Origin of the sequence: Parafrankia sp. Ea1.12 (assembly GCF_900465275.1) — a bacterium.
Lineage (GTDB): Bacteria > Actinomycetota > Actinomycetes > Frankiales > Frankiaceae > Parafrankia > Parafrankia soli.
This window is the reverse complement of sequence record NZ_UBIZ01000356.1, coordinates 1-57,671: the sequence shown is the minus strand read 5'-3', so window position 1 is coordinate 57,671 and position 57,671 is coordinate 1. Positions and strand designations below refer to the sequence as shown.

General features: G+C 72.2%; 46 protein-coding genes (1 of these 46 running past the window's edge). 18 read left to right on the top strand and 28 right to left on the bottom strand.

Annotated elements, in window-relative coordinates; translation table 11 throughout:
• The 4 genes from FMEAI12_RS19800 to FMEAI12_RS19785 all read right to left on the bottom strand — a co-directional run.
• Positions 1–374, bottom strand: partial view of a thiolase family protein gene (locus tag FMEAI12_RS19800; protein ID WP_112107244.1) — the beginning only. The gene continues 772 nt to the left of window position 1, outside the view; the window shows 374 of its 1,146 coding nt (coding positions 1–374); the start codon lies at positions 372–374; its stop codon lies off the left edge, out of view.
• A 207-nt stretch (positions 375–581) separates the two neighbouring features.
• On the bottom strand, positions 582–1,373 hold the full coding sequence (locus FMEAI12_RS19795; RefSeq protein ID WP_112107242.1) for a dienelactone hydrolase family protein: 792 nt from the start codon (positions 1,371–1,373) through the stop codon (positions 582–584).
• A 42-nt stretch (positions 1,374–1,415) separates the two neighbouring features.
• Positions 1,416–2,666: a cytochrome P450 gene (locus tag FMEAI12_RS19790; RefSeq protein ID WP_112107258.1), complete on the bottom strand. Its 1,251-nt coding sequence runs from the start codon at positions 2,664–2,666 to the stop codon at positions 1,416–1,418.
• 189 nt (positions 2,667–2,855) lie between these two features.
• Positions 2,856–3,752, bottom strand: coding sequence for an SDR family oxidoreductase (locus FMEAI12_RS19785; protein WP_112107256.1), 897 nt, complete (start codon positions 3,750–3,752; stop codon positions 2,856–2,858).
• Positions 3,753–3,855: 103 nt separating this feature from the next.
• Here FMEAI12_RS19785 and FMEAI12_RS19780 point away from each other — a divergent pair, with 103 nt between their 5' ends.
• Positions 3,856–4,422: a TetR family transcriptional regulator gene (locus FMEAI12_RS19780; protein WP_071062980.1), complete on the top strand. Its 567-nt coding sequence runs from the start codon at positions 3,856–3,858 to the stop codon at positions 4,420–4,422.
• Between the two features lie 97 nt (positions 4,423–4,519).
• Here the strand turns inward: FMEAI12_RS19780 and FMEAI12_RS19775 are convergent, their stop codons facing one another.
• Entirely contained in the window at positions 4,520–6,073 is a 1,554-nt protein-coding gene (locus FMEAI12_RS19775) for an MFS transporter (protein ID WP_071062977.1), read from the bottom strand.
• A 407-nt stretch (positions 6,074–6,480) separates the two neighbouring features.
• On the opposite strand from FMEAI12_RS19775, the gene FMEAI12_RS19770 reads away from it, so the two are divergent.
• Positions 6,481–7,767 carry a DUF1214 domain-containing protein gene (locus FMEAI12_RS19770; protein WP_112107240.1) on the top strand — a complete coding sequence of 429 codons (1,287 nt, stop codon included), beginning with the start codon at positions 6,481–6,483 and terminating at the stop codon, positions 7,765–7,767.
• Between the two features lie 176 nt (positions 7,768–7,943).
• On the opposite strand, the gene FMEAI12_RS19765 is transcribed toward FMEAI12_RS19770, so the two are convergent.
• Both FMEAI12_RS19765 and FMEAI12_RS19760 read right to left on the bottom strand, forming a co-directional pair.
• Positions 7,944–8,603 carry an NADPH-dependent F420 reductase gene (locus tag FMEAI12_RS19765; RefSeq protein ID WP_112107238.1) on the bottom strand — a complete coding sequence of 220 codons (660 nt, stop codon included), beginning with the start codon at positions 8,601–8,603 and terminating at the stop codon, positions 7,944–7,946.
• Positions 8,604–8,765: 162 nt separating this feature from the next.
• The gene (locus tag FMEAI12_RS19760; RefSeq protein ID WP_112107236.1) at positions 8,766–9,296 is read right to left on the bottom strand and encodes a pyridoxamine 5'-phosphate oxidase family protein; all 531 of its coding nucleotides are present in this window, start codon (positions 9,294–9,296) and stop codon (positions 8,766–8,768) included.
• Between the two features lie 277 nt (positions 9,297–9,573).
• Between FMEAI12_RS19760 and FMEAI12_RS19755 the strand changes: the two genes are divergently transcribed.
• Positions 9,574–10,395 (top strand): siderophore-interacting protein, encoded by an 822-nt coding sequence (locus FMEAI12_RS19755; protein WP_071062968.1) that lies wholly within the window; start codon positions 9,574–9,576, stop codon positions 10,393–10,395.
• Positions 10,396–10,650: 255 nt separating this feature from the next.
• Here the strand turns inward: FMEAI12_RS19755 and FMEAI12_RS36675 are convergent, their stop codons facing one another.
• Complete coding sequence (locus tag FMEAI12_RS36675; RefSeq protein ID WP_160144300.1) at positions 10,651–10,815, bottom strand: hypothetical protein; 165 nt, start codon at positions 10,813–10,815, stop codon at positions 10,651–10,653.
• 359 nt (positions 10,816–11,174) lie between these two features.
• Here FMEAI12_RS36675 and FMEAI12_RS19750 point away from each other — a divergent pair, with 359 nt between their 5' ends.
• Positions 11,175–12,167, top strand: coding sequence for an alpha/beta hydrolase (locus FMEAI12_RS19750; protein WP_112107234.1), 993 nt, complete (start codon positions 11,175–11,177; stop codon positions 12,165–12,167).
• Positions 12,168–12,432: 265 nt separating this feature from the next.
• Here the strand turns inward: FMEAI12_RS19750 and FMEAI12_RS19745 are convergent, their stop codons facing one another.
• Together FMEAI12_RS19745 and FMEAI12_RS19740 are read right to left on the bottom strand one after the other, a co-directional pair.
• Positions 12,433–14,778 carry an MMPL family transporter gene (locus FMEAI12_RS19745; protein WP_112107232.1) on the bottom strand — a complete coding sequence of 782 codons (2,346 nt, stop codon included), beginning with the start codon at positions 14,776–14,778 and terminating at the stop codon, positions 12,433–12,435.
• Between the two features lie 204 nt (positions 14,779–14,982).
• Positions 14,983–15,906 (bottom strand): TIGR03620 family F420-dependent LLM class oxidoreductase, encoded by a 924-nt coding sequence (locus tag FMEAI12_RS19740; RefSeq protein WP_112107230.1) that lies wholly within the window; start codon positions 15,904–15,906, stop codon positions 14,983–14,985.
• An 82-nt stretch (positions 15,907–15,988) separates the two neighbouring features.
• Between FMEAI12_RS19740 and FMEAI12_RS19735 the strand changes: the two genes are divergently transcribed.
• The 3 genes from FMEAI12_RS19735 (at position 15,989) to FMEAI12_RS19725 (ending at position 18,474) form a co-directional block, all read left to right on the top strand.
• The gene (locus tag FMEAI12_RS19735; RefSeq protein ID WP_112107228.1) at positions 15,989–16,597 is read left to right on the top strand and encodes a TetR/AcrR family transcriptional regulator; all 609 of its coding nucleotides are present in this window, start codon (positions 15,989–15,991) and stop codon (positions 16,595–16,597) included.
• A 153-nt stretch (positions 16,598–16,750) separates the two neighbouring features.
• Positions 16,751–17,170, top strand: coding sequence for a YciI family protein (locus tag FMEAI12_RS19730; RefSeq protein ID WP_071062959.1), 420 nt, complete (start codon positions 16,751–16,753; stop codon positions 17,168–17,170).
• The gene (locus FMEAI12_RS19725) at positions 17,170–18,474 is read left to right on the top strand and encodes an RNA polymerase sigma factor (RefSeq protein ID WP_200835342.1); all 1,305 of its coding nucleotides are present in this window, start codon (positions 17,170–17,172) and stop codon (positions 18,472–18,474) included. Before FMEAI12_RS19730 ends, FMEAI12_RS19725 begins: the two co-directional genes overlap by 1 nt.
• 54 nt (positions 18,475–18,528) lie before the next feature.
• On the opposite strand, the gene FMEAI12_RS19720 is transcribed toward FMEAI12_RS19725, so the two are convergent.
• The 9 genes from FMEAI12_RS19720 to FMEAI12_RS19680 all read right to left on the bottom strand — a co-directional run bounded on the left by FMEAI12_RS19720 (position 18,529) and on the right by FMEAI12_RS19680 (position 29,653).
• The gene (locus tag FMEAI12_RS19720) at positions 18,529–19,215 is read right to left on the bottom strand and encodes a nitroreductase family protein (RefSeq protein WP_235014209.1); all 687 of its coding nucleotides are present in this window, start codon (positions 19,213–19,215) and stop codon (positions 18,529–18,531) included.
• Positions 19,216–19,263: 48 nt separating this feature from the next.
• The gene (locus FMEAI12_RS19715; protein WP_112107224.1) at positions 19,264–20,112 is read right to left on the bottom strand and encodes an SAM-dependent methyltransferase; all 849 of its coding nucleotides are present in this window, start codon (positions 20,110–20,112) and stop codon (positions 19,264–19,266) included.
• A gap of 231 nt (positions 20,113–20,343) precedes the next feature.
• On the bottom strand, positions 20,344–21,750 hold the full coding sequence (locus FMEAI12_RS19710) for a tol-pal system YbgF family protein (RefSeq protein ID WP_112107222.1): 1,407 nt from the start codon (positions 21,748–21,750) through the stop codon (positions 20,344–20,346).
• Between the two features lie 127 nt (positions 21,751–21,877).
• Positions 21,878–22,933 carry an OmpA family protein gene (locus FMEAI12_RS19705; protein WP_112107220.1) on the bottom strand — a complete coding sequence of 352 codons (1,056 nt, stop codon included), beginning with the start codon at positions 22,931–22,933 and terminating at the stop codon, positions 21,878–21,880.
• Positions 22,914–25,412 carry an Hsp70 family protein gene (locus tag FMEAI12_RS19700; protein ID WP_112107218.1) on the bottom strand — a complete coding sequence of 833 codons (2,499 nt, stop codon included), beginning with the start codon at positions 25,410–25,412 and terminating at the stop codon, positions 22,914–22,916. Before FMEAI12_RS19700 ends, FMEAI12_RS19705 begins: the two co-directional genes overlap by 20 nt.
• Before the next feature lie 83 nt (positions 25,413–25,495).
• On the bottom strand, positions 25,496–26,023 hold the full coding sequence (locus FMEAI12_RS19695; RefSeq protein WP_071062949.1) for a hypothetical protein: 528 nt from the start codon (positions 26,021–26,023) through the stop codon (positions 25,496–25,498).
• Positions 26,016–27,719, bottom strand: coding sequence for a hypothetical protein (locus FMEAI12_RS19690; protein WP_112107216.1), 1,704 nt, complete (start codon positions 27,717–27,719; stop codon positions 26,016–26,018). The genes FMEAI12_RS19695 and FMEAI12_RS19690 overlap by 8 nt, the downstream gene beginning before the upstream one ends.
• Positions 27,716–28,831 (bottom strand): serine/threonine-protein kinase, encoded by a 1,116-nt coding sequence (locus FMEAI12_RS19685; protein ID WP_112107214.1) that lies wholly within the window; start codon positions 28,829–28,831, stop codon positions 27,716–27,718. Before FMEAI12_RS19685 ends, FMEAI12_RS19690 begins: the two co-directional genes overlap by 4 nt.
• 105 nt (positions 28,832–28,936) lie before the next feature.
• Positions 28,937–29,653, bottom strand: coding sequence for a hypothetical protein (locus tag FMEAI12_RS19680; protein WP_071062943.1), 717 nt, complete (start codon positions 29,651–29,653; stop codon positions 28,937–28,939).
• 515 nt (positions 29,654–30,168) lie between these two features.
• Between FMEAI12_RS19680 and FMEAI12_RS19675 the strand changes: the two genes are divergently transcribed.
• From FMEAI12_RS19675 to FMEAI12_RS19660, 4 genes are all read left to right on the top strand, one after another.
• Positions 30,169–31,977 (top strand): serine/threonine-protein kinase, encoded by a 1,809-nt coding sequence (locus FMEAI12_RS19675; protein ID WP_112107211.1) that lies wholly within the window; start codon positions 30,169–30,171, stop codon positions 31,975–31,977.
• 347 nt (positions 31,978–32,324) lie between these two features.
• Entirely contained in the window at positions 32,325–33,476 is a 1,152-nt protein-coding gene (locus FMEAI12_RS19670; RefSeq protein WP_112107209.1) for a hypothetical protein, read from the top strand.
• Between the two features lie 108 nt (positions 33,477–33,584).
• Positions 33,585–34,376 carry an SAM-dependent methyltransferase gene (locus FMEAI12_RS19665; protein ID WP_112107207.1) on the top strand — a complete coding sequence of 264 codons (792 nt, stop codon included), beginning with the start codon at positions 33,585–33,587 and terminating at the stop codon, positions 34,374–34,376.
• Between the two features lie 55 nt (positions 34,377–34,431).
• Positions 34,432–35,304 carry a helix-turn-helix transcriptional regulator gene (locus FMEAI12_RS19660; RefSeq protein WP_112107205.1) on the top strand — a complete coding sequence of 291 codons (873 nt, stop codon included), beginning with the start codon at positions 34,432–34,434 and terminating at the stop codon, positions 35,302–35,304.
• Between the two features lie 58 nt (positions 35,305–35,362).
• On the opposite strand, the gene FMEAI12_RS19655 is transcribed toward FMEAI12_RS19660, so the two are convergent.
• Positions 35,363–36,232 carry an SDR family oxidoreductase gene (locus FMEAI12_RS19655; protein ID WP_112107204.1) on the bottom strand — a complete coding sequence of 290 codons (870 nt, stop codon included), beginning with the start codon at positions 36,230–36,232 and terminating at the stop codon, positions 35,363–35,365.
• Positions 36,233–36,342: 110 nt separating this feature from the next.
• On the opposite strand from FMEAI12_RS19655, the gene FMEAI12_RS19650 reads away from it, so the two are divergent.
• Positions 36,343–36,741: a helix-turn-helix domain-containing protein gene (locus FMEAI12_RS19650; protein WP_198541287.1), complete on the top strand. Its 399-nt coding sequence runs from the start codon at positions 36,343–36,345 to the stop codon at positions 36,739–36,741.
• Positions 36,742–36,815: 74 nt separating this feature from the next.
• Here FMEAI12_RS19650 and FMEAI12_RS19645 read toward each other — a convergent pair whose 3' ends face one another.
• Genes FMEAI12_RS19645 through FMEAI12_RS19615 form a run of 7 tightly spaced genes read right to left on the bottom strand, consistent with a single transcriptional unit; the run spans position 36,816 to position 44,958 of the window.
• Positions 36,816–38,858 (bottom strand): anthranilate synthase family protein, encoded by a 2,043-nt coding sequence (locus tag FMEAI12_RS19645; RefSeq protein ID WP_112107201.1) that lies wholly within the window; start codon positions 38,856–38,858, stop codon positions 36,816–36,818.
• A complete protein-coding gene (locus tag FMEAI12_RS19640) occupies positions 38,855–39,601 on the bottom strand; it encodes an isochorismatase family protein (RefSeq protein WP_071062928.1) in 747 nt (248 codons plus the stop codon). Before FMEAI12_RS19640 ends, FMEAI12_RS19645 begins: the two co-directional genes overlap by 4 nt.
• A 57-nt stretch (positions 39,602–39,658) precedes the next feature.
• Positions 39,659–40,522, bottom strand: coding sequence for a 2,3-dihydro-2,3-dihydroxybenzoate dehydrogenase (locus tag FMEAI12_RS19635; RefSeq protein ID WP_112107199.1), 864 nt, complete (start codon positions 40,520–40,522; stop codon positions 39,659–39,661).
• Entirely contained in the window at positions 40,519–42,000 is a 1,482-nt protein-coding gene (locus FMEAI12_RS19630; RefSeq protein WP_112107197.1) for an amidohydrolase family protein, read from the bottom strand. The genes FMEAI12_RS19635 and FMEAI12_RS19630 overlap by 4 nt, the downstream gene beginning before the upstream one ends.
• The gene (locus FMEAI12_RS19625; protein WP_112107195.1) at positions 41,997–42,269 is read right to left on the bottom strand and encodes a phosphopantetheine-binding protein; all 273 of its coding nucleotides are present in this window, start codon (positions 42,267–42,269) and stop codon (positions 41,997–41,999) included. Before FMEAI12_RS19625 ends, FMEAI12_RS19630 begins: the two co-directional genes overlap by 4 nt.
• Complete coding sequence (locus FMEAI12_RS19620) at positions 42,266–43,918, bottom strand: (2,3-dihydroxybenzoyl)adenylate synthase (RefSeq protein ID WP_112107193.1); 1,653 nt, start codon at positions 43,916–43,918, stop codon at positions 42,266–42,268. Before FMEAI12_RS19620 ends, FMEAI12_RS19625 begins: the two co-directional genes overlap by 4 nt.
• Positions 43,918–44,958, bottom strand: coding sequence for a ketoacyl-ACP synthase III family protein (locus FMEAI12_RS19615; RefSeq protein WP_112107191.1), 1,041 nt, complete (start codon positions 44,956–44,958; stop codon positions 43,918–43,920). The genes FMEAI12_RS19620 and FMEAI12_RS19615 overlap by 1 nt, the downstream gene beginning before the upstream one ends.
• Before the next feature lie 317 nt (positions 44,959–45,275).
• On the opposite strand from FMEAI12_RS19615, the gene FMEAI12_RS19610 reads away from it, so the two are divergent.
• Complete coding sequence (locus FMEAI12_RS19610) at positions 45,276–46,586, top strand: phenylacetate--CoA ligase family protein (protein WP_112107251.1); 1,311 nt, start codon at positions 45,276–45,278, stop codon at positions 46,584–46,586.
• A 118-nt stretch (positions 46,587–46,704) separates the two neighbouring features.
• Positions 46,705–52,227, top strand: coding sequence for a type I polyketide synthase (locus FMEAI12_RS19605; RefSeq protein ID WP_112107189.1), 5,523 nt, complete (start codon positions 46,705–46,707; stop codon positions 52,225–52,227).
• A gap of 102 nt (positions 52,228–52,329) precedes the next feature.
• On the opposite strand, the gene FMEAI12_RS19600 is transcribed toward FMEAI12_RS19605, so the two are convergent.
• Positions 52,330–53,145, bottom strand: a complete 816-nt coding sequence (locus FMEAI12_RS19600) for a TetR/AcrR family transcriptional regulator (protein WP_160144299.1) — start codon at positions 53,143–53,145, stop codon at positions 52,330–52,332.
• A 136-nt stretch (positions 53,146–53,281) separates the two neighbouring features.
• On the opposite strand from FMEAI12_RS19600, the gene FMEAI12_RS19595 reads away from it, so the two are divergent.
• The 4 genes from FMEAI12_RS19595 to FMEAI12_RS19580 form a co-directional block, all read left to right on the top strand.
• On the top strand, positions 53,282–54,853 hold the full coding sequence (locus tag FMEAI12_RS19595; protein ID WP_112107185.1) for an ABC transporter substrate-binding protein: 1,572 nt from the start codon (positions 53,282–53,284) through the stop codon (positions 54,851–54,853).
• Positions 54,854–54,891: 38 nt separating this feature from the next.
• Positions 54,892–55,836 (top strand): ABC transporter permease, encoded by a 945-nt coding sequence (locus tag FMEAI12_RS19590; protein ID WP_235014208.1) that lies wholly within the window; start codon positions 54,892–54,894, stop codon positions 55,834–55,836.
• The gene (locus tag FMEAI12_RS19585) at positions 55,833–56,765 is read left to right on the top strand and encodes an ABC transporter permease (protein WP_112107181.1); all 933 of its coding nucleotides are present in this window, start codon (positions 55,833–55,835) and stop codon (positions 56,763–56,765) included. The genes FMEAI12_RS19590 and FMEAI12_RS19585 overlap by 4 nt, the downstream gene beginning before the upstream one ends.
• On the top strand, positions 56,762–57,671 hold a 910-nt coding region (locus FMEAI12_RS19580; RefSeq protein ID WP_146776735.1), incomplete at its 3' end, for an ATP-binding cassette domain-containing protein. The genes FMEAI12_RS19585 and FMEAI12_RS19580, both read left to right, overlap by 4 nt.

Genomic DNA, 57,671 nt, shown 5'->3' with positions numbered 1-57,671 from the left:
CCCATCGGCACCCGGGACATCGACTCGACGCCGCCGGCGACGACCACGTCGTACTGCCCCGCGATCAGCCCGGCGGCGGCGAAGTGCACCGCCTGCTGGCCCGAGCCGCACTGGCGGTCGACGGTCACGCCGGTGACGGTCTCCGGCCAGCCGGCGCCGAGCGCGGCGTTGCGGGCGATGTCGAAGGTCTGCTCGCCCACCTGGCCGACACAGCCCCACACCACGTCGTCCACCAGAGCCGGATCGACGCCGGCCCGCTCGGCGAGGCTCGCCAGCACGTGCGCCGAAAGATCCGTCGGATGCACACCTGACAGGGAACCATTGCGCTTGCCGGTCGGCGTGCGAAGGGCCTCCACGATCACCGCGTCACGCATGACAGTCGCTCCTCACAGTCGGTACAACTACTCGCCGGGTTCTCACCGAGGATCCCGCATTGAAGATCATGGCGCCCGCGATGCCGTCGCGCCCGCCATCCGCGCGCAGGATCCCGCCACCCGTCCGGCGCGCGCGACGTGAAGCGATCGTGACGCCCGTAGCAGCCGGCATGACGGCAAACCGCTGGAAAGTAAACGTACACTCCCTTACTCTCCGCGGCCATCCTCCGCCCGGCCGCGCCGAGCCTCCTCACCGTGCTGAACGCCTGGCTGGCACGGGGTAATCCGGGTACCGAGCTCCTCCTCGAACAGGTCGACCATCGCGCGCCACGACCGCTCGGCGGCCCGCCCGTCGTACCGGATCCCGGGGCGGGTGCCGTCGAAGGCCGGGTTCGTGAACCCGTGGGCCACTCCCCCGTGCAGGATCATCCGCCAGTCGACCCCCGCGGCGCACATCTCCCGTTCGAACGCGAGACGTTGCTCGAGCGGGACGAACGGGTCGTCGGTGCCGGCGCACACCAGCACCCGACCGGTGATGTTCCCGGCGTCCTCCGGCCGAGGCGTGGCGAGATCGGCGTGAAACGCGACGACCGCCTTGAGGTCCTCCCCGTCCCGGGCGAGGTCCAGGGCGAGGGTGCCGCCCATGCAGAAGCCGACGGCCGCCACCCTGGCCGGGTCCGCCGCCTCGTGGGAACGCAGGACGTCGAGCCCGGCCCGGCCGATCGCCCGTGCCCGCGCGGGGTCGGCGCTCAGCTCGGCGAAGCGGGGGCCGAGGTCCGCGGGCGGTAACTCCCTGCCCCCGCCGTAACAGTCGAGGGCGAACGCCACGCAGCCGAGCCCGGCCACCCGCCGCGTCCAGTGCCTGACCTGGTCGCCGAGCCCCGTGCCCCCGTGGCAGAGCAGCACCGCCGGGCGGGGGCCGGACACCGTGTCGTCCAAAGCCAGCGCGCCGACCAGCCGCAGGCCCTCGTACGTGTACTCGATGTCGGCCGTGTACACGCGCCCTCCAGCTCTCGCCCGGCGCCCCGAGGTCCGACCGGGTCAGGTCCGTTCGCCGTCCGGACCAGCATCCTGGCCGGTTCCGTGCGCCGCCGGGGTGAGATCCCGGGAGCAGGTCACCGTCGCGCCGCGCAGCTCGTAGCTCATCAGCCCGTCGCACCAGGTCATGTCCGGGGTTCGCACGAGCCGGAGGTCGGGCAGGCGCATCAGCCGGTCCAGGAACACGCGGGTCTCGTTGATCGCCACCTGCGCGCCGGGGCAGCGGTGGCTGCCGTCACCGAAGCTCATGTAGGAGCCGACCGCCTTCAGCCGCCGGGCCCGGTCCGGGTCGAGTGCGTGCGGGCACTCCCCGACCGTCTCCGGGTCGACGTTCGCGGCCCGGATGCTCACGGCGAGCAGCTCGCCCTCCTTGACGGAGCCCACCCCGAGGTCGGAGTCCTGGGTCGCGCGCCGGTGCAGCATGGCGGCGACCGGCTCGAGGCGCAGGATCTCCTCGATGATCGCGGTCTGGTCGGCCTCGTCTCCCGCCGCGAACCGGGCGCGGAGCTCGTCGTCGTCGAACAGGTGCCAGGCCACCATCACGATGAACTCACGGGTGGTCACCATCCCGGCGACCGCGTAGGTCATGCACTCGATGAGGATCGCCTTGTCGGGGTAGCCCTCGTCGATCAGGTGCGAGATGACGTCGTCCCGCCGCTCCCGCCGCCGCGACCTGATCGCGGGGCGCACGTCCCGCAGGAAGAACCGCATCGCGTGGACCGCGGTCAACGCCTGGGCCCCGACGCGGATCACGGGATGCATCCCCCGCAGCCGGGTGCCGAGCAGGGTCGCCTGGATGCGCCGCGCCATCGCGACCTGGTTGCTGTCCGTCAGGCCGACGATCTCCGCCGCCACGGCGACGGCGAGCTGGTAGCTCAGCTCGTCGAGCTGCCAGCTGCCCTTCGCCCGTAACCGGGCGAGGAGCTCGTCGGACGTCCGCTCCATGACCAGGCGATGGCGGGTGCTGATGGCCTTGGGCGTGAAGAAGCGCGCGATCGCCGTCCGCCGCCGCCGGTGCTCCTCGCCGTCGAGGAAGAAGACCGGGCCGTGCTCGTCGCCGCCCACCTTCACCTGCTCGGAGCCGGCTCCGGCCTGCAGCATCGTCGCGCTGCGCAGGATGGCCCGGCCGAAGTCGAAGCTGCCGACGACGCGCGCCCCGGCATCTGCGCGCACCCGCTGCGCGGCGAGCGCCGCCGACTTGCGGTCGTCACGAGTCGGGTCCATCGGGCACTTGGGAAGTTCGGTAGTCGTCACAGCCGGCTCCAGACGGTCACGAAGAGGGGCGGAGGACACGAACGCGCGGATCACGATGGATGGCAGGGCCGGGCCCACGGCGCTCGCGTCTCGTCAGGCGCAGCGTAGCCCATTTCATGCACGGAGTCTTGCACGAATACGGGCCGCGGGAACTCCCCGTCCGACTCACCGCGGGACGGACCGGAAGGATCAGCTGGACGTCTGGAAGTAGTGGCCCTGGTCGAGGTCCTCGACGAGGCCCTGCCGGGTCGGCTTCCAGCTCAGCAGCTCGCTGGTCAGGTGGTTGGAGGCGGGGCAGTCCGCCGCGAGGAACGGGGCGAGCCAGCCGAAGTGGTCGCCGGCCCGCTCGGCGGGCACGGAGACCACCGGGACGCCGAGGCCGCGGCCGATCGCCTCCGCGACGGCGCGGATGGGCACGCCCTCCTCCGCGACCGCATGCAGCACCGAGCCGGCGGGGGCGCCGTCCACGGCGAGGCTGACGAGGTGCGCGGCGTCGAGGCGGTGGACCGCCGGCCACCGGTTCTCGCCGTCGCCGATGTAGCCGGAGACGCCGCGCTCCCGGGCGATCGCGACCAGGGTGGCGACGAAGCCGTGATCGCCGGCGCCGTGGACCGTCGGGGCGAAGCGCACGACCGAGGTCCGCACGCCCCGCTCGGTGTACGCCAGCGCCGCATGCGCACTGGCGATCCGCGGGTGGACGCCCGGGTCGGCGCTGTCCCGCTCCGTTCCGACCCGTCCGACCGTGAGCCCGAGCGTGCCCGAGGCGATGAGGAGCGGGCGGCCGCTGCCCTCGAGCGCCGCGCCGAGCGCTTCGATCGCCTGCAGGTCGGTCTGCGCCGCCTGCGCGATGCGGGAGAAGTCGTGGACGTAGGCAAGGTGGACGACTCCGTCGGACCCGGCCGCGCCGGCGCGCAGGCTGTCGGGGTCGTCGAGACCGCCGCGCAGCACCTCGGCGCCGAGCGCGCTCACGGTGGCCGCGGCGGTGTCCGAGCGGGCGAGGCCGACGACCTGGTGGCCGGCGTCGCGGAGTTCGGGGATGACAGCCGAGCCGATCCACCCGGATGCGCCGGTGACGAAGATGCGCATGAGGACCTCCAGAGGGCCGTCCGCCGCGGGGGCGGACGTGATGTCACTTGATGACATGACCCTAGCAGGCCATGTCAGCGTGTGTCATCACTAGAATCGCCGCATGGGGCGATGGGAGCCGAACGCGAGCGGCCGGCTCAGCGAGGCGGCGATGGAGCTCTACGTCGAGCGCGGCTTCGAGCAGACGACCGTCGCCGAGATCGCCCAGCGGGCGGGGCTCACCGCCCGGACGTTCTTCCGCTACTTCGCCGACAAGCGCGAGGTGCTCTTCGCCGGCTCGGCCATCCTGGAGGAGCACCTGATCGCCGCGCTCGAGAGCACCCCCGCCTCCGCGTCGCCGATGGAGGCCGTCGCGGCCGCCCTCGACGCGGCGGCGACGATGCTCGGCCAGCGGCGCGAGTTCTCCCGGCGGCGCCAGTCCGTCATCGCCGCCAACGCGGAGCTGCGTGAACGCGAACTGATCAAAATGGCGTCACTGTCCGGTGCCCTCGCCGCGGGTCTGCGCCGGCGCGGCGTCGCCGACTCGGACGCCAGCCTGGCCGCGGAGGCGGGGATCGCCGTCTTCCGGGTGGCGTTCGAGCGTTGGGTCGGCGAGCCGACCGACCGGGGCCTGGCCACGATCATGCGCGAGTCGCTGGAACAGTTGAAGGCCCTCACAGCTGCCAGCTGACGGGGCGAGGCACGGCCGGCACCTCGCCGCGCTCACCCACCGTGATCTCGCTGCCAGGATTCCCGTTATTCCGTGGGTTGGCGGTCGCCGGCCCCGGTCAGCGGGCGGAGACGGCTGCCGTCGCCGGCTCGGCCGTCCGCGGCGACGACGGGCGGGGCGCCGGGAGAACGACGTCCGACTTCAGGGCCACCTCGGGCTTCGAGGCGACGTCCGGTGTCGGGGCCAGGCGGCCGGGAATGGCGATGGCGACCAGGCAGGCGACGAGGGCGGCGCTGGCGCCGATCAGGAATCCGATGTGCATACCGGCGAGGGACGGCACCTGGGCCGAGCCGAAGGTGACGGTCATGTTCGCCAGGACGACACCGATCACCGCGCTCGCGGTGGACGTCCCGATGGAGCGCATGAGGGTGTTGAGACCGTTCGCCGAGGCGCCCTCCGAGGCCGGGACGGCCTGCATGATCAGGGTGGGCATGGCGGCGTAGGCCAGACCGACACCGATGCTGGTCACAACGCTGACGAGCAGGACTCCGAGCGGGCTGCCGGTGAGGCCGATGGCGAGGAAGTAGCCGGCGGAGATCACGGCCGAGCCGGCGAGTAGCGCCACCTTCGGGCCGCGCACCGTGATCAGCCGGCCGGCGATGGGCGAGACGGCCATCATCACCAGGCCCGCGGGGGCCATCCACAGGCCGGTGGCGAGCAGCGACTGGCCGAGCCCGTGCCCGGTGGCCTTCGGCAGCTGCAGCAGCTGCGGGCCGATCAGCGACATCGTGTACATCGCGAAGCCGAGCATGACCGAGGCGAGGTTCGTCAGCAGCACGGGGCGCCGGATCGTGGTGCGCAGGTCCACCAGGGGCGCCTCGACGCGGGTCTCCCACCAGGCCCACGCCACGAGGAAGGCCGCGGCCGTTCCGCCCAGGCCGAGGGTGGTGATGCTGGTCCAGCCCCAGGTGCTGCCCTTCGACACCGCGAGCAGCAGCGCGACGAGCCCACCGGAGAGCAGGACCGCCCCGGACAGGTCGAACCGGCCCGTGCCGCGCACCGGCGACTCGGGAACGACCCGCCAGACCAGGATCATCAGCGCGACGACGGCCACGGTCGAACCCCAGAACAGCACGTGCCAGTTCGTCTGCTGGGCGATCGCGGCGGCGAGCGGCAGGCCGAGGGCGCCACCGATCCCGAGGGAGGAGCTCATCAGCGCCATCGCCGGGATCAGCCGCTTCGCCGGCAGCAGGTCACGCATGATGCTGATGCCCAGCGGGATGATCGCCAGCCCGAGGCCCTGCATCGCCCGGCCGACGACCATCGGCACGAGGGTGTCGACCAGGGCACAGACCAGGGAGCCGAAGCCGAGCAGGAACCCGGAGACGAACAGCATGCGCCGCTTGCCGTAGAGGTCACCGAGCCGGCCGAACACCGGGTTCGCGACCGACGCGGCGAGCAGGGTCGCCGTGATCACCCAGGACGCGTCCGCCGCGTTCGTGTGCAGCAGCGACGGCAGTACCGGGATCAGCGGCACCATCAGGGTCTGCGTCATCGCGACGACGATGCCCACGGCGCCCAGGACGGCGATGATCGCGTTGACGGGCAGTGCGCCGTCCGCCCGGTGGGCGGTGGCCGAGTCGTTGTGGCCGGTGTTCTCGATGGAGGCCATGCCTCCTCCCAACATTCGTTGCACGATACAAATATATGTATCATGCATATGAAGCGAATGTCAGTGCATGACCGGGCGGCGTCGGTCACACTCCGCACAGCGACGCCCGTTCCAGCCCACGGGGCGCGACGGCCCGGAACCCGGACCGACCCCGACCCCGGGCCGGCCGACAGCGGGAGCCGATCCGACAGCGGGGCAGACGCCCCGCCGGCCACCCCGGCGCGGACTCCCCTACGCCAGAGCGGACACGCCCACACGGCCGCGGCCGGACGCCGGGAGCCCATCCCATCGGCCCGGGAGCAGCCAGGCGTTGCGGTCCACCCACATTGGTGGCATTATGCTGTCACTAAATATTCCCAATCGGGATAGGTGACATATATGGAAAGCACCCGACAGGAGTCGTCACGATGACATTCGCCGGTGACCCGGACACTCGACCGGTGCTCGCGACGCCCGCGCAGATCCTCGCCGAGGAGACCCTCCTCCAACTGCTCGACGACCCTGCCCTGAAGAACGTGCGGGCGGAGCTTTACGCCGAGCTGGCGGCGACACCCAGGGGGCAGACGAAGTCGGGCGCGGCCACCCTTGACGAGGCGATGTCGCAGTGGACGAATTCGCTCGTCATGGCCGAGATCGGGAACTTTCTGCCGACCCCCGCGCCGGTGTGGGGAACGGATGACACGCCGCGTGAATGGCTCGGCCACACGCTTCCCGGTGTCGGAACCTCGGGAGACAATCCCGACGCGCTCTACCGCACCACCTTCCTCGAGGGAGACCGGCGCTACGAGGTCGTCGGCCAGTTCGACCTGGCGCGGCGGCCCGCGCAGCTCAACATCGAGCTGCACCGGGGAAACAAGGTCAGTCCCCCGCCGATCGATCTCAACAAGTCGGACCTGACGCCGCTCGCCAGCATCACCGACCGTGATCTGCAGATCGCCGCCGACGGGTCGTTCCGCATCACCATCGGCCCGGAACCGGAGAGCCCGGTGCACCTGCTGTCGGCTCCGGGCAGGCTGACCCTCGGTTCCCGCGACATGCTCGCCGACTGGGATCAGCGCCCGTCCCGCATGGAGCTGCGCCCGCTCGACGACGTGCCGCCCGGCACCTTCGATCCCGAGGAGATCGGGAAGGCCGCCCTCCGCGATCTTCCGCCCTACGTCCGCTTCTGGGCGAAGTTCCCGGAACTCTGGTTCGGCGGCCTCAAGGGCAACAAGATCACGCCCGCTCAGGGCCGCAACGGCAGCATGGCGGGCTTCATGGCGGCGCTCAGCTGGGACCTCGCCGCGGACCAGGCCATCATCGTCACCACCGATCCGATCGGTGCCGCCTACACCGGCTTCCAGATGATGGACCCCTGGATGATCAGCGCGAACGGCAAGCAGGCCCAGGTTTCCCTCAACCGGGGCCAGACCGCGCCGAATCCGGACGGCACCTTCACCTTCGTGCTGTCACACGAGGACCCCGGCGTCGCCAACTGGCTCGACACGACCGGTCTCGCCGAAGGACTCGGGCTGATCCGGTGGCAGGCGGCGCCGGCCGGCGCAACGATCGACACGAGCACCCTCGTGCGCGAGTTCAAGGTCGTCTCGCTCTCCGAGGTGGACGCGTTGCCGGATCTCCCCCGCGTCACGCCCGAGCAGCGCGCGGCGCAGCTGGCCGCGCGGGTCGAGGGATACAACAAGCGGACCCTGTAGGGCCGGCGAATCCCGCCGGCCGGATTCGGCTTCCTACACATCCGGACCGCGGTATCCGGAATGCGGGCGCCGCCGCCGGCCGATGCCGGGGGCCCACCCAGGCCCCCGGCTCCGCCACCTCGCCCGGCGAAGATCCGCATCAAGGCGGCATCCTCGTCAGGCGTCGTCGGGCCTCGTCAGGCGCGGAACTCCTCCGGGCGAACAGGGGACGCGGCGGCCAGCGCCTCGATGGCGGCCGCGGCCCCGAGGTCCTTGCCGTACACCGGCGTGCCGGGCTGCTGACGCCATGATTCCTCCAACGGGCCACCGTCGACCGGGTCGAAGCCCAGGTGGTCGACCAGGTCGAAGACCGTCTGCTTCCCCGGCCCGCCCGCGCCCGCGACCGGCAGCGCGATGCGGCCCTCGGCGCCCTTCGGCCGGCCGGACTCCAGCAGGTGCTTCCACCAGATCCCGTTGAACACCTTTATCACCGGTGAGCCGATCTGCTCGGCGACCCACACGCTCTCCGGGGTGCCCGCCTCGATCGCGGCGATGAGTCCGTCCCGTTGCTGCGGGTAGTAGTTGTTCGTCTCGATCACCGGGGCTCCGGGCTTCGCGCCCTTGAGAATCCCCGCCGCAAGATCCGGGACGCGCTTCTGCGGGATGCTGATGATGACGAGATCCGCGCCGTCGGCGGCTTCCGACGCCCAGACAGCCGTCGCCCCGGTCTCCTGAGCGAGGTCGGCCAGGGTCTCCGGATCCCGGGAGTTGGCCACCCGCACCTGATGGCCCAGCGCGGCCAGCCGCCGCGTCAGCGTCCCACCGATCTGACCTGCCCCGATAATCCCGATCTGCATTGTTGGACCCCTCCGACAGCTCGAACACCGCGCCTCGACCGGCGGCCGCTGCAACCTCGCCCGCGGGCGGCGTGTTCCCGTTCACGCGCCAACGAGTTACCGGCGGCGGCGTTCTCCCGACCGGCGCTGATCCTGCTGCCACGGGGCACCGGTGCGGCGGGGTCAGAACCGCCAGCGGGTGGCGCCACCCGGCTCGACGGTCCGCAGCGCGGTGGCGGTCGTCGGTCCGACCTGGTACACGAACCAGGGTGGCGGGCCGGCCGAGGGAGCGCTGAACTCGGCCGTGAGGGCCTGTCCCGACTCGTCCACCCGGGCCGGCCAGCCCTCGGCGGCCCAGCGTTCGGCCATCGCCGCCACGGTCACCGGATCGGTGACCCGGCTCGCCCGCCCCTCGAGCACGACATCGAACTCGGCGGTGGCCACGCTCAGCGCGCAGCGCGGATCGCGCGCGAGGTTCCTGGCCTTACGGGTGCGCTCCCCCGTCTCGAACCAGAAGCAGCCGTCGGCGAACAGGGCACCGATGCCCGTGACGTGCGGGGCGCCGTCCGGATTGATCGTGGTCAGCCAGCAGGTATGCCGGTCGGGTCCGCCGGAGCCGGGGGCCTGGGTGATCCCGGCGTCGAGGCGGGCCTGGACGGATGCCCAGTCCAGCAGCGGGAGGTCGTAGAGGTCGGCAAGGTTGGTTGCGTCCATGGACACATGGACCGCGCCCGGCCCCGAAACTCATCGCTTACGTTCCAGGCCGGCCGTTCCAGGCCCGCCATCCCCGACCGGCCGCTCCAGACCCGTCGTTTCAGACCCGCTGCTCCAGACCGGTCACCCACGCGGGCGAGCGCCCGGCAGGGAGTCCGTGACCTTCAGTGATCTGCGCGTCGCCGACGCCCGAGCGACACCGGCAGTTTGGTCAGGTTAGGCTTACCTTCATTCAAAGTCTCCGGCGGCCCGGCCGGCGACGAAGGAGGTCAGGACCATGGCCACGACTGGTCGCACCCGGCCCGTTCGAACGCAGGCGGTTCTCGCCATCCAGGAGAAGCGTTGGATCAGCCCCGGCATCGTCCGCGTCGTCCTCGGCGGCCCCGGATTCGATGCCTACAACGACAACGCGTTCACCGACAAGTACGTGAAGATCTTCTTCGCCGATCCGGCGCACGGCCTGGAGCCACCGTACGACCTCGCCGCGCTGCGGGCCGAGCACCCGGAGAAGCTGCCCGCGACCCGGACCTACACCGTCCGCTGGGCCGACCCCGACACCCGCCGGCTGGCCATCGACTTCATCGTGCACGGTGACGAGGGCATCGCCGGGCCCTGGGCCGCGGGCGCCGAGGTCGGCGACCTGCTCGTCCTCAGCGGCGCCGGAGGCGCCTACCGCCCGGACCCGGCCGCCGACTGGCACCTGCTGGCCGGCGACGAGACCGTGATCCCCTCCACCACCTCAGCCCTGGCCGCGATGCCCGCCGAGGCGACGGGAGCGGTGATCCTGCTCGTCGACTCCGCGAAGTACGAGATCCCCATCCCCCGGCCCGACGGTGTCAACCTGCGCTGGCTGCACCGGGAGACGGCGGTGGCGGACGTCGACCCACTCGTCGACGCGCTGCGCGAGCTGCCCTGGCCCACCGGAACGCCACAGGTGTTCGTGCACGGCGAGCGAGGCACCGTCAAAGCCGCCCGACGCCTGCTCACCGTGGATCGCGGGGTGCCCCGCGAACGGCTCTCGATCTCCGCGTACTGGGCCGCCGGCCGCACCGAGGACCGGTTCCAGGCCGAGAAGCGCGAGCCCATCGGCCAGATCTAGCGCCGATCTGAAGCCGCGTCCGCGAAGATCGGCTCTGCGGCGCGGACGCGCCAGGCAGGTTCCGGCGCCGGCCGAGCAGACATGGCGATCGGCAGCAGTACGGACTCTCAACGGCTGATTACCGTCAGCAGGTGCGACGGGCGCGGGGTCCGAGGGCCGCCGCGCGGTACGGCGGCGGCTGTCACAGCCGCCTCAGCCTGGGTGCACCATGCCCGGCAGGGAACCCTCGCGGTCCGGGTTCGGGTGTGGTCGGGGTCAGAAGGGCGGTTGTTTGTCGTGGGTGATGTTCCACCCCGAGGTGGTCTTTCCCGATGATTCATCGCCGCCCTCTCCCGCCGCACCGGAGTTGTACCGCGGTTCGACATATGAATGCGGACGGGTGACGAGCGTCGCGCCGAACGGGCCCGTCCAGAAAAACATTCCCTTCTCCGACCATGTCAGCCGCCAACGGCCGGAGTGGTCAAGCCCTACATTTGGAACCCACTGCAATCAGGTGTTCTACCTGCGCTCCTTGCTTCCAAGATAATCGATGGCCTGTCGGGTAACCGATCGTGATTTCGCTGCCGGACCGTCGACGCAGGGCCGAAGATCGAGAGCTTGCAGTCCCCTGCCACCGCCGCGCGCCGCGACCGCCCTCACGATTCCGCGGCGCCACACCTATCTCGCCGTGGGTGGCGAGACCGAGCCGCCGATCGGACTACTTGCGCGCGATAGTACCGCAATGGTAACGTCGCTTCCGAGTCACTATCACGCGCTAGCGACGTGACATACAGGGCGAGGTGGGCACTTTGGATCATTCGACGCCAGTCATGGATGAGGAATGCGCGGCCGCGTGGCGGCTTATTCTCGACAAGTACTTCGGTGGAGCAGCCGGAAGGATAGACATCACCGAAGACATCATTCCCAAAGCGCGTGCCCACAAAATGCCGAGCCGCGAAATGCTACTCGAAGCATTCCCCTTTACCGAGGAGGAGCACACGATCCCAGGGCCAGAATCAGAGATCACCATCTCTGTTTTCACACCCATTGATCACGGCGACACTGGCCCGGGAATTTTCTGGATTCATGGTGGCGGAATGGTCACTGGCGACCGTTTCGGGGTTGTTCCGGCGCTTCGGCTTGCGATGGCGACCGCCGCCGTCGTTGTTTCCGTCGAATATCGGCTCGCTCCTGAGTATCCCGACCCCGCGCCCGTGGACGACTGCTACGCCGCTCTGCTCTGGACCTTTGATCATGCTGACGAACTCGGGATCGACGCCAGTACGCTCGTCCTCGCTGGCGGCAGCGCCGGCGGTGGCATTGCTGCTGGCACAGCACTTCGCATGCGGGACAACGGCGGGCCGAGCATCGCCGGATTGCTGTTGTCGTGCCCGATGCTCGACGACCGGATGCACACTGCCTCAGCCCACATGACCGGCGTACTCCCCTGGAGCCGTACCAGTAACGAGACCGGGTGGCGTATGCTGCTGGGGGATCGTGCCGGCACCGACAATGTATCCATCTACGCTGCGCCCGGCCGAGCGACCGACCTGTCCGGGCTCCCTCCAACCTTCATCGACGTCGGCACCGTCGATCTCTTCCGCGACGAGGACGTTGCCTTTGCCTCAACGATCTGGGCGTGCGGCGGCGATGCGGAGATCCATGTCTGGCCCGGCGGATTTCACGGCTATGAGGACTGCGCGCCCAACGCCCCGCTCGCCGTAGACACTCTCGTAGCCCGCGAACGCTGGTTGGCCCGAGTCCTCAGTCGTGCCCGTAGCCACGCCACCTAGGCCAACAGCCTTTAGGAACCTCCAGGTTTCCGCGACATGGCCGGAGGACAGGCTTGCGGCCTTAATTTCGACAGGAGTTCCGGACACTGCTGCCGGATACCGAAGAGGGATCGCCCGTTTCAGCGCTCGTCACAGGCACCGCCACGGCGGGCGCTCCTGGTGCCGGCGGCGGTGTCACCGCCGCCGGCACCATTAACCACGTTGAAATCGCGAAACCCCTGATCGCGACAAGTGCGGCAGCCTCATTTGACGGTGCTGACCCGTCTCAGGAGCGGGCCAGCTCCCGCTCGTCTTCGGGCCGGTCGTCGTCGTTTTCGGGCCGGTCGGTGTCGCCTTCGGGCCGGTCGACCTCGTCTTCAGGCCGGTCGACCTCGTCTTCAGGCCGGTCGACCTCGAAGGAGCCGGTGCCCACACTGTGGGGGACGGCCTCGTCGGCTGGTTCGACCGAGACTCGCGGAGTGATGCGGTCCAGCCATTTCGGGAGGTACCAGTTGGCCTTGCCGACAAGGTGCATCAGCGACGGTACGAGCATTGTCCTGAGAACGAAAGCGTCGATGAACACGGCGGCGGCGAGGCCGGTACCGAAGATCTTGATCGGCCGGCCCGGGCTGACCACGAAGCCGAGGAAGACGGCAATCATGATGATGGCGGCGGCGGTGATGATGCCGCCGGTCTCGCCCTGCCCGATGGTCACCGATCGCTTGTTGTCGCGGGTGTGTACCCATTCCTCATGCATGCGACTGACCAGGAACACCTGGTAGTCCATCGACAGGCCGAACAGGATGGCGAACAGCATGACCGGGATCCAGGCGTCGATCGGTCCGCCTGGTCCGGCGCCCATGCTGTCGGAGAGCCAGCCGTACTGGAAGATCGCCACAACCAGACCGAACGAACCGGCCGCTGCCAGCAGGTTCATCACCGCGGCGGTCAGCGGGATGACCAGGCTCCGGAACGCGATGAGCAGCAGGACGAACGACAGGCCGACCACGACCGCGATGAACAGCGGCATCTTCCGGGCGAGCACCGCGGCGAAGTCGACGTTGATCGCCGTGTCACCGTATGTGTAGATGTGGTTGGCCGTGCCGTCGTACAGCGGCGGCAGGGTGGTCGAGCGCAGGTGCCGGACCAGCTCGTAGGTCTTCTCCGACTGCGGTGACGTGGTCGTCTTGAACGTCACGAAGGCGACGTTCTCAGCGAGCGGAACCGTGCCCAGGCTGCCCGGGTCGATGCCCGGGACAGCGGACAGCGTCTTTGCCACGCGCTGCAGGTAGGCCTGGTCCGAGGCGCCCGGGCCGCTCACAACGGCTTCCAGAGCGGAGTTGTAGCCGACGCCGAAATCGGAGGCGATCAGGTCGTAACCGTCGCGGGTCGTGGAGCTCTTCGGGTCGCTGCCCTGATCGCTGGCGCCCAGCTCCATCGAGAAGAACGGCAGCGCGATCGCGACCATGATCGCGCCCGAGACGATCGCGCCGACGGCGGGGCGCCCAGCGACGAACCGCGACCACCGGGCCCAGCCCCCCACCGGACGGTCATCGATGAACTCACCGGCCCGCACCGCCGCCCGCTGCCGGCGGGGCAGCACCTTCAGGCCGAAGATGGCCAGCAATGCGGGCAGCAGCGTCAGCGAGGCGATCATGGTGAAGCCGACCGCGAGCGCGGTCGCCACCGCCATACCGTTGAAGAAGCTCACCCCGAGCGCGATCAGACCGAGGATGGCGATGCACACGGTCGTACCGGCGAACAGCACCGCCCGGCCGGAGGTGTTGAGCGCGTTCACGATCGAATCCGCGACGGGCATGCCGCGCCGCAGGTTGCGGCGATGCCGCGTGAGGATGAACAGCGCGTAGTCGACGCCGACGCCGATCACCATCAGCTCGGCCAGGTACGGGGTGATGTTGGAGACGTTGATGGCGTGGCTGAGGATGTAGATCACGCCGAGGCCGCTGACGAGCGCGGCCACCGCGCTGGCCAGCGGCAGCACCGTGGCGGCCACGGTGCGGAAGACCAACGCCAGGATGATGAGGGCGGCCGCGAATCCGATGAACACCGACGAGCCCGAGCCGTCGCTCTGCCCGATGCCGGTGAAGGCGTTACCGGTGAACTCGACCTGCAGCGAATCGCTGCGCAGCGTCTTCAGCTGATCAAAAACGTTCTTGAACAGCTCGGCGTCGTAGTAGTCGTTCTCCCAGGTGATGGTGACCAGGGCCGTGGTGGAGCCGCGCGCGGTGTTGAGCAGCTGCGGGTTTCCCGGAGCTGCGACATCGCTCTTCGCGCAGTCGATCGACTCCCACGGCGACGCGATCAGCGCCACGTGGTTGCCTGAAGAGCACACCTCGGCCAGGGCCGGCTTCAGCTTCGCGGGCGGCTGGGTGAGCGTTCCACTCTCGCTCTTGATCACAACCGTGCCCGGGGCGCCGTTCTGATTGTTCAGGCCGGCATCCTCGAGGAGCTTCGCGACGGACGCGGTCTCGGTGTGCGGGAGGCTGAACGTGTCCTTGTACGAGGCCCCGCCCATCGCCCCGGCGATCCCCTGCACCGCGACGATGAAGACAATCCAGCCGGCGACGACGAACCATCGGCGACGGACAGCGAGTTCGGCGATCCGTTTCATCAGTTCTCCTGCTCGGTGTCTGGCAACCGGCGAACATCCTGGCATCAGCGATCAAGTCCGAGTCGACCTCAGCTCTTCGCACATACTTCCAGACAGCCATGGCCCACGATTTGAGTGGCGCCGGCGGGGGCCCTGTCCGTAGTCGGCCTGTTACTCGGTAGCCGGATCGAGCCCCCGCCCCCAGCGGTGCGTTTCAGCGGTGCCTCATGGGGCGGCGTCGCGCAGGGCTGGGGCGAGCTCACGCCATTCACGGTCTGGCAGCACGGTCGGGTCGACGGTGAGGACCTGGACACAGACGTGGTTGGCGCCGGCGTGGAGGTGCTGGCGTACCCGGTCCCGGATTGTCCCGGCGTCGCCGTAGGCGACGATCGCGTCGACCAGCCGGCGGCTCGGGCCGCCGACGAGGTCGTCATCACCGAAGCCCAACCGCCGCATGTTCGCCTCCTGGTGGGGTGCCGCGGAGACGTAGCCGGCGACGTGCGCCGCGGCGACCTGGCGGGCCCGGTCGACATCGGTGTCCAGGACGACGGCCTGCTCGACCCCGAGGAACGCCTCGGGACCCATGATCTCGCGGGCCCGCCGGGTGTGTTCGACGGGCACGAAGTACGGGTGTGCCCCCCATGTCCGTTCGGCCGCCAGCGACAGCATCTTCGGGCCGAGCGCGGCCAGCACCCGGCGCACGGCCGGCCGCGGCGACGGGCTGTGGGCGGGGACGGCGTCCATGGCCGCCAGGTAGGCACCCATGGTCGACACGGCTCGACCCAGGCCCGGTACGGGGTATCCGTCCAGCAGGTGGATGGTGTCGTCAACCCGGTGTCCCCCGAGGCCGAGAAGGTAGCGTCCCGGGAACGTCTCGCCGAGCGCGCGGGCCGCGCCCGCCAGGGCGATCGGGTCACGGAACGCGATGTTCGCGATGCCGGACGCGACGGTGACCCGCCGGGTGGCCGACAGCAGCAGCCACGCCTGGCTCACCGCGTCCCGACCGAATCCCTCGCCGTACCAGATCGCGCCGTAGCCCAGTTCCTCGATCTCCGCGGCGGCCTCCCGCACCCGGCTGGAGGGCTGGCCGTCGAAGGCGAACGCCCAGACGCCGACGTGGCCGAGCGGGTGTCCCAGGTCCTCTGTCACCGTGCTCCTTCGAGCCTCTCATCATCCGGACAGGCTGTCCGGTTCGGTCCGGCTACGATACGGACACGATGTCCGGTTGTCCATGTGGGCACGTGAGAGGAGAAGGCCGGCAGTGGTTGGACGAGCGCCCGCAGAGCGCCCCCCACGCACCGACGCCCGGCGCAACCGGGAGCGCCTGCTCGTGGTCGCCCGCGAGGCGTTCGACGAGGCCGGACCCGACGCGTCTCTTGTCGAGATCGCCCGCCGGGCCGGGGTCGGGCAGGGAACCCTCTACCGGCACTTCCCGACCCGGGCCGCGCTGCTCAGCGCCGTTCTCGCCGACCGGATCGAGACACTTCGCAGACAGGCGGCGGAGCTGTCAGCCGCCCTCTCCACCGACGAGGCGCTGGCGGCCTGGCTGCACCTGTTCCTCGTACACGCACGTGTCAACCAGGGCCTGGCCGGCGCGTTCATGACCGAGGGACCCGAGACGGCCGCCGACTGCCATCAGACAATCACCGCCGCCGCGGCCGACCTTCTGGGCCGCGCCCAGCGGACGGGGACCGCCCGCCCCGACCTGAGCCCGGATGATCTGATCCAGATCGTCGTCGGCATCGCGCTGGCGACCGCCCGCGACGGCGACGCCGACCAGGCCGACCGGCTACTCACGCTCGTCCTGGACGCCGTCCACCGGACAGGGCCCGTCGCATAGGCCGGGACGCCTCTGATCAGGTTCACGCAGGACGACGGTGCCGGTCCACAGGAGGCCACGAAAAATGCCGGCTGGCCGTGTCGATCCGCGGCGGGGCCGTTCGACCTGGTGGTGAGAGGGTCGAACGGCGACCTCGAGAAAGGGAGATCGACGATGGCGAAGTACATGCTGATCATGCGTGGCACGGACGAGTCCCTCGCGAAGATGATGGACACGCCTTTCGAGGAGATGCTCGAGGTCGTGGGCCGCTTCAACGAGGAGTTGATCCGGGCTGGTGTGCTCGTCGCCGCCGAGGGGCTGGACGACCCGTCCCAGGGCGTGGTGGTCGACTACAGCAGTGAGACGCCGGTGGTCACCGACGGTCCGTACGGCGAGACCAAGGAGCTGTTCGGCGGCTTCTACATCATCGAGGTCGCCTCGAAGGAGGAGGCTGTCGAGTGGGCGAAGCGGATGCCCGCGATCAACGGTTCGAAGTGCGAGATCCGCCGCGTGCCGGGCATCGACGAGTTCCCGCAGGACAACGAGTGGGTCGTCAGGGAGCGGGCGTGGCGCGAGCGGACCGGCCAGCTCTGATGCCCGCGGGCACCGGCGGCCCGCCGAGCGCCGAGCCGGCGCGGCGGGCCGTCGAGGCCGTCTGGCGGATCGAGTCCGCCCGGATCGTCGGCGCACTCGCCCGCTACACCGGCGACTTCGCGCTCGCCGAGGACGTCGCCCAGGAGGCGGTGGCCGAGGCGCTCGTCTCCTGGTCACGGGACGGCGAGCCGGCGAACCCGGTGGGCTGGCTCCTGACGACCGCGCGACGGCGCGCCGTCGACAGTTTCCGCCGCCGGGCGGCGCTCGACGAGCGGTACGCCATGGTCGCCGGGCAGCTCGCCGAGGGTGAGGCCGTCTCGGGCGGCCTGGCCCCGGCGGCCCGGTCGGACGATCTGCCGTGGGACCCCGACCGGATCGACGACGACATCCTGGCGCTGATGTTCGTGGCGTGTCATCCGGTGCTGTCGGCCGAGGCCCGGGTGGCGTTGACCCTGCGAGCGGTCGGCGGATTGTCCAGCGAGGAGATCGCCCGGGCGTTCCTGGTGCCCGTGCCGACGATCCAGGCGCGGATCACGCGGGCGAAGAAGACCCTCGCCGCGGCCCGGGTGGCGTTCGAGCTGCCGCCGGCGGCGGAACGGCGCGGGCGGCTCTCCGACGTCCTGAGTGTGCTTTACGTGATCTTCACCGAGGGTTCGACGGCGACGTCCGGTGACGACCTGCTGCGGCCCGATCTGGCCTACGAGGCGATCCGGCTGGGACGGACGCTGGCCGCGCTGTTGCCCGACGAGCCGGAGGCGCACGGGCTGCTCGCCCTGTGCGAGCTGACGGCCGCGCGCTTCGCGGCGCGCACCGGGCCCGACGGCGAGGCGGTGCTCCTGGAGGACCAGGACCGGCGGCGGTGGGACAGGTCGGCGATCCGCCGCGGCGTGGCCGCGATCGGCCGGGCCGCGTCGCTCGGGCACGGCCTCGGGCCGTACGGCCTGCAGGCGGCGATCGCTGCCTGCCACGCGTCGGCACCCTCGGTGGCGGAGACCGACTGGGAGCGGATCGTGCTCCTCTACGAGGCGCTCGGCCGGGTGGCTCCCTCCCCCGTCGTCGAGCTCAACCGCGCCGTCGCCGTGGCGATGGCGGCCGGGCCGCGGGAGGCGCTGTCCATCGTGGACGATCTCGTCGCCGCCGGCCGGTTGTCGGGCTCGCACCTGCTCCCGAGCGTGCGCGGCGAGCTGCTCTCCCGGCTCGGCCGGACGTCCGAGGCCCGGGCCGAGCTGGAACTCGCCGCGCGGCTGTGCCGCAACGTCCGCGAGCGTTCGGTGCTCCTGCGCAAGGCAGCCGCGCTGGCGTGACGCCCTCGCCGGGTTCAGCGCCGGATCGCCGGGATCACCACCAGGTCGCCGGGATCACCACCGGTCGCGGTGCAGGACGGTCTCCAACGGCTCCCGCGCGGCCGGGCGGAACGTCGTGCCGATGGTGTGGGCGACCGGGATCAGCGCCCCCTGGCTGTACCCGGGCGGGATGCCGAGCAGCTCGGCGACCTCTCGCGAGTAACCGAGGTGCAGCGACGTCCACGCGGTGCCGAGGCCGCGCAGGCGGGCGGCGAGCATGAAGCTCCAGACGGCGGGCAGCAGGGAACCCCAGAACCCGGCCTGGACCTGCGGCGGGATCTGCGTGACGTCACCCTCGAGGCAGGGGATCAGCAGGACGGGAACCCGGTGCATGTTCTCGGCGAGGTAGCGGGCCGAGTCGCTGACCCGGGCCTGCGTCGCCGCGCGCTCGCCCTCGTACCCCGCGGCGGACGCCCCGCCGGCGGCCAGGTAGGCGGTCGCGCCCTTCCGGTAGTACCCGGCGATGCCGGCGCGCAGCTCGGGGTCGGTCACCACGATCCAGTGCCAGCCCTGCCGGTTCGAGCCGCTCGGCGCCTGCAGCGCGATCCGCAGGCACTCCTCGATCAGTTCGGGTGCGACCGGGCGGTCCAGGTCCAGCCGCTTGCGGACGCTGCGGGTCGTGGTCAGCAGTTCCTCTGGGGTCAGCTCAGGTACGGCCACCGGGTCATCCTCCCACTGCCGGCCGCCGGCGGGGGCCGCCACGGGCTCCTCACCCGGCTTCCCGGAATCACCGGACGGGGGCGTGGGACGTCACGCCTTGTAGGCGAGGCCGCCGTAGATGCTGACCGCGGCGTCGGTCAGGTCGGCGGGCACCGCGCCGTCCGGCCGCCAGCGGTGGACGACCTGCAGGCCCGGTTCGAGCAGCTCCAGCCCGTCGAAGAACCGCTCGACCTGCGCGCGGTCACGCAGGTGCATGGGGACACCGCGGCTCAGGTAGGTCTCCTGCACCGCCAGCATCGCCGGGTCGAAGTCGGCCGTCAGATGGGTGAGCGCGACGTAGCTGCCGGACGGCAGGGCGTCGACGAGACGCCGGATGATGCCGTACGGGTCGTCGGAGTCGGGGATGAAGTGGAAGACCGCGATGAGGGAGAGGGCGACCGGCCGGGTGAGGGCGAGGGTCTCCTTCAGCTCCTGGGCGCCGAGGATGTGGTCGATGTCGCGCACGTCGGAGTGCAGGTAGGACGTGCGGCCCTCGGGGGTGCTGGTGAGCAGGGCACGGGCGTGGGCGAGGACGATCGGGTCGTTGTCGGTGTAGACGACCCTGGTCTCCGGCGCGATCTCCTGGGCGACCTCGTGCAGGTTCGGCGAGGTCGGGATGCCCGTGCCGATGTCCAGGAACTGGCGGATGCCCAGCTCACCGGTGAGATGACGGGTCGCCCGGGTCATGAACGTCCGGTTCTGCCGGACGACGATCCGGGAGTTCGGGAAGACGGCGATGGTCTGTTCCGCCGCCTCCCGATCGGCCGGGAAATTGTCCTTTCCGCCGAGGAAATAGTCGTACATCCTCGCCGCGTGCGGGACGTCCGTTCTGAGCTCGACGGGGTCCAGCCGGTCCATCAGGGTCTTCCACTGATGGCCACCTGTCGGATCGTCGGTCATGCCCACCCCTCGGCGTCACTGGTGCCGCCCCCGCCGACAAGCCGATGACCTGCGACGGACGCGGGCGCCAGGGCGGAGCACGGAAGTTCTGTCACCGAATTATGGTGTTTCGTCCGCGGAGCGTCGCAGCGGGCACGAGTGGCGTCCGCCACCGGATCGGCCCGGACACGCTGCCGACCCGGGGCCGCGGACCTCGTGACAGCCGGTGAGATCAGGTGCCGGCTCCGCCGGTCAGGGGCTGATCAGTGGTCGGAAGGCTGCCTGCACCTGGGAGTCGGAGGGGGTGACGGACCTCGTCGGACTGTAGCCGTAGACCAGATACGGGCAGCTGGTCCCGCCGATCTCCACTCTGGTGTCGGCCAGGAGCTGTCCGGTCCGTAGCTCGTAAACGCGGACGGGTATCGCCACCCGGTGAAACGTCACGTTCCCGCTGGTGTATCGGCAGGTCTCGACCGCTGCTCCGAGTTCGGACGCGCCGACGCAGAGAACCCGCGTGGCAGTGGCGACGTCATCGGTCTTCCACTCGGCGGGGAGCTTGCTGGTGTATTGCGTGTCGCCGACTGTCAGTGCTCGATTCGGCCCGGCGGGAGCGGCGGAGAACGGTACCGGAGCGGCGCAGTACCTCGGTTGAGCGGAACCCGACGGCCGCAGCAGATTCCGCAGGTTCGCCAGCTCGACCGCCCGCTCGTGGGCGATCCTCGCCTCCTCGATCTTCTGGGCGGCCTGCCGCACCCCCTCCCGGGCCGCGGGCGCGAGCTCGTGGTCGGGGTACTCGTCGAGCAGCTGCTGGTAGCTCGCCCGCGCGTGCTCCCAGTCCGCGGCCGCCAGCAGACGGCTGCCGCAGTCGGCCAGCGCCGCGGGCGCTATCCGCGGGACGGCCCGGCGGGCGCGGTCCAGCTCGCCGCCATCGGACGGCCGCTCGGCGAGCCAGGTGGCGATCCGCACGGTGATGCAGGGATCCTCGGTCGGCAGGCCGTCGAGGAACCGGTCCAGGGCCGCCTCGACCAGGCCCTCGTTGCCGGGCAGCTCCGTGAGCACGGTGGTCAGCTGCTGGAAGCCCTGGTCCAGCGCTTTCGTGTCGCCGGCCAGTCCGGCGTCGAGCGGGCCGACGGCCGTCCGCAGCAGCCCGCACGCCTCGGCCATGCCCTCGCCGTCGGCGCCCGGGGAGACGTCGACCATGCGATGGGCGGGCGACACCCGTCCCACGGCTGATTCCACCCGCGGGCAGTCGCCGGCACGGCGGGCCTGCGCGACGTCCCCCTCGATCCGCGCGACGTCGAACCGGAGAAGACCGAAGGCCAGCAGCACCGGGAGCACGCAGGCGACGGCGATGACCCACTGCCGCCTCGACCGGAACGGTCGGATCCGGCCCCGGTGCGGCCGTCCCCCGGCCAGGTACCAGCCGTGCACGATGACGGCCACCCACCACGCGAGCACGACGAGCCCGAACCACAGCGTCTGCGCGACCGAGGCAAAGATGATCAGTAGCTCGACGGTGATCAGGAGGACGACGACGGCGAGCTGTCCCCGGCCCAGCATCAGGTAGCCGCCGCCGAACAGTGAGGCGTTGGCGACGGCGACGGCCAGCGGGTCGTGGGACCGGGCCGCCGGCTTCGGCGTCGGCTCGCCCTGCGTCATGGGTTGTCCTTCCTTGCCGCCTGCTTCGTCGCCGCCTGCTTCGTCGGCTCTCGCCCGCCGGACGGGCTTTCGATCGATGGCCGGGTGGGCCTCTCGATTGCCGGGCGGGCTCCTGGTCGCCGTCGCGTCAGGCGGGCGGCGCCACGCGGAGGGTCACCGTTCGGTTTCGGAGATCGCCGGCGGCGTCTCCGGTGGGATCGCCGGCGGGCTCGCCGGCGTAGGGGGCGAGGGCGTCGCCGGCCGCGGAGATCGTGAGGGCCGCGGCCGGGACGCCGGCCGCGCGCAGGATCTCCGCGGCGGACGCGGCGCGGGCCAGGCTCAGCGCGGTGTTGTCGGGGAAGGGTCCGCCCGGGCGGACCGGGAGATTGTCGCTGTGGCCTACGACCTCGACGGCGACCCCGGGCGCGGCCGCGAGCCGGGCACCCAGCGCGGTGAGCGCCGTGCGGCCTTCGGGGGTGGGTGTGTCGTGCGTGGCGAACAACGCGTTGCGGAAGACCACGACCGCCTGCCCGCCGGCCCTGGTGATCGTGACGTCCGGGCCGGCGAGGCGCGCGGCCAGGTCCGCCGTCAGATCCCCCGGCCTGGCCGGAGCCGGAGCGGGGGCCGCGGGCGCCGACACGGAGGCCGCGGGCGCCGCGGGGGCTGATGCGGTGGCGGTCGACGCCGCCGGCTCGGCGCGGTCGTGGCCGAGCCACCAGCCGCCACCGAAGGCGAGCGCGACGAGAAGGGCGGCGGCCGCGCCGCCCCGGGCGATGCCGCCGCCGCGGGTGCGCAGCCGTTCCAGGCGGCGCAGACCCGCCGCCGCCCCCGCCAGGTTGCCGTCCAGGGCCAGTGCGGCCCGCCAGTGCCGCTCGGCGTCGTCGAACCGGCCCTGCTGCGCCCGGATCCGGGCGAGCAGGTCGTGCTCCGCGGCAGTGTGGTCGCGCCCGGCGGCCAGCTCCGCGAGCAGGCGCGCGGCGTCCTCGTACCGGCCGGAGCGGGCCAGCACGGCGGCCTGCCCGCGGACGACCTCGCCGACGAGCACGGCCCGGGCGGTGTCACCGGGCCCCGCCGCGGCCGGCGGCGGGCCGGGCTCGGTCACCGGCTCGGCCGGCACGGCCAGATCCGGCGGCCCGGTGCGGCCCAGGGAGCCGATTCCGGCCCGGCGGTGGCGGGTGCCGACGTCACAGGGATCGCCGGACACTGCTCCCCTCCTGCCGCTCTGGCGTGCCCTCGGACGGAAGCAGGTCGAACAGCTGCCGGTTCACCGTGCGCAGCCGCTCGATGTCGTTGCTGTCGACGGCGCGCCGGCCCTCCGCGATCAGGCGGGCGGCCAGAGCCTGGTCGCGCAGCTCGGGCCGTTGTTCGACGAGCTGGGAGAAGTGGGCCATCACGACGGCGCCCGTCTTGCGGTCGACCACCATCGCCAGGTGACCGGTCAGCTCGTCGACGAGGGTGCGCAGGTGCGCGGCGTCGCGACCGGCCAGTGCCCGGCGGACGTCGGCGGCGAGGACCTCGTAGCGGCGCCGGTCCTGGGCGTCGCCGTACTCGTCGATGATGCCCGGCGCGTCGCGCAGCACCCGGTTCGCCCACTCGACCAGCGAGGGCCACTCCAGTGCCTCCTCGACGGCGTCGAGCTTGGCCCGCAGGTCGAGCATCCGCTTGCCGGCGGTGCCCGCCGCGTCCGCGTCCCCGTGTTCGGTGGAGGACACGTCGTTCTCGAGCTGGCCGAGCGCCCGCTCGTCCTCCAGCTCGCCGAGCAGGGCGAGCGCGGCCGGGTCGGACGTCCGCTCCGCGTCGGCGCGCAGGGCGTCGTACCGCTCCTGCTCGGCTGTCAGGTCCCGGCGCAGCTTGACCGGGTCGGCGGCGGTCTCGGTGGTCAGGTCGTGGAACGCCTCGAACTCCTCGTCGAGAATCGGTACGTAGGCCTTGGTGGTGACCAGCCGGGAGGCGTCGATCTGGATCTCCACCTCGATCTCGCTGTTCTTCGGGATGTCCCGGGCCACCTGGTCGGCGAGGATCTCCAACGCGCCGACCTGCCGGTTGCGGTCGGCCCGGGGGTGCTCCCCCTCCAGGATCGGGATCCGCAGCAGGCCGCCGGACTGGCCGCGGGTGAGCCGCACGGTGCTGCGCAGGATCTCGCGGGCCCTGGCGGGAATCCGGGTGCCCTTCTCCAGCAGCCAGGCGACCTCGTTGCCGGCCAGCGCCACCCCGATCGAGTGGGTGAGGGTGGCGGCGGGGGCGACCACGCCGAGGGTGTAGGTCAGCTCCGCGGGCTGGATCCGCTCGCGGGTGCCCGTCGGGTCCTCCAGGACGATCTCGTAGGTGTTGCGCAGCCCGGGCTCGGCCCGCAGCGTGGTGATGAACGAGCCGGCCGCCGGCAGGATGATCTGCCCGCTGCGCCACGGCGGGCGGGCCTGCCCGTTGACGAACTCGACGGTGAACCCCTCCAGGTTCCGGTCCGCCGGGCCCTGCACCACCCCGCCGACCACCGGCTCCGGGTCGGCGCCGATCGGCTTGTACTCGAGGTCCACGGTGTAGGAGACGTCGGCGCGCACCGGTTCCGCCGGCAGCCGCTGAGTCCCGGCGAAGATCGCCGCGCCGCGGGCCACGACGGTCATCGGGTCCTGACTGACGTCCAGCTCGATGCCGAGGCCCTCGCGCAGCCGTCGCCGCAGATGGGGCATGAGGGTGGGCCCGCCGACGAGCAGTACCCGGTCGATCTTCTCCGGCGCGAGCTGGCTCTCCCGGAGCGCGGCCTGGCAGATGTTGATCGCGCGGGCGACGAAGGGCTCGGTCAGCTTGTCGACGTCAGCGGCGAACAGCTCGTGGACGAACTCCACCGGGTTGCCCCGGGGGTCGGTGCACAACGGGGGGTCGCTGATGTCGATGAGCGCCGAGTCAGCGGAGGACAGCTCGATCTTGGCGTTCTCGGCGGCGGCCTTCAGCTTCGCGATCGCCTGCGCCCAGGTGGGCTCGCCCCGTCCGAAGCCGGGCAGGGAGTACTGCCGGAGCAGCGCGGGCATCAGCAGCTCCTCGACGATCGCCCAGTCGATGAGCTTCCCGCCGAGGAAGTTGTCACCGCGGTGGTTGACGATGTCGAACTCGCCGTCCCGGATGTGCACGACCGAGGCGTCGAAGGTTCCGCCGCCCAGGTCGAAGACCAGCCGGTAGATGTTGTCCTCGTCGCGCTGGAAGCTGTAGGCGAGGGCGGCCGCGGTCGGTTCCTGGAGCAGCGGAGACAGTCCGAGGCCGGCGGCCTCGGCGGCCCGCCGGGTGGCGTCGGTCTGGTTCAGCTCGAAAGCGGCCGGGACGGTGATGACCGCGGCGCGGATATCCTCCCCGAGCTGCCTGTTGACGTTCGCCTTGAGTGCCCGTAGCACGTGCGCGGACAGTTCCTCCGGGCTCATCGAAAGGCCACTGTTGGCGAATGTCGTCGCCTGGTCACGTAGCCCCATCTTGAGCTTGAACTCGGCGGCGGCGTTCGCCGGATCGGATTCGACCCGTTCCCGGGCGCGTTCACCGACGTGGATCCGGCCGTTGCGGTCGGCGTAGACCGCGGACGGGGTCGTGTCGTGCTGGAACGCGTTCTTGACGATGCGGGCCTCGGTGCCGTCCAGGACCGCGATCGCACTGTTGGTGGTGCCAAGGTCGATACCGAAGTCCATCGTCGATCGCGCCATCGTTCCTCCTGCTGCCCGGTGGGGCGGGTCGCGCGGTGCCGGTGTCAGGGGCCCACGAGCGGGCCGGGCGGATGCGGGTCGGATCAGCCGTCCTCGTCCCGGGTCACGGGGACGCCGACGACGACCTCGCCGGTCTGGACGCGCAGTCCGTGCAGGTAGACGCTCGGCCGCAGGGTCTCCAGGACGGTCTCGTCGGTCAGGCCCTCGGTCTGCTGGAACTCCAGGACCTGCAGATCGAGACCGGAGTCGTACCGGGTGTGGTCGTGCTCCTGGATCTCGACGCCGGCCGCGGCGAGGGTGCTCCAGAGCGATTCGAACTGGCGCCGCGCCCGGCGGAGATCCGCCGCCCCGCCGCCGTCGCGCGCGCCGGGGCTCGGCGCCGGGCCGGAAAGGCGGCGGCGCAGTCGCCACAGCCCGGTCGCGAGCTCGGCCACCGCCGGCTGGGCCAGCGTCCCCGCCGGAGCCGGGTTCACCGGCTGATCGTCGGGCGCCGGGACGGGCTCGGATCTCGCGACGGCTCGCAGCAGTGCCGCGGCCCATTCCTCGGGCGTCGCGGGCCGGGCGATGCGGAACTCACGGGGATGGCGCCACTGGCGCGGGATCTCAAGCACCGCCGACTCCCAGCGGCCGTTCCCCGTTCCGCCATCCCTTTTCGCGTAGTTCCACGATCGGTGGGAACAAGTCGATGTGTTCTCGTTGTCTTCGCCCGGCGGAACCGACGACGACATTCAGATCCACGATGAGCGCGAAGAACGCGACCAGCACGGCCAGGAAGATGTATCCGCCGCCGGCGCTGGTGAACAGCATGGTGGGCAGGCTGATCGCGACCACGAAGTACAGCGCGCACCGCAGCGCGGCCAGCCAGCCCCGGCCCCTCTCACCACGCTGACAGGACCGGCAACGCGGCACGGTGACCTCCACCTTGTTCCAACGCAGCTCGCGCACAGCCCGGACCACGTCGCCGTGCATCCATCTCGTGATCGCCGCACCGGGGTCGGCCGGCTTCTCATGACAGATCCAGCAGGTCAGGCGTACGGAGGCCTTGTCGAGAATTTCCCGGTTCTCGGCCAGCCGGCCGCGGACGGCCTCGGACGCCGCCGCCCGCTCGGCCCGGGTGATCACCTCGATCATCCGCGGGTGGTCGCGGGCCGCGGAGGCGTCCGAGGTGTCCCGGGCCTGGTCGAAGAGGAGCAGGCAGCGCAGCGCGTCGAGGGCGACCTTGTCGTGCGTGCGCACCCGCGTCGAATCGTCGGGCGCCAGCATCCGGTCAAGCCGCGCCAGCGGCCCCGCGGAGTGGTCGAGGATGTGCGCGGCCTGGTCCAGGCCCGCCGCCCGGGTGTCGGTGGCGAGCCGGACGGCCTCCTCGCACAGCTCACCGACCTGGTCGGCCCAGGGTTCGCCGGCGGCACGCAGGGCGGTGCCGAGTGCCTCGCGGGCGCCGTCCCCGAGCTGGGCGGCCCGCATCGCCGTCAACTGCCGTTCGGCCCGGTCGTCGTCTCCGTCCCCGATGGCGGCGACAACGATCTCGGCACCGATGGACAGCAGCGCGCCCGGCAGCGCCGCGCGGATCCTCCGCGCGAGGCCCACGTCGAGCCGGGCGTCGGCGGTACGCCTGATGCGCGCCACCAGGCTGTCCCAGACCCGGTCGTCATGCAGGACGTGGCCCCAGCGGCGATAGACCGACACCCAGTCGGGCTGTTCGCCCTCGGCGCCCATCTCGACCTCGAGGGCCCGCAGGTGCTCGAGCACCGCGATGTTGTGAACCGCGCTCGCGGCGTCCCCGGCCGCGACCGGCTCGCTGGGCGCGACCGGCTCGCTGGGCGCGACCGGCTCGCTGGGCGCAGCCGGCTCGCTGGGCGCAGCCGGCTCCCCGGACGTATCCGCGTCGCCGGGTGTATCCGCGTCACCGGGCGCGGCGCCCGTGCCGGAGACGGCCGCCGCGGTCCAGTGCCGGAGCGCGCCGTCCGGGTCGCCCGCGGCCAGGGCTGCGATCCCCTCGTCCCGCGCGGCGCCGGACTCGGCCGGCCAGAACCAGAAGAACTCGTCGACCAGCCGCTGACGCGGGTCACCCAGCCGGTCGAGAGCGGCCCGGACATCCCCGGCGGACGGAGCCGGCCGCAGCGGCAGGATGTCCGAGGTCGGTATCTGCCCGCCGGTCTTCTCGATCACGGCGAGCATGTCGGCCTTCCGCCGGATGTCCCGTCCGGTGGACGAGAGCGGCAGGCCTGTCACCCGGAAGGCGTTCTGCCGGTAGATCCGCGCGGACACCCGCGGCAGGGCGTCGGCGTCGCTGTCCTGGGCCGTCACATCGTCACCCCCTTGCGCCACAGCCGGATCCGTGACGCGTACTGGTCACGCAGCCCGGGCCACTTGTTGCATGCCTCCTCCATCAGGTCGGCGGCCCGGTCGTACTGGCCGCCGGTGGCGACGGTGACCGCCTGGCGGGCCATCCGCACGGCCGCGGCCTCGTCCGCGGGGGACGACCGGCCGAGCGCGTTCTTGCCCGCGGCGATCTCCCCGGCCGGCCCGGGTTCCCGCTCGGGCGGGCTCGGCGGCACGGACCTACCTGGCTCCCACGCCTCCAGGTCGGCGAGCATCTCGACGGCCGACGGATAGCGTTTCGCCGGGGCGTAGGACAGCGCCCGGGCGACGATTCCGTCCAGTGCTTCGTCCACGGAGTACCGGATCTCGCTGGGCGGTACGAGCGTGCCCGTGTTCCAGGCGGCGGTGATCGGGTCGCCGCCTGAGCGCTGCGGGTAGGGCAGCCGGTCGGTCAGCAGCAGGTAGAGCACCGCGCCCAGCGCCCAGACATCGCCCGGAACCGACGCGAGATGCGGGTGGAGCAGGGTCTCCGGCGCCATGAAGGCGATGGTTCCCTGGGAGCTCGCCAGCAGGGTCAGGGCACTGACCTTCCTGGCGAGACCGAAATCGCTGATCCGCACCTGCAGACCGGCCCCGCTGTAGCCGACCAGAATGTTCTGCGGAGTGATGTCACGGTGGACGATCGGCGGGGACTCCCGATGCGCGACCGCCAGGCCGCGCGTTATCTGCCGCAGGATGTCCACCACGGTCGGGATGGGGACGAACGTGGTGCCGTACGACGACCAGAAACTGTGCAGGGTTCCACCGGCCACGTATTCCATGGTGAAGTACGCGTACACCCCACCGGCCGTCCCGACGGTGTTCGCCTCGAACACACGGATGACGTTGGGGTGCCCCATGCCGGACAGCAGCATAGCCTCGCCGAGTGCGTCGCGCACCTGTTCCGCGGACATTCCCACCTGACGGAAGACCTTCATCGCCTGCCGGCCAAGATAGCGGTGCTCGACCCGGTAGACCTCGGCAAAAGCCCCCTCGCCCAGCAGCCGGTCGACCTTGTAGGTATCCCGGACTACCTGCCCCTCGCGTAACAGGACCATAGGTGAGACCTCCGGCAGCCCAACTCCAGGTTTTTGTTCTCGCGAGCCGGCTCCGGCCGCCGGATCAGAACCTAGGCGAAAGACATCCAGCCGGGTAGTTGAGCGCTACACCCCGGCGCCTGGTCGCCGGGACCTCCGGACGTCCCGCTCGGTGATCAGGCGGTTGAGGATCATCCAGCGGGCCAGGTCCTCCCAGTCGGCCAGGCCGGGCTCGTCGCGGTCACTCAGCTCGCGGCGGACGTCCGAGATGACGTTGCGCACGTAGTTCGGGCCGCGGCCCAGCCGCTCGCCGATCTCCTTGTAGGTGGCCGGCCGGGCGTCGGACCCGGACTTCGTCAGCAGTGGCCGACACAGCTCGATGATGATGTCGAGCTGTGCGGGGCTGAGCTGGACCGGCTGGCTGATGGTCGCCCTGCTCTCGGAGAGCGTCGTATGGCCGAGCGACTGCCGGTCATGGGTGACGGCGGAGGCGTCGACCTGCACGGTGACGGTCGCTCCGCCGCGGCGGGCCGCGACGATGCCGAACCTGGGGAACGGCAGCGAGGTCATCGCCGCCCCGGGCTCGACGATTCTGTCCTCGCCGGCGGGCGGGCGCAGGCAGAACGGCTTCGACTGCGACTTGTTGTACACCAGGACGCAGTCGTCCAGAACCCGCAACGAGGCCATGTGCCGCGACAGGTAGGTGTCGTCGGGAAGCTTGATGGCACAGGCGCTGCTGCGCCCGACGGTGATCTCCTCATCGCGGGCGACGTGCCACCGCCGCCCGCAGTACTCCAGCACGACGACCGGGCCCGGCGAGCGGCCCGTACCGTGGTTGCCCACCCACAGCCCCTTTTTCTACGCTGCCTGTCACAGATGAATGTGGGGACAATCAATCGGCCGGCCATGCGCCCGGACAGTGCCGACCGACATGATCTTCCGAGCCGGGCCCATTTTAGGGCGGATTCGCGGCGGTGACCAGATCAGGACCGGGTGGCGCCCTCGTTCCCACCCACCATCACCAGGAATCCGCAACGCCGCAGGTCGGCGGCGTTCCTGGCAGCCCGGAGCCTCCGGGCGAGGGAAACCCGACAGAGGCTGACGACGACCAACGACCGCCATCACCGGCACCGAGCCGCGTGAAGCCGACATACGCCGGGATTGGCAGGAGGGGCCACCGGGCCGAGACGCCGGAGCGGGGCGATCCGTAGTGGTCCGGGATCCCGGGGCAATCGTTAAGCTGGTTTCATCGTGATGATCCAGATCGTGATGACACTAACCGTGATGACACAGGTCGTGGTGACACAGACCGTGATGATGCGGCGGTCAGCAGGTCGGCCGGGCCGCCGGGACTGCTGATGATCGTCGACCGGGCGCGGGTGGCCGCGGTGGTGCCGAACTACGTCCTCGGTGAGCAGTTGGGCGCGGGCGCGTTCGGGCTGGTACTGAGGGCGGAGCACCGGCGGATGCGCCGACCGGCGGCGATCAAGGTCATGCCGGCGCAGACGGCCGAGGGTGAGCGGATCGACTTCGCCGCCGAGGCGCGGCTGCTGGGCGGGCTCGATCATCCACATGTGGTCCGGGTCTACGACTACATCGAGGCCGACGACCTGTGCCTGGTGGTGATGGAGCTGCTCGCCGGTGGCACGCTGACCCGGCAGCGCGCCGGGATGAGGCCGGAACAGGCGTGCGCGGTGGGCCTGGCGGTGTCCGCGGCGCTGAGCCATGCCCACGCCCGCAACGTGCTGCACCGCGACGTCAAGGCCGACAACATCCTGTTCGCCGCGGACGGGACCGTGAAGGTCGGCGACTTCGGCATCGCGAAGCTGTTCGAGGGGTCGGCGACGACCGCCAGCAAGGTGGCCGGCACGCCGGTCTACATGGCGCCCGAGCAGATCGAGGGCGGCCGGCTGGTCCCGGCTACCGATCTCTACGCGCTGGGCATCGTGCTCTACCGGCTCCTGACCGGCCGGCCGCCGTTCGACCCGAAGCTGCCGCTGCACATTCTGTGGCGCCGGCAGCTGACCGAGCCCGCCCCACCCATGGAGGGGGTGGCCGCCCCGGTCGCCGAGGTGGTGCTGCATGCGTTGGAGAAGAACCCGGCCGCCCGCCAGTCGGACGCCACCGCCTTCGCGTTGGCGCTCGCACGTGCCACCGCCGCGGCCTTCGGCGCGGGCTGGATCGCCCGGGCCGGCCTGCCGTTGCATCTCGACGACGTCGTCCGCCGCATTGCCGAGGGGCTGCCGGCCGCCGAGCCGCCGGTCGGCCGCACCCCCGATGCCCCCGAGTCGACGACCGTCCGCATGGAGGCGTCGACCGTCCGCACGCGGCCCGCGACCGGCCCCGGCGGGCCGAGGGCCGTTCTCGATGACGGCGGCGCGCAGCAGCGGCCGGAGAGCAGGCGGCCGGGCGGCCCCGAATCCGCAGCGGAGGTGTTCGCCCGGCTTCGGCGGACCCACGGCCCCGAGCATCCCGACACACTGGAGGCCGCCAACGCCCTCGCCGTGCGGCTGAGCGCGCGCGGTGACCACCGGGCCGCCCGCGGGCTCGACGAGGACACCCTCGCCCGGCGCCGCCGCGCCCTGGGGCCCGACCACCCCGACACCCTCACCTCGGCCCACAACCTCGCCGTCGACCTCGTCGAGCTCGGCGAGCGGCCCGCGGCCCGCGACCTGTACGAGGACACCCTCGCCCGGCGCCGCCGCGCGCTGGGACCCGACCACCCGGACACCCTCGACTCGGCGACCGACCTCGGCATCCTGCTCAACGCGCTGGGCGACCACGAGAGCGCCCGCCACCTCGGCGAGGACACCCTGGTCCGGCGCCGCCGCACGCTGGGACCCGACCACCCCGACACCCTCAACTCGGCGTACAACCTGGCCGTGCGGCTGAGCGCGCTCGGTGACCACCGGGCCGCCCGCGATCTCGGCGAGGACACCTTCGCCCGGCGCCGCCGCGTCCTGGGGCCCGACCACCCCGACACCCTCACCTCCGCCTACAACCTTGCCGTCTACCTGGGCAAACTCGGTCGGTACCGGGAGGCTCGCGCTCTCGGTGAGCAGGTCCGGGCCGGCCGCCGCCGGATCCTCGGCGCCGACCATCCCGACGCCCTCGCCGTCGAGGAGGCGCTGCAGTGGTGGACCCACCAGGATTCGGCCGGCGCGTAGTGCCCGGGGCCGCGCCGTCCGGCCGGCCTGCCATCGGGCGAGCGCCGTCCCGGCCCCACCGTCCGATCGCTGATGTCACGACAGATCAATCCGAGGTTCGCCCCATCCTTGACCACTCGGTCGGCAAGTACGAACGAAGCAGGTAAAAGGCCAGGTCAAAGCCAGTTCCCCACGTCTGGCAGGCAACACGCGGCAAATTTCGCCTGATCCCATACAGACAACACCAGCACTACAGAACATCTTGACCACGAAAACCGCGACGGGTGGGCCGGTCCCGTCACGGCGGCAATTTCGCGGGTCTGGAAGCATCCTTCCCCGTGCGAGTTTCTGGATTCCGTCGCCGTTCCGTGACCACGAGCGTGTGTGCCGTCGCCCTCCTATGCGGGCTAACCGCGTGCGCCGACTCGGACGACCAGTCGGCCGGGCCGGCCCCAACCGGAACCGGAGCGGTGGGCGCATCCCGGTACAGCACTCCGCTGAAGGGGAGCTGCCCGGATACCGTCACCGTCCAACAACCATGGTGGCCCGGCGCCGACCAGGGGTTCCTCTTCCAGCTCCTCGGGCCGAACCCCACCATCGACAAGGACTCCAGCCGCATCACCGGCCAGCTCGGCGGAACCGGTGTGACGCTTGAGATCCGGGCCGGCGGCCCGGCGGTGGGCTTCCAGCCGGCTTCCTCGCTACTCGCCCAGGACGACGACATCCTGCTCGGCGACATCAGCACGGACGAGGCGATCCAGAACTCGGCCAAGGCGCCGTCGGTGGCGGTCTTCTCGGTGTACGAGAAGAACCCGCAGGTCCTGCTGTGGGGAAACCCGGACTGGAACTTCACCAGCGTCGCCGACATCGGCCGGGAAGGCGCGACGGTGCTGGTCTCCGCGAGCCAGGTCTCCTACCCCGAGGTGTTCGAGCGGGAAGGCATGCTGAACAAGTCGCAGATCGACACCTCCTACCAGGGTAGTCCGGACCGCTTCGTCGCGGCCGACGGTAAGATCGTGCAGCAGGGGTTCGTGACCTATGAGCCCTACCAGCTCGAGCATGACGTCAAGGCGTGGAACAAGCCCGTCAAGTATCTGCTCCTCGACAAGGACTACCCGGTCTACCGGTCGCAGCTTTCCATCCGGCCGGACAAGCTCGCGGCCAACCGCGACTGCCTCAGCAGGCTCGTGCCACTGTTCCAGCAGGCGCAGCGTGACTACATCAACGATCCCGAGGCGACCAACCAGCTCCTGCTCAAGGTCCTCGACTCGCTGAACACCAGCGGGTTCACCCTCTCCCCCGAGCTGCTCGCGAACGCCAACGCCCAGCAGAAGAGCCTCGGCCTGATCGCCGACGGCAGCGACGGCGTCCTGGGCAGCTTCGACACCGCGCGCGTCCAGACCCTGATCGGCCGCCTCACCCCGGTCTTCGAGGCCAAGGGCGACAAGCTGAAGCCGGGCCTCGCCCCGAAGGACCTGGCCACCAACGAGTTCCTCGACCGGTCGATCTCCCTGAAGTAGCCGAGAAGCAGCCAACCAGGAATCCGCGGTGGTCCCGAACCAGGGTTCGGGACCACCGCGGATTCCGCCCGCCGACGCCCGCGACCACCGCGCGCAGGGAGCCGCCCCGTGAACAGCCCCACCGACGACCACCCGCCAGCCACGTTCGACACCAGCAGGCCACAGTCGGCCCGGGTCTGGAACTACTGGCTGGGCGGCAAGGACTACTTCGAGGTCGACAGCGAGTACGGAGACCGCTACGTCGAGCTGTACCCGGACATCGTCGAGATCGCCCGGGCCTCCCGGGCCTTCCTCGGTCGTGCGGTCCGCCACCTGACCGGCGACGTGGGCATCCGGCAGTTCCTCGACATCGGCACCGGCCTGCCCGTCACCGGAAACACCCATGAGGTCGCCCAGTCGGTCGACCCGCGGTCCCGCGTCGTGTACGTCGACAACGACCCGCTGGTGCTGGCGCACGCCCGCGCCCTGCTGACGGGCAGCCCCGAAGGGGCCACCGCCTACCTCGACGCCGACGTGCACGACCCCGAGACCATCCTGGCGGGCGCGGCCGAGACCCTGGACTTCAGCCGCCCGGTCGGGCTCATCCTCATGGGGATCATGGGGAATGTGGTCGACCTCGACGAGGCATACGCGATCGTGCGGCGGTTTCTCGATGCCGTGCCATCGGGAAGCCATCTCGTGCTCAGTGACGGCACCGTCGCCGACGGAGAGGTCCACGCCCTCAGCGAGGGATCCGGCGGGCACGGGTACTACAACCGGACGCCCCAGGAGATCGCCCGGTACTTCGACGGTCTCGAGCTGCTCGAGCCCGGCCTGATCTCGACCCCGCTCTGGCGACCCGCCCCGGGCACCACCCCCACTGCGCTGGACTCGTTCTGCGGTGTCGCGCGCAAGGCGTGAGCGCCATCAAAGAAGGGGAGACATTCTCGGACGTTGATCACTTACGGGGGACAGGATGGTAGACCAGCGGAACCGCGGGCCGGTCGCGCTGCGGATCCTGCTTGGCGGCCAGCTTCGCCGGTTCCGGGAGGAGCGGGAAATCACCCGCGAGGCGGCCGGGTATGCGATCCGGAGCTCTGACTCGAAGATAAGCCGGCTGGAGCTGGGGCGGGTCGCGTTCAAAATTCGCGACATCGAGGATCTGCTCACCCTCTACGGGGTGGATGACGAGGCCGTGCGCGCCCCGTTGCTCGCCCTGGCCCGGGAGGCCAACCAGCCCGGCTGGTGGCGCGCCTTCGCCGCCGTCCTGCCGGACTGGTCCGAGATGTACCTCGGCCTGGAGACCGCCGCGACGCAGATCCGGGCCTACGAGGCCCAGTTCGTCCCGGACCTGCTCCAGACCGAGGACTACGCCCGCGCCGCCATCGGCCTGAACAGCAGCCAGTTCGCGGCTCCGCCCGGAGAGCTCGAACGCCGGGTCAGCCTGCGGATGCACCGGCAGAAGATACTGACCCACCCGGAGGATCCCGCCACGCTCTGGGTCGTCCTGGACGAGGCGGCCCTGCGGCGCCCGGTCGGCGGGCCGCGGGTCACCCGCGCCCAGATGAAGCACCTGCTCGCGGTCTCCGAACAGCCGAACGTCATCATCCAGGTGATGCCGTTCGCCTTCGGCGGCCACGCCGCGGAAGGCGGCACCTTCAGCATCCTGCGCTTCGCAGAGCCGGAGCTTTCCGACCTCGTCCACTGCAGGTACCTCACAGGTGCGGTCTACCTGGAAAAGCCAGCCGACGTGCTCCGGTACTCGGAGGTCATGGGCCGCATGATCGTTGACAGCACACAGCCCGGAGAGTTCGCCGACTATCTGCAGCGAATCCTCGCCGAGGAATAGCCGCGCGCCGTCCTGACCGCCTTTCGTGGTGCGCCGGTCCACGAGCCTGCCCGGCCGGTCACGGCGCCGCGGGCGCGCCGGCGGCGGCCACCGCGTCCGACAGGTTGACGGTCGGATGGCCGATGAGCCGGCTCAGGTCGCCGGTGTCGATCTGGAGCCGTCCCGCGCCGATCGCCCGGTCCGCGTCGGCGAGGACGCGCGCGACGGGCCCGGGCAGACCCGCGCCGGTCAGGACGGCCTCCAGCTCGGGCTGCGTGACGTCGCGGTAGACGATCGGCTGGCCGGTGTGCTTGGCGATCTGCTCGGCCAGCTCCGGCAGGGTGAAGGACGTGTCGCCGCCCAGCTCGTACACGGCGCCCTCGTGCCCCTCACCCGTCAGGACGGCGGCGGCCGCCTCGGCGTACTCCGACCGGGCGGCCCCGCTGACGCGGCCCTCGCCGGCGCAGCCCACGACCGCGCCCACCTGGAGGTAGACCGGGAGCTGGTCGGTGTAGTTCTCGAAGTACCAGCCGTTGCGCAGGAAGGTGAACGGGACGCCGAGCGCGCGGATGCCCGCCTCGGTCCCCCGGTGGTCCTCGGCCAGCAGCATGTCGGTGGTGTCGGCGTACGGCGCGCTGGTGTAGACGACGAGGGACGCGCCGGCGTCGCGCGCCGCCCGGGCCGCGCCCACGTGCTGCTCGACCCGGCGGCCGAAGTCCGTCCCCGACACGATCAGCGCCTTCTCGGCCCCGGTGAACGCCGTCGCGAGCGAGGCCGGGTCGTCGAAGTCCAGGCGGCGGACGTCCACGCCCCGCTCCGCCAGCGCCGACAGTGCGTCGACATTGCGGGTGCCCGCCACGATCCGCCCCGCGGGGACGCCGCGGGCCAGCAGGTTCTCGACGACGAGCCGGCCGAGGTGACCGCCGGCTCCGGTGACGACGATGGACATGGGTCCTCCAGTGGTGGGTGTGGTCGAACAGCGCCGTCTGCGCCCACCAGGACCCTCTCGCGAACACTTTCCTGCGCATAGTACCCACCTTCAGGTAAGGTACTGTCTTCATGGTTAGTAACCAGGTCAGCGACCAGTTCGGCGGGCTGCGGGCCCTCTTCGCGGACGGCTTCTTTCCCCGCGACTGTCCGACCCGGACGGTCCTCGACCACGTCACGAGCCGGTGGGGGATCCTCGTCCTGCTCACGCTGGCCGGGCGGACCCTGCGCTGGGGGGAGCTGCGCAGAGCCATCGAGGGCGTGAGCGAGAAGATGCTCGCCCAGACGCTGCGCACCCTCGAGCAGGACGGGCTCGTCCACCGTGAGGCTCTCCTGGTCATCCCGCCACACGTGGAGTACAGCCTCACCGGTCTCGGAGACGACCTGGTCACCCGCCTGGCCCCCCTGGTGGCCTGGATCGCCCGGCACGCCGACGAGATCGTCACCCGCGCGACGCCGTCCACACCGTGATCCGGCCGGCGCCGGCGGTGCCGCCGACCGCCAGCCACCGGCCACCGGCCACCAGCCACCACGAAGGGTCGTCGTCACCGGTCCCGCAGCACACCGGTGACCAGGGTGTCCATGAGCGTCAGGCCGCCGCGGGTCATCACCGAGGCCGCGTGGAACTGCATGGAGGCGAACCCGGCACCCCGCAACGCGTGCACCTCGCCCGTGGTCAGGTCACGGGCCACCTCGACCGGTCCGACTCCCGGCCCGCCCTCGAGCAGGTCACTCGGATGAATCGCGACGAAGGTGTTGTAGAAGTACACCGGCTCCAACTGGCCGAACAGATCGGCGGTCCGCCGCACGCCCTGGTTGGGAACCGCCATCCGGATTACCGGTAGGCCGAGCAGGTCGCAGAGCACCTGGTGGCTCAGGCACACCGACAGGAAGGGCACATCCAGGTTCAGCAGGCTCCTGGTGACAGCCCGCAAGCTGGCGATCTTGGGATCCGCGCCGTCCAGTGGATCGCCCGGCCCGGGGCCGAGGACGACGAGGTCGACCCCCTCGATCTGGTAGGGCTCGTCGAAGCGGCGGACCGTGACGTCGAATCCGAGGGCGCCCAGCTGAGCCGCCCCCATCGCCGTGAAGGTGTCCTCCGCGTCCACGATCAGCAGGCGGCCCCGGTCGCGCGGACGAGTCTGCGCCGGCGTCAGCCAGAACGGCGCCAGCGGGAGGTTCCGGCTCGCCAGCGCCGCCCGTACCGCCGGATCCTCGCCGAGGGGGGCACCGGGGCGACGTGGACTGGCCGCCCGCGGCCCGGCGGCCGGTCCACGTGCCCGCCCTGTCGCGGTGGCCTGTGGCGCCCGCTGCCCGGACACCGGCCGTACGGACACCGGCTGGTCGGCCACCGCGGGCCCGCTCGAGGGCGAGGACCGACCGAGCCGGACGACGGGGCGACGCAGCGCGTGCAGGAGGCCGGCCACCTTGGCGCGGGTCTCGTCGGTCTCCGCCGCCGGGTGGGAGTCGCGCACCAGCGTGGCGCCGACCCCGACCCGCATCCGGCCCGTGCTGTCGACGTCGGCGGTGCGGATCAGGATCGCGGAGTCGAGCCGCTGGCCGCCGAGTGCGTCCCAGCCGATCAACGCGGCCGCCCCCGCGTAGTAGCCCCGCGCGGACGGCTCGAACTTCGCGATGACGTGGCAGGCGCTCTGCAGCGGGCTACCCGTCACCGTCGGGGCGAACAGGGTCTCCCGCAGGATCTCGCGCACGTCGCGGGAGCTGCGCCCGACGATCCGGTACTCGGTGTGCGCGAGATGGGCCATCTCCTTCAGGCCCGGGCCGACGACGCGCACGTCGTCGCAGACCCGGCTCATCATCTTGAGCTCCTCGTCGAGGACCATGTACAACTCGTTGGTCTCCTTGGTGTCGGCGAGGAACTCCAGCACACCGGCCACGCTCGGCCCGCCGGGCGGATAGCGGTACGTGCCGCTGATCGGGTTCATCACCGCGGTGCCCGCGTCGAGGCTGACGTGCCGCTCCGGGCTCGCGCCGACGAACGTCCGGTCGCCGGTGTGGATCAGGAACGTCCAGTAGGCCCCGAGTTCGCCGGCGAGCAGCCGGCCGTAGAACGCCAGCGCCGTCCGCACCGACCAGTTGTCGACCTGGAGCATGTACGTGCGCTTCAGCACGAAGTTGGCGCCGGCGCCGAACCCGATCTCCTCGGCGAGCACCCGGCGGACCAGCTCGGCGTACTCGTCGTCACCCAGGTCGAAGTACCCGTCGCCGACGTCGATCGGCCAGTCCTGGACGTGGCGCAGGACGTCGTCGACCGGTATGCGGTGCTCGCCGGTGACGGTCATCGCGAGCAGCGGCTCGCCGTCGTCGTGATGCTCGTACCCTCGCTCGCCGATCAGCCGGTACGGCAGCAGGGCCAGGGTGTGGTAAGTGCCGGGCGGCCCGTGGGCCGGGATCGGCAGGTCCGCAGTGCCGGCGATCTCCGCGAACGTCCCCCGCAACAGCTCGACCTGCCCGGCGGGGCCGCTGTCGGGCCGGTGCAGCAGGGCGAACGCCTCCGGTCGGGCGTCCTGCGCGTCGAGGAGCTCGGCAAGCCCGGCCGGTTCGCTCCGCTGGGACGGGATGCTCATCTCCGCTCCTCACCGCCCCCGTTCGCCACGGCGAACACGCCCGCCGGCGACCCGGCCGAAGCGGCCGACCCGGCCGCCGTCGCCGACGCGGCCGACGCGGCGCCGGAGGCGCCGAGCCAGCCCAGGACGTCGGCCGCCACCACGGCGGCCCCGCACCGGATGGCGACGTAGTCCAGCGCCATCCGGTGGAACTCGGGGGTGAAGTCGGCCACCGCGTCGGCCACGACGAAGGCCTGGATGTCGTTCGCGAACGCGTCGGCGGCGGTGAGCAGCACTCCGACGTGCGCGTACACACCACAGATGATCAACTGGTCACGACCCGCATCGCGCATCAGCTCCAGCAGCGGCGAGCGGTGGAAGGCGCTGGCCCGCCACTTGGTGAGCACGGTGTCGGCCGGGGCAGGCTCGAGCTCGTCGGGAATGCCCCGGTCGCGGGCCTGTGCGGTCATTCCCGGCCCCCAGAAGTCCGCCAGGAGCCCGCGGTCCCGACTACTCATGCCGCCGGGCTGCGCCGAGTACATCACCGGAATCCCGAGCTGTGCGCACCGCTCACGCAGCGCGCGCACGTTGTGGACGAGGTCGGTGTGCGGCTGCGCGCCACGCGCGAACGGTGCGAGGAAGTAGTGCTGCATGTCGTGGATGAGCAGGACGGCACGCTCGGGTTCGACCCGCCACGACGCGATGTTCGCGGGCAGGTCGGCCGGGGTCGGCATCGGATAGGACTCGATCGGAGTGATCCCCATGACCGCGGTCCGTTCCTTTCTGCGCGTTTCCGCGCGGCGATCGCCTTCGTGCGACGGTCAGGCGCCGAGCGTGGCTCCGCCGTCGACGGTCAGCTCGTGCAGGGTGATCTGGGCGGCCCGGTCGGAGAGCAGGAAGAGCACCGCGTCCGCGATCTGGTCGGGCTCGGCGATCCGTCCGGTGGGAATGCCGAGGCGGAAGGTCGCCGCGGTGCCCTCGATCGACGCACGCTCGGCGGCGTCGCCGGCCAGCGCCGTGAGCATCGGAGTGCGCGTCGAACCGGGGGCGACGATGTTGCAGCGGATTCCGTGACCGGCCAGCTCCAGGCCGAGCACCTTGGTGATCATGGTCGCGGCGGCCTTGGACGCCCCGTACGCCGCCATCCCGGTCCGCGGCGTGCGCGCCGCGTTCGAGGCGACGGTGACGATCGATCCGGCACCGCGGGGAACCATCCGGCGGGCCACCGCGCGGCAGACGCGGAAGACCCCGCCGGCGTTCACCGCGAGCGTCTGCTCCCAGTCCTCGTCGGCGAGCGCGGTGACGGCCCCCGTCCGCAGCACACCGGCCGCGTTGACGAGCCCGCCGATGGCGCCCAGCTCCGCCTCGACCTTCGCGACCGCGGCGTCGACGTCGGCGCTGACGGTGACGTCCGCGGCGACGGCGAGCACCTGCCGGCCCGCGCCGGCCAGCTCGTCGGCGAGCCGCCACAGCGGCTCGGCGGAGCGGTCGACGAGCGCCACCGGCGTGCCCTCGACAGCGAGCGCGCGCGCCACCGACGCACCGATCCCGCCCGCGGCCCCGGTCACCAGCGTCACGCCACCGGACGACGGCCCGCCGGGCGCGGTGGAGCCCCCCGCCCTCGGCGTCGTCGTGGTCTGCGCCGTCGTGGTCTGCGCCGTCTTGGTCTGCGCCGTCGTGGTCATCGGGCGGCCTGCCGCATCGCGCGGTCGACGACGTCGGCCGGGACCTTCACCACCCGGGTGGTGAAGGAGGCCAGCGCCGAGAGGTAGCGCGCCTCGAGCTCCCGCTCGTCGACGGCGAGGCTCCTCCCGCCGCGCAGCAGCGTGCGGCCCGCGACGATGACGGTGTCCACGTCGGTGGACCCGCCGAGCCACAGGAAGCCCTCGATCGGCCTGGGGTTGAGCACGTACCGCCAGTCGTCGGCCCGCACCAGCACCACATCGGCCTGGTAGCCGGGCGCCAGGCTCCCGACGCCCTCCCAGCGCAGGCCGCGGGCCGCGATGCGGGTGGCCATCGCCAGCGCGTCGCTGGCGCGCACCTCGGTCTGGTCGGCGCTCATCTCGTTGTACATCTGCCAGGCGGCCCGCATCGTCTCGGCCATCCCGGCGATCGGCATGGCCGCGCCGTCGGTCGACAGCGACACCTCCAGCCCGTCCCGGCGCAGCGCCGGGACGACGGCGGTCTCCGTCAGCGACGACTCACCGGACGGTCCGTACTTGGCCGGCGAGTGGCTGATGTGCACCCCCGCGTCGAGCAGGAGCTGCCGCTCGTCGTCGTCCACGAACGCGCAGTGCGCGGCCATGAGTCGGTCGTTGACGAGACCGAGCTCGGCGAGGCGGCGCACCCCGGTGGTGCCGTGAAAGGTCCGCATCACCTCCACCTCGTTGCGCAGCGCGCCCACATGCGTGGCGAACCCGAGATCCCTCGCGTCGACGAGCTCCGCCATCCCGCGGCCGAGCTCGTCGGTCATGTTGGTCACGTAGGCGATGCTGGGACGGACCCGCAGCAGCCCGGTCGGGTCGGCGCCGACCGTCTTGAGCAGCGACTCGACACCGCTGAGCACCGTGTCGGCGTCCCGGGTGCGCACGAAGCGCGAGCCGCCCGGCGGACAGATCGCGTCCGAGGCCCAGGTGCTGGCGGAGAAGCGGAGGCCGAGCGTCTGAGCGGCGGCGACCATGGATGCGGGCCGGTTGAGCGACCCCATGTCGCCCAGGGTGGTGACCCCGCCGCGCAGCTGGGTCCACATCGAGTACTCGGCGATCGCCTGGCCCTCGTCGGGCGTCATCGCCTCGATCATCGGGCCGAACGAGTCGAACATCCCGGAGATCTGGTGGATGTCGCCGCCGGCGCCCATGAAGACGGCCTTGTCCTCGCGGTCCGACGGCGGGCGCAGCACGCCCCGCATCGGGAACCGCATCGAGAACATCTCGTGCCAGTGAGCGTTCACCAGCCCGGGCAGGACGAGCATCCCGCGGGCGTCCACGGTCTCCAGGCCGGCCTGGATGTCCGGGGTGAGCTCGCCGACCCGTTCCGCGACCTCGGACGCGGTGCTGACCGCGACGATCTCGCCGTCCAGGGCCAGCAGGGCGCCGCCCGGCACGACGCGCTCGGCGTCGTCCGCGGTGTAGACCGTGCCGCCGGTGATCAGCAGGGCGCTCACCGGGTCGCCTCCGTCGACGGGTCGGCGGCGGGCACCAGCTCGGCGAAGTGCTCCAGCCAGCCGGTGAGCGTCGGGGCCGCGACCAGCCGGTCGAAGTCCGCGGGCACGCCCCGGCGCCGCCAGGTGCCGACCAGCCGCATGATCTCCAGGGAGCTCAGGCCGAGCACGACGAGGTTCGCCTCCGGATCGAGATCCGCGGGCGCGAGGCCGAGCGCGGACGCCACGACGTCGCGCAGCGCCGCCTCGTTCGGTACGGGGATGCCGGTCATACCTCAGCCTTCCGTTCGGACGCGGCCGCCGCGGCCAGTGCCAACTTGTCGATCTTCCCGAGCGGGGTGAGCGGGAACTCGGTCACGAACCGGACGGCGTCGGGCAGCTTGTAGTCGGCGACGCCGCGCGCGTGCATGGCCCGCTTGAGCTCGGCCAGCGACGGGGCCGGCCCGTCGACGATCAGGTGGGCGCAGATCCGCTCACCGAGCAGGTCGTCGGGGACGGCGGTCACGGCCGCCGCGGTGACGCCGGGGTGGGCGAGCAGGTGGTCCTCGACCTCCCCGGCGGAGATCTTGTCCCCGCCACGGATGATCATTTCCTTGATCCGGCCCTCGATCACCAGGTCACCGGCCGGGGTCAACCGGGCGAGATCACCGGTGCGGAAGAAGCCGTCCGGGGTGAACGCCCGCGCGTTGTACTCCGGCACCCGGTAGTAGCCGCGCAGCGTGTACGGACCACGGGCGACCAGCTCGCCGATCTCGCCGCTGGGCAGCGGGTCGCCGTCCGGCCCGACGACGAGCATCTCGTCCGCGGGCGAGATCGGGCGGCCCTGGGTGGTGAGCACCGCGTCGGCCGGATCGTCGGGGTGGCTGAAGCAGAGCAGGCCCTCGGCCATCCCGAACACCTGCTGGAGTGAGCAGCCCAGGCCCGGCCCGATCCGGGCGGTGAACTCGCGGGTCATCCGGGCGCCGCCGACCTGGACCAGGCGCAGGCTCGACAGGTCCGCGTCGTTCCACTCGGCGGCCTCCAGCCACAGCGCCACGACGGAGGGGACCATCGCGGTCATCGTCACGCCGTGCCGTTCCACGAGCGGAAAACAGTCCAGCGGGTTCGGGGTGTCGGCGAGCACGGCCGTCCCGCCGGTCTGCAGCGTGCCGATCACACCCGGGCAGCCGAAGGCGAAGTTGAACTCGACGGGCAGCACGGCCAGGTAGACGTCCTCGGCGGACATCTGGCACACCTGGGCGGCCAGCTCGGACTGGTACACGTAGTCGTCGTGGGTGCGCGGGATCATCTTCGGCAGCGCCGTGGTCCCGCCGGAGAGAAGGAAGAACGCCACATCGGACGGGTCGGCCTCCGGAGACAGGGCCTCCCCCGCGGCGGTGCCGGCTTCCCGGGCGGCGGTGCCGGCGGCCTCGACGTCCGAGAGCGCGACGAAGCCGTCGGCACGGTCACCGAACACGAACAGCGTCCGCAACGTGTCGGTCTCCGCCTGGACCTGGCGGGCCAGGGCCAGGTGGTCGAACCGGCGGTAGGTCTCGGGCACCATGTACCCGGTGGCGCCGGACAGCCGCACCAGGTGGGTCAGCTCGGTCGCCCGGTGCGCGACCAGGGAGAACACCGGGATCGCGCCGATCCGGGACAGCCCGAACACGATCGCGATGAACTCCGGGGTGTTCGGCAGCTGCACCACGACGCGCTCGCCGCGCGCGACGCCGTGCGCGGCGAACCCGGCGGCCAGCCGGTCGGCCCAGGCGTCCAGCTCGGCGTAGCTGATCCGGCGGTCGTGGTGGACCAGCGCCGTGCGGTCACGGTGGCGGCCGGCGAGCTCGGCCAGCATCGCGCCCATCGTCTGTCCCCGCCAGATGCCCTTCTCCCGGTAGCCGCGAGCGACCTCCGCCGGCCATGAGGTGCAACCGGGCAGCATCAGACCTCCCACTCCGCCGGCGTCACGGTGATCCGGACGACGGCCGCCCCGGCTTCCATCCCCGTGCTGGCGCCGATCAGCAGCACGTTGTCGCCCGGGCCGACCTGACCGGTGCGCCACAGGTGCTCCAGGCCGAGGAACAGGTCGGCGGCGCCGGTGTGGCCGATGGTGTTCACGTAGTCCCAGGTGTCCTTGTCGGCGGGCAGGCCGAGCGGGACGAGGAACATGGCCTCCAGCGCGGGCCGGCCGAAACCGACATGGCAGACCCGGCTCACCTGCTCAAGGGTGAGCCCGGCCTCCTTCAGCGTGCGCTCGGCTATCTCGGCTACCCGGTCGCCGAAATTCTTGATGGGGGGCGCCTGGCCGGCCGCCCACTGCTCGCGCACCTTCTCGGCCCGCTCGGCGAAGTTCAGCCCGCGGCCCCGGGTGATTCCCGGCGGAAAGAGATCCTCGCCGGCCCGATGCAGGATCTCCATCGACGAATCCGACAACGACCCGACGGCGAGCAGCTCGGCGAATCCGGCCCGGCGCGACACGACCACCGCCGACCCGGCGTCGGCCAGCAGGAACAGGCCCGAGCCACGCCAGCGGTCGACCAGCGGCGTGGAGAAGTTGTCGCCGGTGGTGACCAGCGCCGCGTCGTGGGTCGGGTTGGCGACGAGCCGGTTCGCGGCCGCCTCCACGCCGGCGATCATCCCGAGGCAGCCCTGGCGCACCTCGACCGCGGGCACCGGCCGGTCGACCGTGTTGCGCAGGATGTAGTGCACCGCCGACCAGCCGTCCGGGCCCTGGTGATGGGTGTAGCTGTGGAACAGCACGCCTATGTCGTCCGCGGTGTGCCGGGAGCCGGCCAGCGCCGCCCGGGCCGACTCGATGGCCATCTCCGGGGCCGGAGTCGAGTCACTGACCGCCACGGAGCGCATCCCGGACGCCTTCGCGGCGGCGGAATCGTAACGGCCCTCGGCGACGGCCCGCTCGACCGGTTCCAGGGGCGGCAGATGGCTGCCGATCCCGGCGAGATACAGATTCGCGGTCCTCATCGTTGGATATCTCCTCCACGTGAATCAACTGGGTCTCCTCCGGCTGCCGCCAGCCGGCCGCGAAGAAAAGAAGAACACGACGCGTATTCCGATCTCGTGAGTAGTCACTACTCAAAGATTCTCGGTGGACCCAGCTTCCGGAACCCTTTTCCGGCCGTCATCGGCAGGTTCCTCGCAGCACTCCCGGCCCGCTACTGACGACCGAATTGAGTGCCGGCTACTCACGATCCGGAGCAGGTTCCGGTGCTGTGCTGCTGGACGTCGTCGGTCCATCTGACACGCACCTCGCAACGAACCTCACCCGAACGGGAGTCCCGATGCCGTGGACGCGTCCTGACGCAACCAGCTGGCCCAACCCGGACGAACTTGCCGCCCTGCAACGCGCCGAACTGCCCCGAGTCCTGGCCACCGCGCTGCGCTCGCCTTTCTACGCGGCCCGGTACGCCGGCGGTGAGCCGCCGCGGACCGCGGCCGACTTCGCGGGCCTCGCCCTCACCACCAAACAGGACCTGCGCGACGCCTACCCGTTCGGCATGCTCGCCGTTGCGCGCACGGAGCTCGCGACGTACCACGAGTCGAGCGGCACGGCCGGCGACCCGACCGCGTCCTACTACACCGAGAAGGACTGGACCGACCTGGCGGAACGGTACGCCCGCAAGTGGATCGGCATGAGCTCGTCGGACACCTTCCTGGTCCGCACCCCGTACGCGCTGCTCATCACCGGCCATCTAGCGCACGCCGCCGGCCGGCTGTGCGGCGCCACGGTCGTGCCCGGCGACTCGCGGTCGATGGCCACCCCGTTGTCCCGCATCGTCCGGGTGGTGCATGACCTGGAGGTCACGCTGACCTGGTCCAATCCGACCGAGGCGCTGCTGCTGGCGGCCGCCGCCCGGGCCGCGGGGCTGCGGCCGGAGCGGGACTTCCCGGCGCTGCGGGCGATGTTCGTCGCGGCCGAGCCGCTCACCGCCGCGCGGCGCCAGCGCATCAGCGAGATCTGGGGCGGCATCCCGGTGATCGAGGAGTACGGCTCGACCGAGACCGGCACCATGGCCGGCCAGTGCCCGTCCGGGGCGATGCACCTGTGGGCGGACCGGGCGATCTTCGAAGTCTGGTCGCCGGAGACGGGGACTCTCAGCTCGACCGGGCGCGGCCAGCTGGTCGTGACCCCGCTGTTCCGGGAGGCGATGCCGCTGCTGCGGTACAACCTCGCCGACGAGGTCGAGGTCTCCGCGCGGCCCTGCCCGTGCGGCTGGCCGCTCCCGACCGTGCGGGTGCTCGGCCGGGCGGCGTTCGCCTATCACGTCGGTTCCACCCCCATCACCCAGCAGCAGGTCGAGGAACTGGTCTTCCGGCTTCCCGCCGCGTGCGAGGTGATGTTCTGGCGCGCGGCCGCCGAGCCCGACGTGCTGCGGGTGGAGATCGAGGTGGCGGACGAGGCCCGCGAACGCGCGGTCAAGGAGCTGCGCGCGGCGATCGACCGGGAGCTGGGAGTTCCGCACCAGGTCACCGGCCTGTCGCCGGGCACGATCGTCCCGGCCCACGCGCTGCGGGAGCAGCGGGACATCCTCAAGGCCCGCTATCTGTTCGGGCCGGGCGAGGAGTGGAGCAAGGCGGTCATGTACCAGTGACCGCCGTAGTCGCCCGCGGCCGCGTGCCGCTGTGGCCGGTGACCTCCCCCGGCGTTCCCACCATCTCCCCCTTCCGCGCCGCCCAGGACGTGTGGCGCCCGACCCGCCGCGGTGACACATGAGCAGGTTCAGCCCGCCCCCCGACGACCGGGTGGCGATCATCGGCATCGGCTGCCGGTTCGCCGGAGGCATCGACAGCCCGCGGTCGTTCTGGGAGTTCCTCCTCGCCGGCCGGACGGCCGCCGGCCCCGTGCCGGCCGGCCGCTGGGACGCCTACCGCGGCCGCTCGCGGGAGGAGGCCGCGGTGCTGTCCCGCGTCATCGACCGCGGTGCCTTCATCGACGACATCGCCGGTTTCGACGCCGCCTTCTTCGGGATCTCGCCGACCGAGGCCCGCCAGCTCGACCCCCAGCAGCGGATGGCGCTGGAGGTCGCCTGGGAGGCGCTGGAGCACGCCGGGATCCCGCCGACCAACCTCGCCGGCACCGACACCGGGGTCTTCCTGGGGGTCGGCACCGACGACTACGGCCGCAGGCTGCTGGAGGACCTGCCCGGCGTCCAGGCCTGGACCGGCATCGGGGCGTCGCTGTGCGCGGTGGCGAACCGGATCTCCTACACGCTCGACCTGCGCGGCGCGAGCGTCGTGGTCGACACCGCCTGTTCCTCGTCGCTGGTCGCGCTGCACCAGGCACGCCTGAGCCTGCTGCGCGGCGAGGTGCCGGTCGCGCTCGCCGGTGGCGTGATGCTGATGGCGGGCCCCGGCCTGACCACGGTGCTGGACCGGGCCGGGGCGATCTCCCCGGACGGCCGGTCCAAGGCCTTCGACGCCGCGGCGAACGGCTACGGGCGGGGCGAGGGCTGCGGGATCGTGGTGCTGCGCCGCCTCTCCGACGCGCTGCGCTCGGGTGACCGGATCATCGCCGTGCTGCGCGGCAGCGCCGTCCACCAGGACGGCCGCACCGACGGCATCATGGCGCCGAGCAGCGAGGCCCAGGCGCACCTGATGCGACGGGCCTACTCCGACGCGGGCGTCTCGCCGGCCGAGGTGGATTACGTCGAGGCACACGGGACCGGAACCCGGGTCGGTGACCCGATCGAGGCGGCCGCGCTGGCGGCCGTCGTCGGCAACCGCACCGCCGATCACCACGAGGGCGACGGCGACGGCGGACGGATACCGCGCCCGTGCCTGATCGGCTCGGTGAAGACCAACATCGGGCACACCGAGGCCGCCGCCGGTATCGCCGGCGTGATCAAGACAGCGCTGGCGCTGAGCCGCGGCGTCCTTCCGCCGACCCGCACGGTGACCGGCCCCCGGCCCGACATCCCCTGGGAGGCCAGCGGCCTGCGTCTGGTGACCGAGACGACTCCGTGGCCGGCCAGCGGTCATCCGCGCCGAGCAGGGGTGGCGAGCTACGGCTACGGCGGCACCATCGCCCACGTCGTCCTCGAGGAGGCCCCGCCGCGGCCCGCGTCGGCCGGTCAGGCCGGGCGGCGCGGCGGCCCGGAACGGACGGCGGCATCCGATCTCCGCCTCTACCCGCTGTCGTCGACAAGCCAGGCGGGTCTCGCCGCCCAGGCCGCCCGTCTGGCGGCCGCGCTCAACCCCGGCGGCCCCGGCCCCAGCGTCGGAAACGGCCACGGCCGCCCGGGCGGAGCGCGCGCCGGGATCGCCCGCGCCGACCTCGCTGCCGTCGCGGACACCCTGGCCACCCGCCGCTCCCACCTCAGCGCGCGGGCGGTGGTCGTCGCCGAGGACCGGGCCGAGCTGTCGGCGGGTCTGGCCGCCCTCGCCGAGGGACGGGCGGATCCCGCCGTCGTCACCGGCACCGCCGCGCGCGCCGGCCTGCCCGCGGGCCCGGCCGCGCACGCGCACCGCAAGGCGCCCGGCGCCGTGTGGGTGTTCTCCGGGCACGGCGCGCAGTGGTCGGGCATGGGGCGGGAGCTGCTCACCGACGAGCCGGCCTTCGCCGCCGCGATCGACCGGATCGACCCGGTCTTCGCCGCCGAGCTGGGAGTCCGCCCGCGGGAGGTGCTGGAGTCCGGAGACCTGGGCTCGGTGGACGTCATCCAGGCGATGCTGTTCGCGATGCAGGTCGGGCTGTCGGCCGTCTGGCGGGCGTACGGCCTGGTGCCGCGGGCGGTGATCGGCCACTCGGTCGGTGAGATCGCCGCGTCGGTCGCCGCGGGGGCGCTGACCGAGACCGAGGGCGCGACGCTGGTGTGCCGGCGGTCGATGCTGCTGCGCCGGGTCGCCGGGCGTGGCGCCATGGTGATGGTCGACCGGTCGTTCGACGAGGTCGAGTCCTGGCTGGCGGACATGGGAGCGGACGCCGCCGGGGCCGTCGCCGCGATCTCCGCCGCCCCGGCGTCGACAGTGGTATCCGGGGACATCCCGGTGGTCGACCGCGTCGCCGCACGGGCCGCCGACGCGGGCTGGACCGTCCGCCGGATCGACTCGGACGTGGCGTTCCACAGCCCCCAGATGGACCCGCTGTGCCCGGACCTCGCCGTGGCCGCCGCGGAGCTGCGGCCCCGTGCCGTGGCCGTGCCGCTCTACGCGACCGCGGTGAACGACCCGCGGTCACGGCCCCGCCTGGACGCCGTCTACTGGGCCGCGAACCTGCGCAACCCCGTCCGCTTCCGGGAGGCCGTCGCCGCGGCGTACGACGACGGCCACCGGGTGTTCCTCGAGGTGTCGGCGCACCCGGTGGTCAGTCATTCGATCACCGAGACGCTCGCCGCGGCCGGTGCCGGGACACCGGCGGACACCGGCGGCGTCGTGGTACCGAGCCTGCGCCGCTACAAGCCCCAGCGCCGGACGCTGCTCACCGCGCTCGCGTCCCTGCACTGCAACGGTGTGAGCGTGAACTGGCCGGCGGCCCCGGACGGGCCCGCCGTGGACCTGCCCACCACCGCCTGGCGGCACACCCGCCACTGGGTGGACGGGGCGGCGGGCACCGAGTTCCCCGCCGACACCCTGCTCGGCGCCGACCTCGCCGTGCCCAACGCGCGGCAGCGGATGTGGCGGACCACGCTGGACTTCCGCACCCGGCCCCACCCGCGCACCCATCCGGTACTCGGGACGGAGATCGTGCCGGCGGCCGTCCTGTTGAACACCTTTCTCACCGCCGCCGGCACCGAGGAGCTCCGCCAGGTCGCGCTGCGCCAGCCGGTCGTGGTGCCGGAGGAAGGCGAGCCGATCGAGCTGCGGGTCGTCCACGACGAGGCCGGCCTACGGCTGGTGACCCGCCCGCTGGCCGGCCCTTCCGCCGGCTGGTCGACCCACACCACGGCGCTGCCGGCGGGCGGCTCCGCATCGCCGGTCCCGGGTGAGGAACCCGAGGCGCAGGACGAGACCCTGCCCGACGATCACGTCGTGACCAGGCTGGCCGAGCTCGGGGTCGCGGACATGGGCTACCCGTGGACGGTCACCGAGCTCCGCCGGGGCCCGCGGTCGATGTCCGCCGTCGTGACGACGGAGGCGACCCGCAGCTGGGCCGCGGTGCTCGACGCCGCGCTGTCGGCCGCGTCCGTGATCTTCCCCGGGCCCGCCGTCCTGCGGATGCCCGCGCGGATCGACCATGTCCAGGTGGCCGGGCCGCCACCGGCCACCGCGCGCGTCGCGGTATGGCTGGACGCCGAGCAGAAGAACACCGTGCACGTCACGGTCCACGGTTACGGCGATGTCGCCGGCGCCGGGCCGGGCTCCGGATCGGAGGCGGCGCTGCGCGGGCTGCGCTACGGCGAGCTGGACGGTGACCTGGACGGCCGCGGCGGCACGGACCGCTTCGAGATGAGCTGGCTGCCGACCGCGGGGCCGGTTTCCGCCGAGCCGGCATCCGCGGATCCGCTGGCCGGCCAGACGATCCTCGTGCTCGGATCACACCAGGTGGCGCGCGAGTTCACGCCGGCCTGCGCAGCGCGTGGAGCCGTCGTCGACGACGATCCGGACGCCGTGGCCACGGCGGCGCACGTGGTGTTCGCGCCGTGGGCCGCGCCGGCCGGCGGGCGCGCGGCGGGCGGGAACGCCTTCGGTGCCGGGCCTGACGCGGGCGGTACGACCGTTACCCCGGCAGGTGCGCCGTCGGTGGTGGCGCCGCCGGCGGCCGACTGCGCGTCGGCGTTCACCGCCCTCGTCCAGCGCGTCGCCGCGCTCCCCGAGCCCCGCCCGCGGCTGTGGTGCCTGACCCGGGGTGTCCGCGAGGCTGGCGGGCCGCAGGCCCTCGCGCACTCACCCCTCTGGGGACTCGGCCGGGTGGTCGCCACCGAGCATCCCGAGCTCTGGGGAGCCGTCGTCGACGTCCCCGCAGGCCGGTGGGACGCCGATACAGTCGTGGACCTGTTCGCGACGCCTCCCGCCGAGCCCCTGGTCGCCGTCGGGCCGGCTCCCGCGCCGGGCGGCGCCGACCCCACCGACCCCACGCCGAGGGTCCTGGTGCCGCGGCTGGTACCCGTGCCCCTGGGCCCGGCCGAGGCGTTCACCTGCCGCGCCGACAGCACGTATCTGATCACTGGGGGCCTGGGGGTGCTCGGCCTCGTCGTCGCCGAGCACCTGGCCGCACGCGGGGCCCGCCGGGTCGTCCTGCTCGGCCGGAAGCCCATGCCAGCGCGGGCGAGCTGGACAGATGAGGATCCGCGAGCCGCGTCCCTCCGGCGGCTGGAGGCCGCCGGGGTCACCGTCCACACGGTCGCGGCCGACGTCACCGACCTGGCGGCGATGCGCGCGGCGCTCGACGTCGCGCACCTGCCCCCCGTCCGGGGCGTCGTGCACGCCGCCGGCGTGGTGCACGGCGAGCTGCTGCGCCGCCTCGACGACGGGCGGCTGCGCGAGGTGCTCGCGCCGAAGGTGGACGGGGCGTGGGTGCTGCACCAGCTGTTCCCGCCGGGCAGCACCGACTTCTTCGTGCTGTTCTCCTCCGCCGGCCCGCTGCTCGGGCTGCCGGGTCAGGGCGCCTACGCGGCCGCGAACACCTTCCTGGACGTCCTCGCCGCGCACCGGCGGACCGCCGGTCACCGCGAGTCGGTGAGCATCGCGTGGACGAGCTGGCAGGGCCTGGGGATGGCGACCTCGGGCGACACCACGGACATGGAACTCGCCGCCCGCGGCACGACGCCGATCTCACCGGACGAGGCGTTGCGCGCGTTCGACCAGACCGCCGCCGCCGCATCGTCAGCGTCAGCGTCAGCGTCGGTAACGTCGGCGGCGGCCAGGGCCGGTGCGCCGAGCGCACCGCTGGTCGCGGTGCTCGGGCTCGCCCGCGGGCACACCGGGCCCCGGCCGGCGCTGCTGTCCGAGCTGGCGACCACCGACGCGGCGGCACCGGCCGACGTGCCGGACTGGATCGGCCTGCGGGGCAACGAGCTGGCCGACCACCTGCTGGGCGTGGTCGGTGGCCGGGTCGCGGCCGTCCTCGGCACGGACGTGACCAGCCTCGACCCGCACCAGCCGCTCACCGAGGCGGGGGTCGACTCGCTGCTCGCCGCCTCCGTGCGCATCGCGCTGGAACGCGAGTTCGGCCTCGCCCTGCCCGCGACGCTGCTGTGGAACCATCCCACGGTGGTCGCGATAGCCGGCCATCTGGCGTCGATCCTCGGCGACGCCGGTGATCCGGCCCTGCCGCACCTGGTGGGCGGAGGCTGAGGGGCCGCGCCGGGCCGCCCGCCCAGTTCAGCGGCCGGGCGGACCGGCGCGCCCGGCCTGGCAGGGGGCCGACTTGGCTCTCCGGGCCTCGGATTCCGGGCTTCAGGGCCCCGGGGGTCGGGCGCCCGGACTTGGAAGGGGTCGGAGGGGCCCGGCTCCGGGCCCAGCCCCGACTCCGGCTCCGGTGACCACGGCTCGCAGCAGCAGCGCGACGCCGTGGGCGAACGAGTCGCCCCCCGCGTCGGTCAGCAAGGGGCCTGCCTGGGCCAGGACGGGCAGGTCGGCCACCGGTATCGCGGCCCGCCGCAGACGTCGGGCCGCGGCGGCGGCCGGCGCGGCGTGCTGGTCCAGCAGCTCGCCCACCAGCAGGTGCCAGCAGCTGCGGTAGGCGAGCGCGGCGGCGGGCATGTCGAGCCCGGCCGCGAGCAGATCGGCCAGGTTCGCCTCGTCGAAGGCGAGCGACTCCGCGGCGACATACTGCCCGGTGACCAGCACAAAGGGCACCCAGGGCCAGTCGGCCAGCAGGTCGTGCGCCCCGATCAGCCGGGCCGCGACCCGCTCCAGGGGTGTCCGGCCCGACACGGTGACCGGCAGGCCGGACGCGACGCTCGCGAGCATCGCGGTCAGCAGCGCGTCCCGGTCGGCGATGTGCCGGTACAGCGAGGTCGTCGCGGTGTTCAGTTCCGCCGCGACGGCCCGCATGGTGAGCCCGTCCAGGCCGTCGCGGGCGACGACCCGCAGGGCGGCGTCGACAACCACCTGCGGGGTGAGACCCCGCCGCGGCCGCCGGTGGCCGTAGCGGCCGAGCACCCCGGACGGCCGCGTCGCCGGCTCCGTCCGGGCAGGGGGCTCGGCACCGGACTCCGCACCGGACTCCGCGGTGCCCGCCGTGTCGCCGTCTTCACCCTGTGCCCACACCGGACCATCGTCGCATGCCGACCCGTCAACCCAGGTCAGATGCAACTAAGGTCTTCCTTAAGCGAATGGTCTATGCATAAGGTTACCCTTAGCTGCCCGCTGGTTGGGTGGCACGGGCCCCCAGGAGAAGACCTCGATGAACGTTGCTCTCAACCGTCGCGCGTTCGGGCGCGCCGGCCTGCTCGCCGTCGGCGCCCTCACGGCGCCGGCACTGCTCGCGGCCTGCGGCGACGACGATCCCGCCGTGCCAGCCACGGGCGCGGCGGGGGCGGCGGCCCCGCGCCGCGGCGGGAAACTGCGGGCCGCGTTCGCGAGCAGCCCGGCCGACACCCTGGACATCGTGAAAGGGCACGACGTCCTGGGCTCGGTGCGCGGCCTGGCGGTGTACGAGCGCCTCGGCGACGCCCACCCGGACGGCTCGGTCACCCCGCGCCTGTTCGAGAGCCTGACGCCCAACGCCGACGCGACCGTCTGGACGCTCAAGCTGAAGCCGGGGATCACCTTCTCCGACGGCAAGCCGTTGACGACGGCCGACGTGCTGGCCAGCTTCGCGACGTTCGCCGGCACCGAGAGCGGCGCCGCGATCGCCGCGATCGATCTGAAGGCGAGCAAGGCGACGGACGCACGCACCGCGACCATCGCGCTGACCGCCCCCGTGTACGACCTGCCGGCCCGAGTCAGCGGCGTCGTCCTGGTGATCATGCCGGGTGGCAGACCGGCGTCCCAGCTCGGCGACGTGGTCGGCAGCGGCCCGTACGAGATCGCCTCGTTCGTGCCCGGCCAGCGCACGGTCCTGCGCCGGCGCGCCGACTACTGGGACGGCGACACCCGGGGCTACCTGGACGAGATCGAGCTGGTGGCCGCGCCGGACGCGAAGTCGCGGCTGTCCGCGCTGCGGTCGGGCCAGGTGGACTGGGCCGACGACGTCGCCTACCTGGACGCTTCGACCCTGCGGGAGGACCGCGGGGTCACCATCCACCGCGGCGCGGCCGAGCAGGGCCTCGCCTGGTTCCTGAACATGGCGGCGCCGCCGTTCGACGACGAGCGCGTCCGGCAGGCCCTGCGGTACGCGGTGGACCGCGAGAAACTCGTCGAGACCACGCTGTTCGGATTCGGCTCCGTCGGCAACGACCTGTGGGGCAAGGGCCTGCCGAACTACAACGGCTCGATCGCGCAGCGGCCGCACGACCCGGCGAAGGCGAAGTCGCTCCTGCGGGAGGCCGGGGTGCCCACCCCGGTCAAGGCCACCCTCCTGACCTCGCCCATCGGCCCGGGTCTCGTCGAGGCGACCCAGCTCCTCGCCGACCAGGCTCGCGAGGTCGGCTTCGACATCAAGGTCGAGGTCATCCCGCCGGACGTCTACTTCGCGCAGCCCGAGGAGTGGGCGAAGGCGTCGGGCGTGGCGTTCGCCCAGGTCGGCGCGTTCACCGACATGGCCCCGCTGGTCTACCTGTCCGACGGCCCGTTCAACTTCGGCTGGCGCAAGCCCGACTGGGACGCCGGGTTCGCCGACGGAGTGGGCGAGCTCGACGCCGCGAAGCGGCGAACGACGTTCGACGGCCTGCAGAAGCAGCTCTGGGACTCCGGCTCCGACCTCGTGTGGGGCTTCGCGCCGAGACTCGTCGCCACGGCGCCGTCCGTCGGGGGGGTCGACTCCAGCCCCAACTTCGGCATCCCGGACCTGATCTTCATCCATCGCACGGGGTGAGCACTCCGCCTGCCGGGCCGCGTGCGCTGGCCGGCCGCGTGCCGTCGCCCTTCCGGCGGCTGGCCGGTGCCTTCGCCGTCATCCTCGGGGTGTCCGTCGTGACCTTCGCCGCGACGTCCGCGCTGCCCGGTGACAACGTGCGCGCCCGCCTGGGCCCCTACGCCACGGAACAGCGGCTCCACGCGGAGCATGTCCGGCTGGGGCTCGACCACCCGGTCTGGGAGCGGTACCTGCGGTGGATCTCCGGGCTGGCGCACGGCGACCTGGGCCGGTCGCAGGTGAACGACCTGCCGGTGGCCACCCTGCTGTCGCGGCCGATGGTGAACAGTCTGACGCTGGCGGCCGCCGCCCTCGCCGCCGTGCTGGTGACCGGCACACTGGCCGGCGTGACCGCGGGCCTGCGGCCCGGCGGGGCCGTGGACCGGCTGCTGCTCCTGTTCTCGCTGACGGTGTCGGCCGTTCCGGCCTTCGTCACCGGTTCCCTGCTCGTGCTGCTGTTCGCCGTCGACCTGCGTTGGCTGCCCGCGCTCGCGCTGGTCGATCCCACCCGCCCGGCCATCCTCCAGCCACGGCTGCTGGTCCTGCCCGCGGCCGCGCTGACGCTAAGTTCCTTCGCCTACGTGACGCGTCTGGTCCGCGCCAGCGTGCTCGACGCCGCCGCGATGCCCTGGGCGCTCGCCGCCCGCCTGCGCGGCATCCCGCGCCGGCGGGTCGTCGCCCGGCACATCCTTCCGGCGGCGCTGCCCGTGCTGTGCCAGGCCGGGGCACTGACCATGATCGCGATGGTCACGAACGTCGTCGTCGTCGAGATCGTGTTCGGCTACCCGGGGGTGGGAAATACGCTGCAGACCGCCGTCTCCCAGCGGGACGTCCCGGTCATCCAGGCGGTGACGATCGTGGTCGCCGCGTTCGTGGTCACGGTGAGCGCCCTCGCCGACGGCGCCGTCCGGCTCCTGCTCCCCCGCGCCCGGACGGCCACGTGAGCGGGCCCTCCGCCGCGTCCGGCACCGGGCCGGCGACCGAGACCGCCCTGCCCGGCGAAGCGACCGGGGCCGCGTCAGAGCCGGGTGGCCGCGGCGGCCGTGGGCTCCCTGGACGCCAGCACCTGCGCGGACGCACCGGACTGGTGATCGGTCTGCTCGTCCTCGGCGTACCGGTGCTGACGACTCTCGTCGGTGTCTTCGTCCACCCCTACCCGACGACCGCCAGCGTCTCCGGCCCGCTCGCCGGGCCGAGCGGGGCGCACCCGCTCGGGACCGACCTGCTGGGCCGGGACGTGCTCTCCCGCATGCTCGTCGGCGGCCGGAGCCTGCTGCTCATCACGGTCCTCGCGGTCGCCTCCGCCCAGCTGATCGCCGTCAGCACGGGCCTGCTCGCGGGCTGGCTCGGCCGGGGCGGCGCGCGGGCCGTGCTGGCGGTGTTCGACGTCATCCTCGCCGTCCCCGCGGTGCTGGTCCTGGCCGCGGCGGCGAGCGCGCTGGGCGTGGGTGGCCTCGCCGCCTTCGCCGCGATCGTCGTCGTCCTCACGCCGCCCACCGCGCGGGTCATCTACGCGGCGACCCGCGCGCTCGTCACGGAGCCCTACGTCGAGGCGGCGGTCCTGTGCGGGACACCGACCCGCCAGATCCTCGTCCGCGACCTGCTTCCCAACCTCCGGACGATCATCTTCGCGGACGCCGGCACGCGGATGGTCGAGGCCATCATCATCATCAGCGCGGCCGGGTTCCTGGGCTTCGGCCCCCAGCCGCCCACTCCGGACTGGGGCCAGATGATCAACGAGAACGGCGGGGGCATCACGGTCGCGCCCTGGTGCGTGCTGGCCCCGGCCCTCGCGATCACGCTGCTGGCGGTGGGCACGAACCTGATCAGCGACTGGCTGGTCGCCCACTCCGACGGGACGAACCGGGAATGACCACCAGAACGGCCGGCGCACCGGACGTCGGCAAGGCCCCCGAGGGCCCCGAGGAGCCCGCCGCGGACGTCGTCGTGGCCGACCTGAGCGTCGCCGCGGCCGGCGGGCGCGCGGTCCTCGACGGCGCCTCCTGTGACCTGCCTGCCGGTGGGACCCTCGCGGTCATCGGCACCTCCGGCGCGGGCAAGACGACGTTCGCGCTCGCCCTGCTGGGCCACCTCGGGCCGGGCCTGACCCGGACGTCGGGCGGCGTGACGATCGGCGGGGTCGACGTGTTCGTCCCGCGCGCGTCCCGCGCGCGGGAGCTGCGCCGCCGCCGGGTGCGCTACCTGCCGCAGGATCCGGCGGCCTCGCTCACCCCGACCATGCGCGTCTCGGCGCTGCTGACGGAGATGATCCGCCTCGTCGGCGGCCGGGGGGCGGACGTGCGGGCGAGGGCCGCCGCGGCGTTGCGCGCGGTCGGGCTGCCCGACGATCGGGCCTTCCTCGCGCGGTATCCCCACCAGCTCTCCGGCGGGCAGCGCCAGCGGCTGCTGCTCGCGCTCGCGCTGACCGGCGAGCCGGACGTGCTGGTCCTCGACGAGCCGACGGCGAACGTGGACCCCGACCAGGCGGCCGCCCTGCTGGCCCTGATCGAGCAGCGGCGGGCGGTGCGTTCGTTCTCGCTCGTGCTGGTCAGCCATGACCTGGCGGCTGTGGCCGAGCTGCCGGGCGTGCCCGAGCTCGTCGTGCTGGACGCCGGGCGGATCGTGGAGCGGGGAGCGCCCCGCGACGTCCTCGACCGGCCGCGCACCGGCCCGACCCGGGCGCTGAGTGCCGCCAGCCGGCGGCTGAGCCACGCACCGGCACCAGCACCGGCACAGCAGCCACCGGCACAGGCGTCGCCACGGGCGGCCGGGGCCGAGC

What these genes read in the sequence shown, in the direction of transcription:
- FMEAI12_RS19785 (WP_112107256.1), bottom strand. Translation starts at nt 3,752, where the DNA reads ATGCGCATCTTCGTCACCGGCGCATCCGGGTGGATCGGCTCGGCTGTC.
- FMEAI12_RS19780 (WP_071062980.1), top strand. Translation starts at nt 3,856, where the DNA reads ATGGGGCGATGGGAGCCGAACGCGAGCGGCCGGCTCAGCGAGGCGGCG.
- FMEAI12_RS19775 (WP_071062977.1), bottom strand. Translation starts at nt 6,073, where the DNA reads ATGGCCTCCATCGAGAACACCGGCCACAACGACTCGGCCACCGCCCAC.
- FMEAI12_RS19770 (WP_112107240.1), top strand. Translation starts at nt 6,481, where the DNA reads ATGACATTCGCCGGTGACCCGGACACTCGACCGGTGCTCGCGACGCCC.
- FMEAI12_RS19765 (WP_112107238.1), bottom strand. Translation starts at nt 8,603, where the DNA reads ATGCAGATCGGGATTATCGGGGCAGGTCAGATCGGTGGGACGCTGACG.
- FMEAI12_RS19760 (WP_112107236.1), bottom strand. Translation starts at nt 9,296, where the DNA reads ATGGACGCAACCAACCTTGCCGACCTCTACGACCTCCCGCTGCTGGAC.
- FMEAI12_RS19755 (WP_071062968.1), top strand. Translation starts at nt 9,574, where the DNA reads ATGGCCACGACTGGTCGCACCCGGCCCGTTCGAACGCAGGCGGTTCTC.
- FMEAI12_RS36675 (WP_160144300.1), bottom strand. Translation starts at nt 10,815, where the DNA reads ATGTTTTTCTGGACGGGCCCGTTCGGCGCGACGCTCGTCACCCGTCCG.
- FMEAI12_RS19745 (WP_112107232.1), bottom strand. Translation starts at nt 14,778, where the DNA reads ATGAAACGGATCGCCGAACTCGCTGTCCGTCGCCGATGGTTCGTCGTC.
- FMEAI12_RS19735 (WP_112107228.1), top strand. Translation starts at nt 15,989, where the DNA reads ATGTGGGCACGTGAGAGGAGAAGGCCGGCAGTGGTTGGACGAGCGCCC.
- FMEAI12_RS19730 (WP_071062959.1), top strand. Translation starts at nt 16,751, where the DNA reads ATGGCGAAGTACATGCTGATCATGCGTGGCACGGACGAGTCCCTCGCG.
- FMEAI12_RS19725 (WP_200835342.1), top strand. Translation starts at nt 17,170, where the DNA reads ATGCCCGCGGGCACCGGCGGCCCGCCGAGCGCCGAGCCGGCGCGGCGG.
- FMEAI12_RS19715 (WP_112107224.1), bottom strand. Translation starts at nt 20,112, where the DNA reads ATGACCGACGATCCGACAGGTGGCCATCAGTGGAAGACCCTGATGGAC.
- FMEAI12_RS19710 (WP_112107222.1), bottom strand. Translation starts at nt 21,750, where the DNA reads ATGACGCAGGGCGAGCCGACGCCGAAGCCGGCGGCCCGGTCCCACGAC.
- FMEAI12_RS19700 (WP_112107218.1), bottom strand. Translation starts at nt 25,412, where the DNA reads ATGGCGCGATCGACGATGGACTTCGGTATCGACCTTGGCACCACCAAC.
- FMEAI12_RS19685 (WP_112107214.1), bottom strand. Translation starts at nt 28,831, where the DNA reads ATGGTCCTGTTACGCGAGGGGCAGGTAGTCCGGGATACCTACAAGGTC.
- FMEAI12_RS19675 (WP_112107211.1), top strand. Translation starts at nt 30,169, where the DNA reads ATGATCGTCGACCGGGCGCGGGTGGCCGCGGTGGTGCCGAACTACGTC.
- FMEAI12_RS19660 (WP_112107205.1), top strand. Translation starts at nt 34,432, where the DNA reads ATGGTAGACCAGCGGAACCGCGGGCCGGTCGCGCTGCGGATCCTGCTT.
- FMEAI12_RS19655 (WP_112107204.1), bottom strand. Translation starts at nt 36,232, where the DNA reads ATGTCCATCGTCGTCACCGGAGCCGGCGGTCACCTCGGCCGGCTCGTC.
- FMEAI12_RS19650 (WP_198541287.1), top strand. Translation starts at nt 36,343, where the DNA reads ATGGTTAGTAACCAGGTCAGCGACCAGTTCGGCGGGCTGCGGGCCCTC.
- FMEAI12_RS19645 (WP_112107201.1), bottom strand. Translation starts at nt 38,858, where the DNA reads ATGAGCATCCCGTCCCAGCGGAGCGAACCGGCCGGGCTTGCCGAGCTC.
- FMEAI12_RS19640 (WP_071062928.1), bottom strand. Translation starts at nt 39,601, where the DNA reads ATGGGGATCACTCCGATCGAGTCCTATCCGATGCCGACCCCGGCCGAC.
- FMEAI12_RS19635 (WP_112107199.1), bottom strand. Translation starts at nt 40,522, where the DNA reads ATGACCACGACGGCGCAGACCAAGACGGCGCAGACCACGACGGCGCAG.
- FMEAI12_RS19625 (WP_112107195.1), bottom strand. Translation starts at nt 42,269, where the DNA reads ATGACCGGCATCCCCGTACCGAACGAGGCGGCGCTGCGCGACGTCGTG.
- FMEAI12_RS19620 (WP_112107193.1), bottom strand. Translation starts at nt 43,918, where the DNA reads ATGCTGCCCGGTTGCACCTCATGGCCGGCGGAGGTCGCTCGCGGCTAC.
- FMEAI12_RS19615 (WP_112107191.1), bottom strand. Translation starts at nt 44,958, where the DNA reads ATGAGGACCGCGAATCTGTATCTCGCCGGGATCGGCAGCCATCTGCCG.
- FMEAI12_RS19610 (WP_112107251.1), top strand. Translation starts at nt 45,276, where the DNA reads ATGCCGTGGACGCGTCCTGACGCAACCAGCTGGCCCAACCCGGACGAA.
- FMEAI12_RS19605 (WP_112107189.1), top strand. Translation starts at nt 46,705, where the DNA reads ATGAGCAGGTTCAGCCCGCCCCCCGACGACCGGGTGGCGATCATCGGC.
- FMEAI12_RS19595 (WP_112107185.1), top strand. Translation starts at nt 53,282, where the DNA reads ATGAACGTTGCTCTCAACCGTCGCGCGTTCGGGCGCGCCGGCCTGCTC.